Origin of the sequence: Mycobacterium sp. (assembly GCF_004298145.1) — a bacterium.
Taxonomy (GTDB): Bacteria; Actinomycetota; Actinomycetes; order Mycobacteriales; family Mycobacteriaceae; genus Mycobacterium.
The window spans coordinates 1-55,116 of the sequence record NZ_SCRH01000058.1 but is presented as its reverse complement, the minus strand read 5'-3'; the positions used below and the strand labels follow the sequence as shown (position 1 = coordinate 55,116).

56 protein-coding genes, 1 tRNA gene and 4 pseudogenes (1 of these 61 only partly in view) are annotated in these 55,116 nt (G+C 67.6%); 24 read left to right on the top strand and 37 right to left on the bottom strand.

The window, feature by feature from the left end; genetic code table 11:
• A protein-coding gene (locus EPN51_RS25715; RefSeq protein ID WP_293048513.1) for a 4-hydroxy-3-methylbut-2-enyl diphosphate reductase crosses the window boundary here: on the bottom strand, positions 1 to 98 show its beginning. Its footprint begins 901 nt before the window's first position; only the first 98 of its 999 coding nucleotides appear in the window; its start codon is at positions 96 to 98; the stop codon falls past the left edge of the window.
• Between the two features lie 89 nt (positions 99 to 187).
• Between EPN51_RS25715 and EPN51_RS25710 the strand changes: the two genes are divergently transcribed.
• The 4 genes from EPN51_RS25710 (at position 188) to EPN51_RS25695 (ending at position 3,464) form a co-directional block, all read left to right on the top strand.
• The gene (locus EPN51_RS25710) at positions 188 to 787 is read left to right on the top strand and encodes a lipid droplet-associated protein (protein WP_293048511.1); all 600 of its coding nucleotides are present in this window, start codon (positions 188 to 190) and stop codon (positions 785 to 787) included.
• The gene (gene xseA / locus EPN51_RS25705) at positions 784 to 2,031 is read left to right on the top strand and encodes an exodeoxyribonuclease VII large subunit (protein ID WP_293048509.1); all 1,248 of its coding nucleotides are present in this window, start codon (positions 784 to 786) and stop codon (positions 2,029 to 2,031) included. Before EPN51_RS25710 ends, xseA begins: the two co-directional genes overlap by 4 nt.
• On the top strand, positions 2,021 to 2,290 hold the full coding sequence (locus tag EPN51_RS25700) for an exodeoxyribonuclease VII small subunit (RefSeq protein ID WP_293048507.1): 270 nt from the start codon (positions 2,021 to 2,023) through the stop codon (positions 2,288 to 2,290). Before xseA ends, EPN51_RS25700 begins: the two co-directional genes overlap by 11 nt.
• Positions 2,291 to 2,351: 61 nt before the next feature.
• Positions 2,352 to 3,464, top strand: coding sequence for an NAD-dependent epimerase/dehydratase family protein (locus EPN51_RS25695; protein WP_293048505.1), 1,113 nt, complete (start codon positions 2,352 to 2,354; stop codon positions 3,462 to 3,464).
• Here the strand turns inward: EPN51_RS25695 and EPN51_RS25690 are convergent.
• Genes EPN51_RS25690 through EPN51_RS25680 form a run of 3 tightly spaced genes read right to left on the bottom strand, consistent with a single transcriptional unit; the run spans position 3,461 to position 6,527 of the window.
• Complete coding sequence (locus EPN51_RS25690) at positions 3,461 to 5,005, bottom strand: carboxylesterase/lipase family protein (protein ID WP_293048503.1); 1,545 nt, start codon at positions 5,003 to 5,005, stop codon at positions 3,461 to 3,463. The two genes, EPN51_RS25695 and EPN51_RS25690, sit on opposite strands and share 4 nt — an antisense overlap.
• 10 nt (positions 5,006 to 5,015) lie before the next feature.
• Complete coding sequence (locus tag EPN51_RS25685) at positions 5,016 to 5,813, bottom strand: dienelactone hydrolase family protein (protein ID WP_293048501.1); 798 nt, start codon at positions 5,811 to 5,813, stop codon at positions 5,016 to 5,018.
• Between the two features lie 12 nt (positions 5,814 to 5,825).
• Positions 5,826 to 6,527 (bottom strand): DUF4245 domain-containing protein, encoded by a 702-nt coding sequence (locus EPN51_RS25680; protein WP_293048499.1) that lies wholly within the window; start codon positions 6,525 to 6,527, stop codon positions 5,826 to 5,828.
• Positions 6,528 to 6,582: 55 nt separating this feature from the next.
• On the opposite strand from EPN51_RS25680, the gene glpX reads away from it, so the two are divergent.
• Genes glpX through EPN51_RS25665 form a run of 3 tightly spaced genes read left to right on the top strand, consistent with a single transcriptional unit; the run spans position 6,583 to position 10,168 of the window.
• Positions 6,583 to 7,662 carry a class II fructose-bisphosphatase gene (glpX, locus tag EPN51_RS25675; protein WP_293048497.1) on the top strand — a complete coding sequence of 360 codons (1,080 nt, stop codon included), beginning with the start codon at positions 6,583 to 6,585 and terminating at the stop codon, positions 7,660 to 7,662.
• A 42-nt stretch (positions 7,663 to 7,704) separates the two neighbouring features.
• Positions 7,705 to 9,132, top strand: coding sequence for a class II fumarate hydratase (locus EPN51_RS25670; protein WP_293048495.1), 1,428 nt, complete (start codon positions 7,705 to 7,707; stop codon positions 9,130 to 9,132).
• Between the two features lie 49 nt (positions 9,133 to 9,181).
• Positions 9,182 to 10,168 (top strand): hypothetical protein, encoded by a 987-nt coding sequence (locus tag EPN51_RS25665; RefSeq protein ID WP_293048493.1) that lies wholly within the window; start codon positions 9,182 to 9,184, stop codon positions 10,166 to 10,168.
• 16 nt (positions 10,169 to 10,184) lie between these two features.
• Here the strand turns inward: EPN51_RS25665 and EPN51_RS25660 are convergent, their stop codons facing one another.
• The 5 genes from EPN51_RS25660 to glyA form a co-directional block, all read right to left on the bottom strand.
• On the bottom strand, positions 10,185 to 11,648 hold the full coding sequence (locus tag EPN51_RS25660) for an adenylate/guanylate cyclase domain-containing protein (RefSeq protein ID WP_293048491.1): 1,464 nt from the start codon (positions 11,646 to 11,648) through the stop codon (positions 10,185 to 10,187).
• Between the two features lie 49 nt (positions 11,649 to 11,697).
• Positions 11,698 to 12,573, bottom strand: a complete 876-nt coding sequence (locus EPN51_RS25655) for a polysaccharide deacetylase family protein (RefSeq protein WP_293048489.1) — start codon at positions 12,571 to 12,573, stop codon at positions 11,698 to 11,700.
• A gap of 94 nt (positions 12,574 to 12,667) precedes the next feature.
• Entirely contained in the window at positions 12,668 to 13,969 is a 1,302-nt protein-coding gene (locus EPN51_RS25650; RefSeq protein ID WP_293048487.1) for a PhoH family protein, read from the bottom strand.
• 246 nt (positions 13,970 to 14,215) lie between these two features.
• A complete protein-coding gene (locus EPN51_RS25645) occupies positions 14,216 to 15,043 on the bottom strand; it encodes an acyl-ACP desaturase (protein WP_293048485.1) in 828 nt (275 codons plus the stop codon).
• Between the two features lie 119 nt (positions 15,044 to 15,162).
• Complete coding sequence (gene glyA, locus EPN51_RS25640) at positions 15,163 to 16,452, bottom strand: serine hydroxymethyltransferase (protein ID WP_293048549.1); 1,290 nt, start codon at positions 16,450 to 16,452, stop codon at positions 15,163 to 15,165.
• A 127-nt stretch (positions 16,453 to 16,579) separates the two neighbouring features.
• Here glyA and coaA point away from each other — a divergent pair, with 127 nt between their 5' ends.
• Complete coding sequence (gene coaA, locus EPN51_RS25635; RefSeq protein ID WP_293048483.1) at positions 16,580 to 17,518, top strand: type I pantothenate kinase; 939 nt, start codon at positions 16,580 to 16,582, stop codon at positions 17,516 to 17,518.
• A 6-nt stretch (positions 17,519 to 17,524) separates the two neighbouring features.
• On the opposite strand, the gene EPN51_RS25630 is transcribed toward coaA, so the two are convergent.
• Both EPN51_RS25630 and EPN51_RS25625 read right to left on the bottom strand, forming a co-directional pair.
• A complete protein-coding gene (locus EPN51_RS25630) occupies positions 17,525 to 17,950 on the bottom strand; it encodes a hypothetical protein (RefSeq protein WP_293048481.1) in 426 nt (141 codons plus the stop codon).
• A gap of 165 nt (positions 17,951 to 18,115) precedes the next feature.
• Positions 18,116 to 18,904 (bottom strand): (2Z,6E)-farnesyl diphosphate synthase, encoded by a 789-nt coding sequence (locus EPN51_RS25625; RefSeq protein WP_293048479.1) that lies wholly within the window; start codon positions 18,902 to 18,904, stop codon positions 18,116 to 18,118.
• Between the two features lie 151 nt (positions 18,905 to 19,055).
• On the opposite strand from EPN51_RS25625, the gene EPN51_RS25620 reads away from it, so the two are divergent.
• On the top strand, positions 19,056 to 19,829 hold the full coding sequence (locus EPN51_RS25620; protein WP_293048477.1) for a hemolysin III family protein: 774 nt from the start codon (positions 19,056 to 19,058) through the stop codon (positions 19,827 to 19,829).
• Here EPN51_RS25620 and EPN51_RS25615 read toward each other — a convergent pair.
• Genes EPN51_RS25615 through mca form a run of 4 tightly spaced genes read right to left on the bottom strand, consistent with a single transcriptional unit; the run spans position 19,826 to position 23,420 of the window.
• Positions 19,826 to 20,209 carry a nuclear transport factor 2 family protein gene (locus EPN51_RS25615; protein WP_293048475.1) on the bottom strand — a complete coding sequence of 128 codons (384 nt, stop codon included), beginning with the start codon at positions 20,207 to 20,209 and terminating at the stop codon, positions 19,826 to 19,828. The genes EPN51_RS25620 and EPN51_RS25615 overlap by 4 nt on opposite strands.
• A 31-nt stretch (positions 20,210 to 20,240) precedes the next feature.
• On the bottom strand, positions 20,241 to 22,247 hold the full coding sequence (locus EPN51_RS25610) for a thioredoxin domain-containing protein (protein WP_293048473.1): 2,007 nt from the start codon (positions 22,245 to 22,247) through the stop codon (positions 20,241 to 20,243).
• Complete coding sequence (locus EPN51_RS25605) at positions 22,234 to 22,533, bottom strand: hypothetical protein (RefSeq protein WP_293048547.1); 300 nt, start codon at positions 22,531 to 22,533, stop codon at positions 22,234 to 22,236. Before EPN51_RS25605 ends, EPN51_RS25610 begins: the two co-directional genes overlap by 14 nt.
• 14 nt (positions 22,534 to 22,547) lie before the next feature.
• A complete protein-coding gene (gene mca / locus EPN51_RS25600; RefSeq protein ID WP_293048471.1) occupies positions 22,548 to 23,420 on the bottom strand; it encodes a mycothiol conjugate amidase Mca in 873 nt (290 codons plus the stop codon).
• 113 nt (positions 23,421 to 23,533) lie between these two features.
• Here mca and EPN51_RS25595 point away from each other — a divergent pair, with 113 nt between their 5' ends.
• Both EPN51_RS25595 and greA read left to right on the top strand, forming a co-directional pair.
• Positions 23,534 to 23,968 (top strand): DUF4307 domain-containing protein, encoded by a 435-nt coding sequence (locus EPN51_RS25595; protein WP_293048469.1) that lies wholly within the window; start codon positions 23,534 to 23,536, stop codon positions 23,966 to 23,968.
• Positions 23,969 to 24,186: 218 nt separating this feature from the next.
• The gene (gene greA / locus EPN51_RS25590) at positions 24,187 to 24,681 is read left to right on the top strand and encodes a transcription elongation factor GreA (protein WP_066997513.1); all 495 of its coding nucleotides are present in this window, start codon (positions 24,187 to 24,189) and stop codon (positions 24,679 to 24,681) included.
• 5 nt (positions 24,682 to 24,686) lie between these two features.
• Here greA and EPN51_RS25585 read toward each other — a convergent pair whose 3' ends face one another.
• The 4 genes from EPN51_RS25585 to EPN51_RS25570 all read right to left on the bottom strand — a co-directional run bounded on the left by EPN51_RS25585 (position 24,687) and on the right by EPN51_RS25570 (position 29,238).
• Entirely contained in the window at positions 24,687 to 25,856 is a 1,170-nt protein-coding gene (locus EPN51_RS25585; protein ID WP_293048461.1) for a cystathionine gamma-synthase, read from the bottom strand.
• An 11-nt stretch (positions 25,857 to 25,867) separates the two neighbouring features.
• Positions 25,868 to 26,572 (bottom strand): RDD family protein, encoded by a 705-nt coding sequence (locus EPN51_RS25580; protein ID WP_293048459.1) that lies wholly within the window; start codon positions 26,570 to 26,572, stop codon positions 25,868 to 25,870.
• A 114-nt stretch (positions 26,573 to 26,686) separates the two neighbouring features.
• On the bottom strand, positions 26,687 to 28,105 hold the full coding sequence (locus tag EPN51_RS25575; RefSeq protein WP_293048457.1) for a cystathionine beta-synthase: 1,419 nt from the start codon (positions 28,103 to 28,105) through the stop codon (positions 26,687 to 26,689).
• A gap of 65 nt (positions 28,106 to 28,170) precedes the next feature.
• Positions 28,171 to 29,238 (bottom strand): alpha/beta hydrolase, encoded by a 1,068-nt coding sequence (locus EPN51_RS25570; protein ID WP_293048455.1) that lies wholly within the window; start codon positions 29,236 to 29,238, stop codon positions 28,171 to 28,173.
• Positions 29,239 to 29,483: 245 nt separating this feature from the next.
• Between EPN51_RS25570 and EPN51_RS25565 the strand changes: the two genes are divergently transcribed.
• Both EPN51_RS25565 and EPN51_RS25560 read left to right on the top strand, forming a co-directional pair.
• Positions 29,484 to 30,446, top strand: a complete 963-nt coding sequence (locus tag EPN51_RS25565) for an SGNH/GDSL hydrolase family protein (protein ID WP_293048545.1) — start codon at positions 29,484 to 29,486, stop codon at positions 30,444 to 30,446.
• 93 nt (positions 30,447 to 30,539) lie between these two features.
• Entirely contained in the window at positions 30,540 to 31,757 is a 1,218-nt protein-coding gene (locus EPN51_RS25560; RefSeq protein ID WP_293048453.1) for an acetyl-CoA C-acetyltransferase, read from the top strand.
• Positions 31,758 to 32,015: 258 nt separating this feature from the next.
• Here EPN51_RS25560 and EPN51_RS25555 read toward each other — a convergent pair whose 3' ends face one another.
• Entirely contained in the window at positions 32,016 to 32,867 is an 852-nt protein-coding gene (locus EPN51_RS25555) for a Bax inhibitor-1/YccA family protein (protein ID WP_293048451.1), read from the bottom strand.
• A gap of 227 nt (positions 32,868 to 33,094) precedes the next feature.
• Between EPN51_RS25555 and EPN51_RS25550 the strand changes: the two genes are divergently transcribed.
• Genes EPN51_RS25550 through EPN51_RS25540 form a run of 3 tightly spaced genes read left to right on the top strand, consistent with a single transcriptional unit; the run spans position 33,095 to position 36,710 of the window.
• On the top strand, positions 33,095 to 34,132 hold the full coding sequence (locus EPN51_RS25550; protein ID WP_293048449.1) for an enoyl-CoA hydratase/isomerase family protein: 1,038 nt from the start codon (positions 33,095 to 33,097) through the stop codon (positions 34,130 to 34,132).
• 13 nt (positions 34,133 to 34,145) lie between these two features.
• Positions 34,146 to 34,928, top strand: a complete 783-nt coding sequence (locus EPN51_RS25545) for an enoyl-CoA hydratase (RefSeq protein ID WP_293048447.1) — start codon at positions 34,146 to 34,148, stop codon at positions 34,926 to 34,928.
• Between the two features lie 9 nt (positions 34,929 to 34,937).
• Positions 34,938 to 36,710 carry an alpha/beta-hydrolase family protein gene (locus EPN51_RS25540; RefSeq protein WP_293048445.1) on the top strand — a complete coding sequence of 591 codons (1,773 nt, stop codon included), beginning with the start codon at positions 34,938 to 34,940 and terminating at the stop codon, positions 36,708 to 36,710.
• A 10-nt stretch (positions 36,711 to 36,720) separates the two neighbouring features.
• Here the strand turns inward: EPN51_RS25540 and EPN51_RS25535 are convergent, their stop codons facing one another.
• A complete protein-coding gene (locus EPN51_RS25535; RefSeq protein ID WP_293048443.1) occupies positions 36,721 to 37,152 on the bottom strand; it encodes a rhodanese-like domain-containing protein in 432 nt (143 codons plus the stop codon).
• Positions 37,149 to 37,775 (bottom strand): cysteine dioxygenase, encoded by a 627-nt coding sequence (locus EPN51_RS25530; protein ID WP_293048441.1) that lies wholly within the window; start codon positions 37,773 to 37,775, stop codon positions 37,149 to 37,151. The genes EPN51_RS25535 and EPN51_RS25530 overlap by 4 nt, the downstream gene beginning before the upstream one ends.
• A gap of 115 nt (positions 37,776 to 37,890) precedes the next feature.
• On the opposite strand from EPN51_RS25530, the gene EPN51_RS25525 reads away from it, so the two are divergent.
• Positions 37,891 to 38,370, top strand: a complete 480-nt coding sequence (locus EPN51_RS25525; RefSeq protein WP_293048439.1) for a lipoprotein LpqV — start codon at positions 37,891 to 37,893, stop codon at positions 38,368 to 38,370.
• A gap of 102 nt (positions 38,371 to 38,472) precedes the next feature.
• Positions 38,473 to 39,543 (top strand): patatin-like phospholipase family protein, encoded by a 1,071-nt coding sequence (locus EPN51_RS25520; protein ID WP_293048438.1) that lies wholly within the window; start codon positions 38,473 to 38,475, stop codon positions 39,541 to 39,543.
• A gap of 25 nt (positions 39,544 to 39,568) precedes the next feature.
• On the opposite strand, the gene EPN51_RS25515 is transcribed toward EPN51_RS25520, so the two are convergent.
• The 9 genes and pseudogenes from EPN51_RS25515 to EPN51_RS25475 all read right to left on the bottom strand — a co-directional run bounded on the left by EPN51_RS25515 (position 39,569) and on the right by EPN51_RS25475 (position 47,849).
• Positions 39,569 to 40,438, bottom strand: coding sequence for a patatin-like phospholipase family protein (locus EPN51_RS25515; RefSeq protein ID WP_293048437.1), 870 nt, complete (start codon positions 40,436 to 40,438; stop codon positions 39,569 to 39,571).
• Positions 40,439 to 40,462: 24 nt separating this feature from the next.
• Positions 40,463 to 41,353, bottom strand: a complete 891-nt coding sequence (locus EPN51_RS25510) for a class II glutamine amidotransferase (protein ID WP_293048436.1) — start codon at positions 41,351 to 41,353, stop codon at positions 40,463 to 40,465.
• A 27-nt stretch (positions 41,354 to 41,380) separates the two neighbouring features.
• A complete protein-coding gene (locus tag EPN51_RS25505; RefSeq protein WP_293048435.1) occupies positions 41,381 to 41,854 on the bottom strand; it encodes an SRPBCC family protein in 474 nt (157 codons plus the stop codon).
• Between the two features lie 29 nt (positions 41,855 to 41,883).
• Positions 41,884 to 43,515, bottom strand: a complete 1,632-nt coding sequence (locus tag EPN51_RS25500; protein ID WP_293048434.1) for a fatty acid--CoA ligase — start codon at positions 43,513 to 43,515, stop codon at positions 41,884 to 41,886.
• Positions 43,516 to 43,735: 220 nt separating this feature from the next.
• Complete coding sequence (locus tag EPN51_RS25495) at positions 43,736 to 44,827, bottom strand: YncE family protein (protein ID WP_293048433.1); 1,092 nt, start codon at positions 44,825 to 44,827, stop codon at positions 43,736 to 43,738.
• Positions 44,828 to 45,224: 397 nt separating this feature from the next.
• Positions 45,225 to 45,986, bottom strand: coding sequence for a DUF427 domain-containing protein (locus tag EPN51_RS25490; RefSeq protein WP_293048432.1), 762 nt, complete (start codon positions 45,984 to 45,986; stop codon positions 45,225 to 45,227).
• Positions 45,979 to 46,266, bottom strand: a complete 288-nt coding sequence (locus tag EPN51_RS25485; RefSeq protein ID WP_293048430.1) for a DUF6295 family protein — start codon at positions 46,264 to 46,266, stop codon at positions 45,979 to 45,981. The genes EPN51_RS25490 and EPN51_RS25485 overlap by 8 nt, the downstream gene beginning before the upstream one ends.
• An 85-nt stretch (positions 46,267 to 46,351) precedes the next feature.
• Positions 46,352 to 47,032, bottom strand: a pseudogene (locus EPN51_RS25480) (dienelactone hydrolase family protein); the annotation flags it as partial.
• A 19-nt stretch (positions 47,033 to 47,051) separates the two neighbouring features.
• On the bottom strand, positions 47,052 to 47,849 hold the full coding sequence (locus EPN51_RS25475) for a hypothetical protein (RefSeq protein ID WP_293048428.1): 798 nt from the start codon (positions 47,847 to 47,849) through the stop codon (positions 47,052 to 47,054).
• A gap of 13 nt (positions 47,850 to 47,862) precedes the next feature.
• Here EPN51_RS25475 and EPN51_RS25470 point away from each other — a divergent pair, with 13 nt between their 5' ends.
• Positions 47,863 to 48,009, top strand: a complete 147-nt coding sequence (locus EPN51_RS25470) for a hypothetical protein (protein WP_293048426.1) — start codon at positions 47,863 to 47,865, stop codon at positions 48,007 to 48,009.
• A 19-nt stretch (positions 48,010 to 48,028) separates the two neighbouring features.
• Here the strand turns inward: EPN51_RS25470 and EPN51_RS25465 are convergent, their stop codons facing one another.
• The 3 genes from EPN51_RS25465 to sigI form a co-directional block, all read right to left on the bottom strand.
• On the bottom strand, positions 48,029 to 48,904 hold the full coding sequence (locus EPN51_RS25465) for an alpha/beta fold hydrolase (RefSeq protein WP_293048424.1): 876 nt from the start codon (positions 48,902 to 48,904) through the stop codon (positions 48,029 to 48,031).
• A gap of 15 nt (positions 48,905 to 48,919) precedes the next feature.
• Positions 48,920 to 49,294 carry a nitroreductase family deazaflavin-dependent oxidoreductase gene (locus tag EPN51_RS25460; protein ID WP_293048422.1) on the bottom strand — a complete coding sequence of 125 codons (375 nt, stop codon included), beginning with the start codon at positions 49,292 to 49,294 and terminating at the stop codon, positions 48,920 to 48,922.
• Positions 49,295 to 49,462: 168 nt separating this feature from the next.
• A complete protein-coding gene (gene sigI, locus EPN51_RS25455) occupies positions 49,463 to 50,347 on the bottom strand; it encodes an RNA polymerase sigma factor SigI (RefSeq protein ID WP_293048420.1) in 885 nt (294 codons plus the stop codon).
• A 151-nt stretch (positions 50,348 to 50,498) separates the two neighbouring features.
• Here sigI and EPN51_RS25450 point away from each other — a divergent pair, with 151 nt between their 5' ends.
• Both EPN51_RS25450 and EPN51_RS25445 read left to right on the top strand, forming a co-directional pair.
• Positions 50,499 to 51,029, top strand: coding sequence for a hypothetical protein (locus EPN51_RS25450; RefSeq protein WP_293048418.1), 531 nt, complete (start codon positions 50,499 to 50,501; stop codon positions 51,027 to 51,029).
• Between the two features lie 28 nt (positions 51,030 to 51,057).
• Positions 51,058 to 51,477: a VOC family protein gene (locus tag EPN51_RS25445; protein ID WP_293048416.1), complete on the top strand. Its 420-nt coding sequence runs from the start codon at positions 51,058 to 51,060 to the stop codon at positions 51,475 to 51,477.
• Positions 51,478 to 51,491: 14 nt separating this feature from the next.
• Here the strand turns inward: EPN51_RS25445 and EPN51_RS25440 are convergent.
• The 3 genes and pseudogenes from EPN51_RS25440 to EPN51_RS25430 form a co-directional block, all read right to left on the bottom strand.
• A pseudogene (locus tag EPN51_RS25440) lies at positions 51,492 to 51,815 on the bottom strand (alpha/beta fold hydrolase); the annotation flags it as partial.
• Positions 51,816 to 51,991: 176 nt separating this feature from the next.
• Positions 51,992 to 52,209: pseudogene (locus EPN51_RS25435) on the bottom strand (hypothetical protein); the annotation flags it as partial.
• 104 nt (positions 52,210 to 52,313) lie between these two features.
• Positions 52,314 to 52,387 (bottom strand) — tRNA-Leu (locus EPN51_RS25430).
• A gap of 348 nt (positions 52,388 to 52,735) precedes the next feature.
• Between EPN51_RS25430 and EPN51_RS25425 the strand changes: the two genes are divergently transcribed.
• The 3 genes and pseudogenes from EPN51_RS25425 to EPN51_RS25415 form a co-directional block, all read left to right on the top strand.
• Complete coding sequence (locus tag EPN51_RS25425; RefSeq protein WP_293048414.1) at positions 52,736 to 53,623, top strand: PE domain-containing protein; 888 nt, start codon at positions 52,736 to 52,738, stop codon at positions 53,621 to 53,623.
• A 61-nt stretch (positions 53,624 to 53,684) separates the two neighbouring features.
• The gene (locus EPN51_RS25420) at positions 53,685 to 54,833 is read left to right on the top strand and encodes a PPE family protein (protein WP_293048412.1); all 1,149 of its coding nucleotides are present in this window, start codon (positions 53,685 to 53,687) and stop codon (positions 54,831 to 54,833) included.
• A 163-nt stretch (positions 54,834 to 54,996) separates the two neighbouring features.
• Positions 54,997 to 55,116, top strand: a pseudogene (locus EPN51_RS25415) (WXG100 family type VII secretion target); the annotation flags it as partial.

The following is a 55,116-nucleotide window of genomic DNA, read 5'->3' as shown; positions in this document are numbered from 1 at the left end:
TAACCGCGCGGCTCGGCCAGGAGCACGCGTTTGCGCGTCGGGGGGACGGCTACCGAGCCGGATGCGCCAGGAATCCCCATGTCGACAGTCGAAGGCATGTCCTCCAGGGTACGTTCTGCCGACACGGGGCTGCCAGCTCGCACCGACGGGCTTGGAGTTAGCCGCCGCTTAAGGCAATCTTGGACCCATGGCTACTGCACCGTATGGGGTTCGGCTGCTGGTCGGCGCGGCGACAGTCGCCGTTGAGGAGACCGTCAGGCTGCCGAAAACCATCCTGATGTACCCGATGACACTGGCCAGTCAGGCGGCGCACATCGTGATGCGCTTCCAGCAGAACCTCGCCGAGCTGGTGATCAAGGGGGACAGCACCCTCGAGTCGATTTTCCCGCCCAAGGACGAGCAGCCGGAATGGGCGACCTTCGACGAGGACGTGGATGACGGCATCGACGGGGCTTACGCCGCTCTGCCCGACAGCAGCGAGGGCGAGCGCAGGGCCGAGGGACGGTTCGCGCTGTACTCGGTGGCCGACGCGCACGAAGACGCCAGCGCACTGACCAAACCCGCCCGCCCATCCAAAAAGCCGGCGGCCAATGCATCGGTATCCCAGCCGGCGGTGGCCAGCGAACTGGACTACGCGGTGCTGACGCTGGCCCAGCTGCGGGCCCGTCTGCAATCGCTGAGCGTGGACGAACTCGAAGCCCTGCTGGCCTACGAGCAGGCGACCAAGGGCCGCGCGCCGTTCCAGACGCTGCTCGCCAACAGGATCACCCGCGCGAACGCGAAGTGACCCGAGCCGCTACTTCCGAACCGAACTCCGCCGAGAACCCTTTTCCGGTGCGCGCGGTGGCAATCCGGGTCGCGGGCTGGATCGACAAACTGGGCACCGTCTGGGTGGAGGGTCAACTCGCCCAGGTCTCGATGCGGCCCGACGCCAAAACGGTGTTCATGGTGCTGCGCGATCCGGCGGCCGACATGTCGCTGACCGTGACGTGCCCGCGCGATTTGGTACTGAACGCGCCGGTGCAGCTGGCCGAGGGTACGCAGGTGGTGGTGCGCGGCAAGCCATCGTTTTACACGGGCCGCGGCACATTTTCGTTGCGGCTCAGCGAGATTCGGGCGGTGGGGGTCGGTGAACTGCTGGCACGCATCGATCGGCTGCGCAGGCTGTTGGACGCCGAAGGGCTTTTCGATCTCCGACTCAAGCGACCAATCCCCTTCCTGCCCAACATGATCGGCCTGATCACCGGCCGGGCCAGCGCGGCCGAACGCGACGTGACAACCGTGGCGGCCGGTCGCTGGCCCGCGGCGCGTTTCGCGGTGCGCAATACGGCGGTCCAGGGGCCGGGCGCGGTTGCGCAGATCGTCGACGCGCTACGTGAGCTCGATCGCGACGCCGACGTCGACGTCATCGTCCTCGCCCGTGGCGGGGGCAGCGTCGAGGACCTGTTGCCGTTCTCCGACGAGACACTGTGCCGCGCGATCGCGGCGTGCCGCACCCCGGTGATCAGCGCGGTCGGTCACGAACCCGACAACCCGCTGTGCGATCTGGTCGCCGATTTGCGTGCGGCCACCCCCACCGACGCGGCCAAGAAGGTGGTTCCCGATACCGCGGCCGAGCAGCGGCTGATCGACGACCTGCGCCGGCGCAGCGCGCAGGCGCTGCGCAACTGGGTATCTCGCGAACAACGGGCGCTTTCCCAGATACGCAGCCGCCCGGTGCTGGCCGAGCCGCTGACGGCGTTGACGGCGCGCGCCGAGGAGATTCACCGCGCGCGATCGGCGATTCGCCGCGACGTCACTCGGCTGGCCGCCACCGAAACCGAACGGATCGGCCACCTGAGCGCGCGGCTGGCGACGTTGGGGCCGGCGGCCACACTGGCGCGGGGCTACGCGGTCGTGCAAACGGTCGGCCCCGCCGAGAGCCAGGTGATGCGTTCGGTCGACGACGCGCCGGCGGGCACCCGGTTGCGGGTGCGGGTGGCCGACGGCGCCGTGGCCGCGCTCAGCGAAGGACCGGCCGATGGCGCGTAAAAACGACGGCGGGGGCAGCTCGGCCAGCCCGGAGGAGACCGAATCCATTACACCTATTAGTCACCTGGGCTATGAAGCGTGCCGCGACGAACTGATCGAGGTCGTGCGCCTGCTGGAGCAGGGCGGGTTGGACCTGGATGCGTCGCTGCAGCTATGGGAAAGAGGCGAACAGCTCGCTAAACGCTGCGAAGAACACTTAGCTGGCGCACGCAAGCGGATCGAGGATGCGCTCGCGGCGGGCGACGTCGAGAACGCCTGAATCGCGTCGTATCGGAGGGCTCAGTTGAAGGATTTTTTCCAAACTGGAACACGTTTCAGTTATGATTTCACGCATGGGTGATGCATCACTGACGGTTGAACTCGGCCGCGTCCTGGTCACCGGGGGTTCCGGATTCGTCGGCGCCAACCTGGTGACCACCCTGCTCGACCGCGGGTATCGGGTCCGCTCGTTCGACCGCGTCCCGTCTCCGCTGCCGCAGCATCCGCAGCTGGAGGTGCTGCAGGGGGACGTCACCGACGCGGCCGTGTGCGCCCAAGCGGTCGAGGGCATCGACACGGTCTTCCACACCGCCGCGATCATCGACCTGATGGGTGGCGCGTCGGTGACCGAGGAGTACCGGCAGCGCAGCTTCGCGGTCAACGTCGGGGGCACCGAGAACCTGGTCCGCGCCGGGCAGGCGGCCGGGGTACAGCGCTTCGTCTACACCTCGTCGAACAGCGTCGTGATGGGCGGCCAGAACATCGCCGGCGGTGACGAGACGCTGCCCTACACCGGCCGGTTCAACGATCTCTACACCGAGACCAAAGTGATCGCCGAGCGATTCGTACTGGGCCACAACGACTCCCCGAATGGTGGGGCCGGCCTGCTGACGTGTGCGATCCGGCCCAGCGGCATTTGGGGCCGGGGCGACCAGACGATGTTCCGCAAGCTGTTCGAAAGCGTGATCGCCGGTCACGTCAAGGTGTTGATCGGCCGGAAATCGGCCCGGTTGGACAACTCCTACGTGCACAACCTGATTCACGGTTTCATCCTGGCGGCCCAGCACCTGGCGCCGGGCGGCACAGCACCCGGTCAGGCGTATTTCGTCAACGACGCCGAGCCGATCAACATGTTCGAGTTCGCCCGGCCGGTGATCGAAGCCTGCGGCGAGAATTGGCCCCGGGTCCGGGTGAACGGACCGATTGTGCGCGCGGCGATGACGGGTTGGCAGCGGCTGCATTTCCGGTTCGGGATACCGGCGCCACTGCTCGAGCCGCTCGCCGTCGAGCGGCTGTATCTGGACAACTTCTTCTCGATCGCCAAGGCGTCTCGCGATCTTGGTTATCGGCCCCTGTTCACTACGGAGCAGGCGCTGTCGGAATGCCTGCCGTACTACGTCGGCATGTTCGAGCAGATGAAGCGAGAAATGGTGACGTCCACGGCATCCGTCTAGCGGAAGCTCACCATCTCGCTGCCCCATGCGGCGCGGATGTTCGCGTCGACGTCATGCGCGAGGGCGTCATTTTTGTCGATGACCAGGCAGGCACGATCGTTCGCCCGGTACGGCGACCATTCCGGCTCGCCGGCGGGGCCCGCGGGCTTGGCGTGCGCGGCGAAGTTGATCCATCGGGTACGCACCCTCTTGGATACCGCCTTGGCGGTTCTGGTGCCACCGAGCTTCAGCGTGGGATCCTTGGGGGCACCGAGATTGCCCCAGACGTACGGCAATTCGGTGGCATGCGCGGCCCTGACCATCAGCAGTTTCAACAACGGGGTCGAGTAATCGAATCGGTACAGGTACACCGGCGCCACGCGGCTGTGCCCTTCCGCGAGCCACACCGACGGCATCCGGAAGCCGACGTCGGTCGCGATGCTCAAACTCCTTGCCTTGCGCCGCAACCGCGAATATGCCGAGCCGATCTCGTCCTGGGTGGGCAACTGCAAATCGGGTTGTTCGGCGGCGATCTGGTTGAACATCGACGTGATCGCGCTCGGGGTGATCGGCATCAGCGGCGAGCGCATCAGCCGGAAGAGTGCCGCCTCGTGTTTGTTGGTGCCGATGATGAGCGGGACCGGATGGGTGCGGCCCCCTTGCGCCAGCTTGACCGGATAGTCGCCCAGCACGTCACCGTCGACGATCGGCACGAACGCCAGCGTTCCCGGATTGCGCACCGGCACTTCGTCGAACACCTCTTGCGAGGCGGCCAGTATCCCCGCCATCGGCATGTCGACCAGCCGTTGCGACTGGAACGGGGCGATTCCCAGCTTGTCAAGGAAGGCTTCGGCAACCCGGTGCGCACGGTCGCGGTCGTACACCGAGGTGGCCGGCGAGCTCTGCGCGATCGCGCCGGTGAACAAGCCCGTTGCCGCCGGGCTGGCCAGCAGCGTGGTGACGATCCCCGCCCCGGCGGATTCACCGAACAGCGTCACCCGTTGCGGATCGCCGCCGAAGGTAGCGACGTTGTCGCGCACCCACTCCAATGCCGCCAGCGCGTCGCGCAGCCCGACGTTCGAGTCGAAATGTCGCCCCGCGGTGTCGAACGACGACAGGTCGAGGAAGCCGAGCACCCCGAGCCGATAGTTGACCGTCACCACGACGACATCGCCGTGGCCGACCAACCTGCGGCCGTCATAGAGGGTCTGGCTGCTCGACCCCAGGACGTAGGCACCGCCGTGCAGCCAGACCAGCACCGGTTTGGCGTCACCGGGCCGGGTGTCACAGGATGCCCAGACGTTGAGTCGCAAGCAGTCCTCGCCCTGCGGCGCACCCAAATCCAGTGGCATGTTGGGAAATACCGGTTGTGGGCAGGCGGGTCCGAACGCGGTGGCGTCGGCGACACCAGTCCAGCGCTCGGGCGGTTGCGGCGCCCGGAAACGTAGGTCGCCCACCGGGGCCGCCGCGTATCGAATGCCCTTCCACACCCTGACGCGGCCCTCGTCGACGCCACGGACGGGGCCGTAGCAGGTTTCCACCACCAGGTCGTCGGTCGCCATGCGGGGCTTCCTAGGTGAGCCGCTCGGTGAGAAATTCGACTACCCGTTTGCGGGCCTCGTAGGCGGGCTGGCCGTCGACCTCGCGGACCTCATCGGTGAGCACCGAATGCGCCATCTTGCCGAAGCCGTGTTCATTGCCCGGGCTCGAATCGATGTCGATGACCTCGAACGCGTCGCCCAGGCGCTCCTTGAGGGTCGCGAACCGTTCGCCGGGCGCCATCTTGTCCTCGCTGAACCGCAATCCCATGGCGCACAAGCCGTCGTTGGCGCAGCGGTCGGCCACGGTGGTCAGCTCGGACTCGCTCAAGCCTGGGTCGCGGCGCCGCGCGGCGCCGAGCGGGAACGGGACCGATGGCTGAGAAAGCACCGGCGCCAGCACGCTGTCGTCGACCGCGGCCGCCAACGCGAATCCGCCGGTGAAACACTGGCCGATCACGCCGACACCTCTACCCGGCGTGCAGGCATTGAGGTCACGCGCCAGCGCACGCAGGAACCCCGCCACCGGTCGCTGCTTATTCAGCGCCAACGCCGCGAATTCCCTTGTCACGCAGGCTCGTCCGATGGCACCGATGAGGTAACCGGCCGTCTTGGCCCTGCCCGGATCACCGAACAATGACGGCATGGCGACGGTGAAACCGTTGTCCACCAGGTGATTACCCAGCCCCAGCACGCCGGGGTGGATGCCGGGGATCTCGGGGATCAGCACCACGCCGGGGCCGGCGCCCTTGCGGTAGACGTCGTGGGTATAGCCGCCGCCGCTGAACGGCGCCGCCGACCATCCGGACAGATCGGCCTCTGGTGCGCTCACACGAGTCCCCTCCTATCGGCTTGCCGGCAACGGCGGTTGCGACTGCGTCGCCGACGCCAGCGTACGAAACTGATCGCTGTTTCCGGCGCCGGTTATCGCAATCTGTGTGGCGCCTCCCGGGCCGCTGAGCCGGGTCGTCCACACCGCCTCGGCATCCGCGCCGCTTTGGCCGGAACCCTGATAGACGACCCAATTGGTCCCGTCGACGTCGACCGCACCGGTCGGGTACGCCGACGGATGAATCGAATTGATCAGTTTGTCCTCGTCGGCGTTGCTCTGGGTCAGGCTCAGATACATTCCGCTCGGACTGATGTAGCCGACCATCGACGTTTGCGCGTTCAGGCGTTGACCGGTCGAGGGGTCGGTTCGCCCGTTGGGGATACCGCCACGGTGCCCGGAGTTGGCCTGCCAGCCGTGGGGCAGCTGCGGTTGGCGGATAGGAAAGCCGAACGTCGACGCGTCCGCCCGCAGGGCCGTCGCCGCGTCATAGGACGGGACGGCGCCCTGGTGGTTGCCCACCTGAAACGAACACATGCCCAGCAGGCCGGCCAGCACCACGCAGCCGATTACCAGCGGAATCAGGGACCAGAACATGTCCCGGCCGTCCTGCAGCAGCCGCGGCTTCGCCGGCCTGGGAGCGGGCCCGGCGGCCGGGGCCGGCTCGCCGGCGAGACAGCCGTCCGAGCTGGCGTTCAGCGGCGGCTTCTCGGTCATCCCCCGAGTATCCCAGTTCCAGCGGACCGATCCGCTTCTGGGACAATCACCAACCATGACAGTTGAGGGCGACCGCTCGTCCACCGCCAACGGCCGAGCCGCAGCGCAGGGGCGGCCGCGCGGTGAGGCTCCAGACCGCAACCTGGCTTTGGAGCTGGTCCGCGTCACCGAGGCCGGCGCCATGGCCGCCGGCCGCTGGGTCGGCCGCGGTGACAAAGAGGGCGGTGACGGGGCAGCCGTCGATGCGATGCGCGAGCTGGTCAACTCGGTGTCGATGCGCGGCGTGGTGGTCATCGGTGAGGGTGAGAAGGACCACGCGCCGATGCTCTATAACGGTGAGCACGTCGGCAACGGCGACGGTGCGGAGTGCGACTTCGCCGTCGACCCGATCGACGGCACCACGCTGATGAGCAAGGGCATGCCCAACGCCATCTCCGTGCTCGCGGTGGCCGACCGCGGCGCGATGTTCGACCCGTCGGCGGTGTTCTACATGAACAAGATCGCCGTCGGCCCGGAGGCCGCGCACGTGCTCGACATCACCGCGCCCATCGCCGAGAACATCAAGGCCGTCGCCACGGTGAAGGCGCTGTCGGTGCGCGACATGACCGTGTGCATCCTGGACCGGCCGCGGCATGCCCAGCTGATCGAAGACGTCCGGGCCACCGGCGCCCGCATCCGGCTGATCACCGACGGCGACGTCGCCGGCGCGATCTCGGCCTGCCGGCCGCACTCGGGCACCGACATGCTGGCCGGGATCGGCGGCACCCCGGAAGGCATCATCGCCGCCGCCGCGATCCGGTGCATGGGTGGCGCCATCCAGGCGCAGTTGGCGCCCACGGACGACGACGAACGCCAAAAGGCCATCGACGCCGGCTATGACCTCGACCGGATCCTGACCACCGAGGACCTCGTGTCCGGTGAGAACGTCTTCTTCTGCGCCACCGGGGTCACCAACGGTGACCTGCTCAAGGGCGTGCAGTACTACCCCGGTGGCTGCACCACCCAGTCGATCGTCATGCGGTCGAAGTCGGGCACCGTCCGGATGATCGAGGCCTACCACCGGCTTTCGAAACTCAACGAATACTCCGCCATCGACTTCACCGGCGACAGTTCCGCCGCGTATCCGCTGCCCTGACCACCAGATCGAAGAACATCGAAGAACGAGGAAGACCAATCTATGGCCTCTAACAGCTCTGATGAGACCGAGTACCGCATCGAGCACGACACCATGGGCGAGGTCCGGGTGCCCGCAAAAGCGTTGTGGCGCGCGCAAACCCAGCGTGCGGTCGAGAATTTTCCGATCTCGGGCCGGGGCCTGGAACGCACCCAGATCCGCGCATTGGGCCTGCTGAAGGGCGCCTGCGCGCAGGTCAACAAGGACCTCGGGCTGCTGGCACCGGAAAAGGCCGATGCGATCATCGCCGCGGCCGCCGAGATCGCCGACGGCCAGCACGACGACCAGTTCCCCATCGACGTCTTCCAGACCGGTTCGGGTACCAGCTCCAACATGAACGCCAACGAGGTGATCGCCGGTATCGCGGCCCGGGGCGGCGTCACGGTGCACCCCAACGACGACGTCAACATGTCCCAGTCGTCGAATGACACCTTCCCCACCGCAACCCACATCGCGGCCACCGAGGCCGCCGTGCGTCACCTCATCCCGGCGCTCGAGGTGCTGCACGAAGCGCTGGCGGGCAAGGCCCGCGAATGGCGCACCGTGGTCAAGTCGGGCCGCACCCACCTCATGGACGCCGTTCCGGTGACGCTCGGTCAGGAATTCAGCGGGTACGCCCGCCAGATCGAGGCGGGCATCGAGCGGGTGCGCGCGACACTGCCCCGGCTGGGTGAGCTGGCGATCGGCGGGACCGCGGTCGGCACCGGTCTGAACGCTCCCGACGGCTTCGGCGCCAAGGTGGTCGAAACGTTGATCGCCTCCACCGGCCTGAGTGAATTGCGCACGGCGGCAAACTCATTCGAGGCCCAGGCGGCGCGCGACGGGCTGGTCGAAGCCTCCGGCGCGCTACGCACCATCGCGGTGTCATTGACCAAGATCGCCAACGACGTCCGCTGGATGGGGTCGGGCCCGCTGACCGGCCTGGCCGAGATCGCACTGCCCGACCTGCAACCGGGCAGCTCGATCATGCCGGGCAAGGTGAATCCCGTTCTCCCGGAGGCGGTTACGCAGGTCGCCGCGCAGGTCATCGGCAACGACGCCGCGGTGGCCGTCGGCGGCTTGTCCGGCGCCTTCGAGCTCAACGTGTACATCCCGATGATGGCCCGCAACATCCTCGAGTCCTTCAAGCTGCTGACCAACGTGTCGAAGCTGTTCGCGGAGCGCTGCATCAGCGGACTGGCGGCCAATGTGGAGCACCTGCGGGAGCTCGCCGAATCGTCGCCGTCCATTGTGACGCCGCTGAACTCGGCGATCGGGTACGAGGAGGCCGCCGCGGTGGCCAAGCAAGCCCTCAAGGAGCGCAAGACGATTCGGCAGACCGTCATCGACCGCGGCCTGATCGGCGACAAGCTGTCGATCGAGGAGCTCGACCGCCGGCTCGACGTGCTGGCCATGGCCCGCGTACAAGAAGAGGTCAAGCCGCAAGACTAGGCCGGCCGTCATGCGGTGACGGTGGTCGATGAGAGTAAGGGTGGTTTCCATGACGGCTCCTCCCGGCGGCCCCTACGGTCAGGGGCCTTACGGAAGCAATCCGTATGGGCAGGACCCGAATTGGGGCGCCCAGCCGCAAGCCGGCGGCCCCGGCCCCTATCCGCAGGGGCCGTACCCGCAGGGCGGTCCGTACGCTTACCCGCCCGGCGGGCAGTACCCGTATCCGCCGGGTGCTCCCGCGGCCAATCCGTACCAGCCGCCGCAGTATGCCCAACCGGGACAACCGTTTCCGCCCGGCGGACCCTACCCGCCGGGCCCGCCCCCCGGCGGCTCGAAGCTGCCCTGGCTGATCGTTGCCGGCCTGGTCGCGCTGGCCGTGATCGCGCTGGTGGCGACGCTCGTGGTGATGAAGGGCGGCCACGGCAACAAGCCGTCGAGCGCCGCGCCCCCGTCCACGAGCACCTCGGTCTCGCAACCGAAGAATTCGGCGCAGAACGCCACCGATTGCACGCCGAACGTGTCCGGCGGTGAGATGCCCCGGACCCAGTCCATCGCCGCCGGCAAGCTCTCGTTCCCGGCCGGCGCGGCGCCCCCCGCGTGGACGGTGTTCTCCGATGACCAGGGCCCCAACCTGATCGGCGGGCTCGGCGTCGCCCAGGACGTGCCCGGGGCGAATCAGTGGATGATGACGGCCGAGGTCGGCGTCACCAATTTCGTTGCCAGCATGGACCTCTCGGCGCAAGCCACGAAGCTGATGCAGTGCGTGGTCAACGGGCCCGGGTATGCGAACGCGACGCCCACGCTGGGACCGGTCAAGACCTCGTCGCTCACCGTCGACGGGACCAAGGCGGTGCGGGCCGACGCCGACGTCACGATCGCCGACCCCACCCGCAACGTCAAAGGCGACTCGGTCAGCATCATCGCGGTCGACACCAAACCGGTCACCGTCTTCATCGGCAGCACACCCATCGGCGACACCGCCTCGGCGGACCTCGTCGGCAAGATCATCGCCGCGCTGAAGGTCGCGAAATCCTGACGCGACCCGAATCGGCCTAACCGGCCGGGCCGGTCGGCGCGCAGACGTGGGTGGTCTCGGATCGCCCACGCAGGACCGTGGAATAGCATTCGGCCCAGTGCCCGCGTTCGGCCTCGGCGGCCGCATCGATGGCGGCCGCCGAACACAGGATTCGCCGGTCGGAAGTCTTGGCGAGGTCGGCCAGCCGTGCGGCTTCGTTGACGGCGTCGCCGATCACGGTGTATTCGTACCGGTTTTCGGCGCCGACGTTGCCGGCGAAAACACGCCCCGCGGAAACGCCGATACCGAAATCGACTGGTAACCGCCGCAGTTGGGTGGCCAGCGCGCGGGCCGTCGCCAAGGCCGACGATGCCGGCTCGCTCGTCGGCAGCGGCACCCCGAAGACGGCCAGCGCGGCATCGCCGGCGAATTTGTTGATCAGCCCTTGGTGTTCGTCGACGGCGTTGACGACGATCCGGAAGAAGTCGTTGAGTACCGCGGCAACCTCTTGCGGGTGATGGCTTTCCGCGAGCTGGGTGGAGCCCACCAGGTCAATGAAGAGCACGGCCGCTTCGACCACATCGCCCGACAGCGATGCGCCCTCTTGGACGGCGCGCTGCGCGACGTCGGCTCCGACATGGCGCCCGAACAGATCACGCAACCGGTCGCGCTCGGCGAGTCCGACCACCATTCGGTTGAATCCTGTTTGCAGCCGCCCGATTTGGGAACGCTCGTAGACGCCGACGTACGTTTCCATGCGGCCATGCTCGACCTCGGCCATGGCGTCGACGACCTCCCCGATCGGGTCCGAGATGGACCGCGACGTCAGGATCATCGTCGGCAGTCCCAGCACCAGCGCCGCCAGCGATATCACCAGGATCGGCACGTCCAACGACGCGGACTTCTCGATCAGCCACCCGTACGAGCGGAGAACCACCAGGGTCGCGATGACCACGATGGGAAACGCGCTGCACAGAAACCACAGCAGAACCAGTCGCGTGTACACGCTCGGCACGGCCAGTCGCGGCTCGGCGCCCAGCGTGGCGGCACGCATGATGGGCCGCAGGGTGCGCTGCGCGAGCACCATCCCCGTGCCGGCGGCGGCCGAGCCGCCCAGCACCACGCCGAGCACCAGCGGCAGCAGGAGCCGGGTCCCACCACCCAGATTCAGCAGGATGAAGATCCCACCGCTGAGCGCCCAGGCCGTCACCAGGATCGCCGACTGGCGTCCGGCCAGCGTCATCACGGCGTCGCGTTGTTCGGGTGTCGGTTCGTCTCCTGCCACAAACCAACGCAGCGTGGGAGCCAGGCTCAGGGCGCCGGCCACCGAGACGCCGATGATGCCCAGCACGACGAGCAGCACCACCGGCACCGTGCTGTGCCGCGCGAAGTCGGCATTGGCCCCGACGGAGGTGTTGCCGCGCAATGGGATCAAGATGGCGGCAGCCTCGACGACGGCCAGAACGTAAGACAGACTCAGGTCGAGCCCATAGTGAAACATCCACCGCCGAGCGGACTTTCGTCCTTGCGTGGCGGGCTCCAAACTTGCTTCAGGCACCGTTGTTCGGCCCGCCGGAGTTCTGCCCGGGGATGTCGGTGATCGGGAAGTTGGGCATCGGCTTCGGGGAGGGCGTGTCGGGCAGCGTGGGAATATCGCCGGCGGGGATGTCGCGCAGACCGTTGACGGGTGGCCCGTTCTCCCGGCCTCCGTAACTGCTGCCGGGCGCGCGCTGGCCGAGCAGATCGCTGACCGTCACCAACCGGTAGCCGTTGGCCTTGAGCACCGGGATGAATTGATACACCAGATCGACGGTGCTCGAGTAGGTGTCATGGAACAACACCACTGAGCCGGGCTTGATGTAGGTCATCAGCATGCTTCGCGTCGCCGCGGTGTTCGAGTCGTTGGCCCAATCGAAAGGGATGACATCCCAAAGGATTTCGGCCAGCCCGTATTGGCCGGCGGTCTGGCGCACGGCCGGGTCGGACAGTCCGCCCGCGGGCCGGTACAACGTCGGCGTGCGGCCGGTCGCGGCGGTGATCGCGTCGTTTGCCTTCCGGAACTGCCCGGCAATATCCTCCCGCGGGATGGTGGTCATGTTGGGGTGTTCCCAGGTGTGGTTGCCGATTTCCATCCCCGCGTCGGCGATGCGCTTGGCGCCGGCCGGGTCGGCGGCCACCTTGTTGCCGATCAGGAAGAACGTGGCCTTCGCGTCGTTGTCCTTCAGGACGTGCAACAGCCGCTCGTCGAAGGGGCCGGGCCCGTCGTCGAACGTCAAAGCGACGCATTTGATGACCGAGCAATTGAGGTCGTCGGCGCGCGTCACATGACCGGTCAGCCCGCCGATCACCAGGACCGCGACGGCCGCCACCACACCGGCCAGCGTGCGCCAGTAGCGCCAGGCCAAAGTGTCGGGTCGTTTCGCCACGGTGAAATCCTACTCACCGCGAGACTGCAACTAGCGACACGTTTCGCGAGTGCAGGTGTCGCGGAATAAAGTTTCGCGGCCGGGCGAAGCGCCGTCAGTGCGGCCCGGCGATCTCCTCGAGCATCTCGGTGACCAGCGCGGCGATCGGCGATCGCTCGCTGCGTAGCAAGGTGATGTGGGCGAACAGCGGATGGCCCTTCAGCTTTTCGATCACCGCCGCGACCCCGTCATGGCGGCCCACCCGCAAGTTGTCGCGCTGGGCGATGTCGTGGGTCAGGACGACCCGCGACCCGGTACCCAACCGGGAGAGCACGGTGAGTAACACGTTGCGCTCCAGCGACTGCGCCTCATCGACGATGACGAACGAGTCGTGCAGCGACCGTCCCCGGATGTGGGTCAACGGCAGCACTTCGAGCATGCCCCGGGACAGCACTTCCTCCAGCACCGCCGGGCTGGCCAGACCCTCGAGGGTGTCGAAAACGGCCTGCGCCCACGGGCCCATCTTTTCGCTCTCGCTGCCGGGCAGGTAGCCCAGCTCCTGGCCGCCGACGGCGTACAGCGGGCGGAAGACCACCACCTTGCGCTGGGTCCGCCGCTCCAGCACGGCCTCCAGGCCGGCGCACAACGCCAGGGCCGACTTGCCGGTGCCGGCTTTGCCGCCCAGCGACACGATGCCGACGGACTCATCGAGCAGCAGGTCCAGGGCCACCCGTTGTTCGGCGGAACGCCCGCGCAATCCGAACACTTCGCGGTCACCACGGACCAGCTGGACACGCTTATCCGCGTTGACCCTGCCCAGCGCGTGTGAGCTACCGCCGAGCAGCCGAATACCGGTGTGGCAGGGCAGGTCTCGCGCCTCGGCCAGATCGACCTCGCCGTCGGTGAACAGCGCGTCGATATCGTCGGTGGCAGTCTCCATCTCGCGCATCCCCGACCACCCGGAGGCGACGACGTCTTGCGCGTGGTACTCGTCCGCGGCCAGCCCCACCGCGGCGGCCTTGACCCGAAGCGGAATATCCTTGCTGACCAACGTGACTCGCTTGCCTTCGGCGGCAAGGTTGGCGGCGCAACTCAGGATCCGGCAGTCGTTGTTGTCACTACGGAAGCCGGCGGGCAGCACCGCCGGGTCCGTATGGTTGAGTTCGACATGGAGCGTACCGCCTTGTGTCCCAACGGGAATGGGTTGATCCAGGCGGCTGTGCATGAGCCGAAGGTCGTCGAACAGACGCAACGCCTGGCGGGCGAACCACCCCAGCTCGTGATGGTGGCGTTTGGCCTCCAGTTCGCTGATCACCACCAGCGGAACAACCACCTCGTGTTCGGCGAACCGGCTGCACGCCCAGGGGTCGGACAGCAGCACGGAAGTGTCGATCACGTAGGTCCGGATATCGGTCACGTAGCGCTCCTCGAGCGGGATGAGCCCGCGCGGACCCGCACAGGCATGTCGACGGGAACCGCAGCACCAGGACCGGGGCCGGTCCTTCCGTTGTGATGACGGGAGGTGCCGCCCTGGCAGCAAAGCATGACGCTGACCATCGAGAACGACGCTACTCCCGTGGCCGCGTGCCCGCTGTGCAGGCGCGCCGACATGACACGCCGCGACCACCCCGGGGGCGGCGAAAGTGGCGAGGTACCGGCCGGTTCAGCCGACGGCGAATTGCCGCAGTGCGGGCTCGTCCGCGAGCCCCCATGCGGTGATGCGGTCGGAGATCGCCTGCCGCAGCTGCTCCGGACCGAAAATGCCTGCCCCGGCGACGTTCTGCACCTTGTCCCGGTAGGCGTCGATGTCGGCGCCGGGCACCTCCAGGTCGGCCGCGCGGGCGGCGATCGCCGCGATCGTCTCGTCGCGGGTGTATTCCAGGCAGTGCGCGACGAGGTTGGAGAAGAACACCTCGTGGCGCCGCTCGTCCCTCGCGATCCGGTCGACGAGGCCGGCCAGGATGGGCTCCTCCAGCTTGGCGGCCAGGTTCTCGCAGAACACCGCGTGGGTGCGTTCGGCCAGCGCCATGTGCACCAGGGTTTCCACCTGCGAGTAGGTGTCGGCGCGGTAGCCCTTCATCACGTACTGGACGCGGGCCTCTTCGTTGGCGGTCGGGTCGACCTCCCGAGTCACCACCAGGTATTCGCGCAGCGCGATGGCGTGCAGGTGTTCCTCGGCGGTCCACCGGCCCAGCCAGCGTCCCCAGTACTCCTCCAGGATGAAGTGCTCGACCAGCTCGCGGTGGTGCGCGGCCAGGTTGTCCTTGAGCAGCAGCATGATCTCGCAGGCGTCCGTCAAGGGCCTCGGCAACGTCATCGACGACGGGTCCCAGTCTCGTCCGCCCAGGAACGCGAAGTTCTCGCCCCGTTCGAACGGCACATAGTCGTGCGCGAACCAGAGTTCTTCGGTGGACAGGTGGCGGTCGATGTTTGCTTCGACGACCGGCTCGAGTTCCAGGGTCAGCGCGTTAGCTACAGGTCTCTGTGCCATGAGATAACTGTAACCCGCGTACACAGGTTCATGAAATCGCCGGGGCCGTGTCGCCGCAACTGGTGACTTTGGTCCTCAAACCCGCCCGGCCGGGCCGTCTGACCCGTGTCGACGCCGGGTCAGCGGCCGACCAGCGCCCAGTCTTCGAGGCCCTCGTACAGCGGAAACTCCTGCGCCAGCCGCGTCACGCGCTGCCGCAGGCCCGACACTTGCCCTTCGGAGGCCGCGGTGCCGGCCGCCAGCGCGGTGGCGATGACGTCGGCAACCTCGCTGAACTCGGCGTCGCCGAAGCCGCGGGTCGCCAGGGCAGGCGTCCCGATCCGCAGACCCGACGTGACCATCGGCGGGCGCGGGTCGTTCGGCACGGCGTTGCGGTTGACGGTGATGCCGACCTCGTGCAGCAGGTCCTCGGCGGCCTGCCCGTCGAGCGGGGAGTTGCGCAGGTCCACGAGCACCAGGTGGACGTCCGTGCCGCCGCTGACCACCGACACTCCGGCCTTCGCGACATCGGCGGCCAGCAGCCGGTCGGCGAGGACGCGGGCGCCGGACAGGGTGCGCCGCTGCCGCTCGGCGAATTCGGGGGTGCCCGCGATCTTCAGCGCGACGGCCTTGCCCGCGATGACGTGCATGAGCGGGCCGCCCTGCTGGCCCGGGAACACCGCCGAGTTGATCGCCTTGGCGTACTCCTGCTTGCCGAGGATCATGCCCGAGCGGCCGCCGCCGAGAGTCTTGTGGATGGTGGTCGACACGACGTCGGCGTGCCGCACCGGCGACGGGTGCAACCCGGCGGCGACGAGGCCCGCGAAGTGCGCCATGTCCACCCAGAGCTTGGCGTCGACCTCGTCGGCGATCGAGGCGAACGCTGCGAAGTCGAGAATCCGCGGGTAGGCCGACCAGCCGGCGATGATCACCTTCGGACGGAACTCCAGCGCCTTTGCGCGCACCGCGTCCATGTCGACGAGATGCGTCGTCGGATCGACGCCGTAGAAGCCGTTCTCGTAGAGCTTGCCGGAGAAGTTCAGCTTCATGCCGTGCGTCAGGTGACCACCGTTGGCCAGGTCCAGACCCAGCAGCCGCTCCCCCGGCGTCATCAGCGCGTGCAGCACGGCGGCGTTGGCCTGGGCGCCCGAATGCGGCTGCACGTTGGCGAAGTCGGCGCCGAAAAGCGCCTTGGCCCGGTCGCGGGCGATGTTCTCCACGACGTCGACGTATTCGCAGCCGCCGTAGTAGCGGCGCCCCGGCAGGCCCTCGGCGTACTTGTTGGTCAGCACGCTGCCCTGCGCTTGCAGCACCGCGCGCGGCACGAAGTTCTCCGACGCGATCATCTCGAGCGTGTCGCGTTGCCGGCCGAGCTCTTTGCCGAGCAGTTCGGCGATATCCGGGTCGACGTCGGCCAGCGAAGCGGCCATCACGGACGCCGTGTCGGGGTCAACAGGGCGGGCGTCAGGTGCAGCAGTCACCGCGCCAGTCTATCCAGCGCCAACTTTTCACCAGCCCACGCGTCGGGCGCGTGGACGCTCCTGCGACACTTGCACTATGCCGCGGCTTAGCGAGCCGAGCCCATATGTGGAGTTCGACCGAAAGCAATGGCGTGCGCTTCGTATGTCGACGCCGCTGGCCCTCACCGAAGAGGAACTGGTCGGCCTGCGCGGTCTGGGTGAACAAATCAACCTGCTCGAAGTCGAAGAGGTTTACCTGCCGCTGGCCCGGCTGATCCACCTTCAGGTCGCGGCCCGCCAGGGGTTGTTCGCCGCCACCGCCGAATTCCTGGGCGAACCGCAGCAAAACCCGGACCGGCCCGTGCCGTTCATCATCGGGGTCGCCGGCAGCGTGGCCGTCGGCAAGTCGACGACCGCCCGCGTGCTGCAGGCGCTGCTGGCCCGCTGGGACCACCACCCCCGGGTGGACCTGGTGACCACCGACGGCTTCCTGTACCCGAACGCCGAGCTGGATCGACGAAACCTGATGCATCGCAAAGGGTTTCCGGAAAGCTATAACCGCCGGGCGCTGATGCGGTTCGTGACCTCGGTCAAGTCAGGCTCGGACTACGCGTGCGCGCCCGTGTATTCCCATTTGAAATACGACGTGATCCCCGGGGCCAAGCATGTGGTCCGTCACCCCGACATCTTGATCCTGGAGGGTCTCAACGTTTTGCAGACCGGTCCGACCCTGATGGTGTCGGACCTGTTCGACTTCGGCGTTTACGTGGACGCGCGGATCGAAGACATCGAGCAGTGGTACATATCGCGGTTCCTGGCCATGCGCAGCACGGCCTTCGCCGATCCCGAATCCCACTTCCACCACTACGCGCCGCTCAACGACACCAAGGCGGTCGCCGCCGCCCGCGAGATCTGGCGCTCCATCAACCGCCCCAACCTGATCGAGAACATTCTCCCCACCCGGCCCCGCGCCACACTGGTGCTGCGCAAGGACGCCGACCACTCCATCAACCGGCTGCGGCTGCGCAAACTCTAGGCGCGATCACTCCCTCTCGAGGCGGCGCACTCCCAGGTATTGCAACCCCGCGAACGCCGCCGCGTAGGCACCGCTGGCCAGCGTCAGCGCGACCCCGGTGACGGTCAGCGGCAACGCTTCGGCCGCCACGATCGAGGCCAGGGTGAAAAACACGTTGGCGACGATCACGCCGATACCGACCCCGCGCAGGTCCGGGATCGCCCCGAGGCTGAACACCACGAGGCCGTAGAACACGAAGAAGGCCCCCGTCGCGTATTCCTGGAAGGACGTCAGGCCGATCAGCGACGAGAGCGGGTCGGCAATGAAGGCGACGACCAAGCCGAACAATCCCGTCAAGGTCGCGTCGGCGCGTACGGCAAAACGCAACAGCGAGTCGGTCGAGTCGTAGAGGGGCCGCGTGGTGAGACCGGATACACCAGAAACAGACATCATGTGATTACTCCTCGCGATGGCGGGTCCGCTTTTGCCATGGATACAACGACGAGGTGATTCACCCGGCTATTCCCGTTGGCGGGTAAATATTCGACACGTGCCAGTCAGGCGGGCTCAGCGGCCCCAGGTGTCACAGGAGCAACGGTGCGCGGCTTCTTCGGCGGGTTACTTGCCGTAGCGGCGATGCCGCTGGGTGTAGTCACGCAGCGCACGCAGGAAGTCGACCCGGCGGAACGCGGGCCAGTGCGCTTCGGTGAACCACATCTCGGAATACGCGCTTTGCCACAGCAGGAAACCGGACAGCCGCTGCTCGCCCGACGTGCGGATCACCAGGTCGGGATCGGGCTGACCGGACGTGTAGAGGTTTTCCGAGATCGCATCGACGGTGACCGCGTCGATCAGCTCCTCGGCGGACGCGCCGTTGGCGAGTTCCTTGCTCAACAGCGAACGCACCGCGTCGACGATTTCTCGGCGGCCGCCGTAGCCGACGGCCACGTTGACGTGGAAGGGCGCCACGACCGGTGTGGACTCCACGGCCCCGCGCAGCCGGCGGGCCGGTTGCTCGCCGAGCAGCTCGAGGTCGCCGACGGTGCGCACGCTCCAGCGATTGGCGGGTGCGCAGATCTCCTCGACGACGTCGGTGATGATCTCGATGAGCCCGGCCAGCTCTTCGGGATCCCGCTGCAGGTTTTCCGTGGAAAGCAGGTAAACGGTGGCCATTTCGATGCCGGCTTCCTGACACCAGCGCAGCATCTCGGCGATCTTGAGGGCACCCATCCGGTAGCCGTAACTCACGTCGTCGTATCCGGCGTCGCGCGCCCAGCGCCGGTTCCCGTCGCACAGCACGGCGATGTGGCGGGGCAGTTCTGACGTGGACGCGGTCAGACCCTGCCGCAGCCGCATCTCGTAGATCCGATACAGCGGCTCTTTGAGTCGCGGCGGGATAATTTCCACGAACGCCCACCCTACTGCCAGCGGCGATGGAATCCGGGTTGCAATTTCGGCGCGGTCATATGAGAAGCCACCTGAGAAGACGACACTGCGCCGTAACCATCCCTGACTACTGTGGCTCTCACGCGGCCCGCCGAGACACAACACAGGAGCCATGAGCAGCCAGACCAGCACCGCCCCCAACCCGGAGCCCGGAAACGAGTCGATCGTTCCGGGCAACACCGTCGAACACCTCGTCGAGGGTGCCGCCCAGGTTCTGAGCAAGCCCCGGCTGCGCGGCTGGATCCACTTCTACTCGGCGTGGCTGGCCGTCATCACCGGCGCCACGCTGGTGTCGGTGTCGTGGGCGGTCTCCTCGCCCCGCGCCGGTCATTCGACGCTGATCTACGCCGCGTGCACGGTGGCGCTGTTCGCGGTCAGCGCCACCTACCACCGGGTGCACTGGAAGACGGAGCTGGCCCGGATTCGGATGAAGCGGCTCGACCATTCGATGATCTTTGTGTTCATCGCCGGCAGCTATACGCCGTTCGCGCGGCTGGTGATGCCGCAGGAGACCGGCGTGGTGGTGCTGTGCATCGTGTGGGGCGGCGCGCTGGCCGGCATCACGTTGAAGTTGTGCTGGCCGACGGCGCCGCGCTGGCTGGGTGTGCCGCTCTATCTGCTGCTGGGCTGGGTGGCCATCTGGTATGCCCCGACGATCCTGCACCAGGCCGGGGTGGCCGCGATGGTGCTGCTCGCGGTGGGCGGTGTGTTCTACAGCGTCGGCGGAATTTTCTACGGGTTGCGCTGGCCCGACCCGTGGCCGCGGACATTCGGCTATCACGAGTTCTTCCACGCCTTCACCGCGATCGCGGCGATTCTGCACTACATCGCCATGTGGTTCGCCGTGTTCTACACGAGCGGCCACGCTTGGCTGCTGGGAGGCTAAATCTGCGTGACGTCGTCGTCGGGCGACCAGTAGGCCTTCATCGCGGCGATCTTCCCGCCGCCGTCGAAGACCATGACGTCGATCGGCTCGATCACCATCCGGTGCTCGCCGGCGGTCACCGTCAGCCGGAACTGGAACGCGGCCTCGTTGCCGGCCACGCGCAGCGACACCAGCTCGCATTCGCGCTGCACGTTCTCGACCGCCGAGTAGAAGCCGCGAATCGCCTGGCGCCCGATGTGCACCTCGCCGCCGACCGGGTCCTCGACGGTGGCGTCATCGGCGTACAACTCGACTAGGTCGTCGGCGCTGCCCTTGGCGACCAGTTCGATGTAGCGGTGCACCGTGCTTCTGATCGCTTCGGTCCTGGCGGCATTCGGCATGGGACGCAGGGTAGCCGCCGGACTACCGTCCTCAAACACCCAGGGCCGCCGCGAGTTCGGCCGCCCCCGTCACCGGTAGATCGCAGACCCGGCCGCGACACACGTAGGCGGCGTCGGCGCCGGCCACCCGGTCCCGGCCGGCCAGCAGCGCCGACGAATCCGCTTCGCCACCCACGACGACCGCCCCGCCGGGCGCCAGCCGTCGCGCGTCGGCAAGCAGCGCCGACCGCGACGGGTCACAGGCCACCGCGATCTGCAACGGTCCGCGGACCGCGGCCTCCGCGACCGCCAACCAATGTCCGGCCGAGCGCGGCGCGCCGTCCAGCAGCACCGCGTGCGCGCGCAGCGAGTCGGCCGCCGCCCCCAGGTAACGCTCGGCGCGCTCCCCGTCGACCAGGTGCGCCGCGATCAGCAGCGCCTCGGTGATCGACGAGGCACCCGACGGGGTCGCCCCGTCCAGCGGGTCGGCCGGCCGCAGCATCAACTGCTCGGCATCGTCAGCGGTGTCGAACCAGCGGCCGGGCTGCTCCCGATCGGCGAAGTGCGCCAACGCGGTGTCCAGCAGATCTGTTGCCGCGGTCAGCCAATCCGCCTCGGCGGTCAGCTGGTAGAGCGCCAGCAGTCCGGTGGATAGCATCGCGTGATCCTCCAGGATGGCGACGCTGTCGCCGACCACGCCGCCCAGGCTGGCGCGCCGCAGCCGGCCATCGACGACGTGCAGGTCGAGCAGCGCCTGCGCGCAACGCGTTGCGGCTTGGGCGAACTCGGGTTCGTCCAACGCCACGGCGGCTTCGGCCAAGGCGGTGATCGCCAGGCCGTTCCACGACGTGACGACCTTGTCGTCGCGGCCGGGCTGGACCCGGCCACGACGGGCGTTCAGCAACGCGGCCCGCACGCGTTCGGCCCGCTGCGGATCCTTCGGATCGGTGGGGTACTGCAGCACCGAGGTGCCGTGTTCGAACGTGCCGGCCGGGGTGACCGCGAAAACCTCTGCGGCCCAACGGCCGTCGTCGGGGCCGAGCGCGTCGTTCAGCTGCTCCGGCGTCCAGACATACGTCGAGCCCTCACGGCCGTCGGCGTCGGCGTCCAGCGACGAGGTCCACATGCCGCCGTCGGCGAGATCGTCGAGCAAGAACCGAGCGGTCTGATCGGTGACGCGGCGCGCCAGCGGATCGCCGGTACGGCGGGCCCAGTGCGCGTATACGCGCAGCAGCAGCGCGTTGTCATACAGCATCTTCTCGAAATGCGGTACCACCCAAGCGTTGTCGACGCTGTATCGGGCGAAGCCACCGCCGAGCTGGTCGTAGATGCCGCCGCGGGCCATCGCGTTGCCGGCGCGCGACACCGCCTCGAGCGCCGCCGGCGATCCGGTGCGCTCGTAGTTGCGCAGCAGCGCCTCCAGCAGCGCCGACGGCGGGAATTTGGGCGCACCGCCGAAGCCGCCGTGCACCGTGTCCTCATCCTCGAGCAGCGAGGCGACGGCGCGGTCACACAGGTCCGGCGCCACCGCCGGGCCGCCGCCCCGCAGAGCCCCGGCCATCTTGCGTAGCTCGCCGGCGATATGGTCGGACGCCTCCTCCACCTCACCTCGACGCTCCCGCCAGGTGGCGGAGACGGCCGAAAGAAGTTGCAGGAAAGCAACCTTCGGATAGTAGGTGCCGCAGAAGAAGGGGCGGCCATCCGGCGTGAGGAAACACGTCATCGGCCAACCGCCCTGCCCGGTCAGGGCCACCGTGGCGTTCATGTACACCGCGTCGATGTCCGGGCGTTCCTCGCGGTCGACCTTGATGCAGACGAATCCCGCGTTCATCGCCGCGGCGACGTCGTGGTCTTCGAACGACTCGTGCGCCATGACGTGGCACCAGTGACAGGCGGCGTAGCCGACCGACAGCAGGATCGGCACGTCGCGGGCGGCGGCGTCGGCCAGCGCCCGCGGTGTCCACTGCTGCCAATGCACCGGGTTGTCGGCATGCTGACGCAAATACGGGCTGGTGGCCAACCCCAGGGTGTTCACGGCAGACGAGTCAGCCTGGCTCATCACCGGATCCCGGGGGTCGCGGTGGTCCGTCCGGCTGATGCGGGGGGTGCCCGGCGCCCGGGTCGACCGCGTCGGTGCCCTCGTCCGCATCCTGATCCGGCTCAGGATGCTTGGGATCGAACGACTCCGGCACCTTCTTGAGCTGCCGGTTCATCGAGCGCAGCAAAAACAGCGTGCTGATCAACAGCAACACGACGATCAGCAGCCCGACCGGGCTGGCCTTGCCGAAGTCGGGCCCGGTGTGCTGGGGTGCGTCGTCGGCCTGCCAGCTCACGGCGCTCACGATCGCAACGAGGTGATTCACGCGTCGGTCTCGATTCCGGCGAACAGATCGTCCTCGGGCAACCGGGCCAGGACGCGCGAGCGGGCCAACTCGAATTCCTCTGTGGGCCAAAGTCGTTGCTGCCATTCGATGGGAGCCGCGAAGAAGTCGTGATCCGGATCGATCTGTGTGGTGTGCGCCCGCAGCGCGTCGTCGCGCTGGCTGAAATAGGCCGAGCACTCGACACGCGTGGTGACCCGGGACTCGAACGGATCGTGGGCCGCGTCCCAGTGCTCGAGCCACTTCTTGAACGGGGGTTCATGGCCGTGCTTGAGGGCTTCGTCGTGCAGCAACTGCATCCGGGCCCGCAGGAACCCGTGGTTGTAGTACAGCTTGGACACCGTCCACGGCTCACCGGCGTCCGGGAAACGCCGATAATCGCCGGCGGCCTCGAAGGCACCGACCGAAACCTGGTGGCAGCGAATGTGATCGGGATGGGGGTAGCCGCCGTTTTCGTCGTACGTGGTGATCACGTGCGGCCGAAACTCGCGCACCGCACGGACCAGCGCCTGGATCGACTCTTCCAGCGGCACCAGCGCGAAACATCCCTCGGGCAGCGGGGGCGGCGGGTCCCCCTTGGGCAATCCGGAGTCGACGAAGCCGAGCCAGGTGTGCTCCACCCCGAGGATCTCGGCGGCCTTGGCCATCTCGTCCCGGCGGATTTCGGCGATGTGCCCGTGCACCTCGGGCAGGTCCATCGCCGGGTTGAGGATGTCGCCGCGCTCACCGCCGGTCAGGGTCACCACCAGCACCCGGTGGCCTTCGTCGGCGTAGCGGGCCAAGGTGGCGGCGCCCTTGCTGGACTCGTCGTCGGGGTGGGCGTGCACCGCCATCAACCGCAATTCGCTCACGTGCCCCCTTGTCACCTCTGGTGGTCGCCCGGTCTGACCCTATAATTCCAGTTCCCCATCGTTGCATTGCTGTCGGCCGGTGCCCGGCAGCCGATAATCAGGCGTAACCAGGCATGACCGAAACCCCTACTCCGCGTCCGGAGGCCCGCTACGGGCGTTCCCGGCTGTCGCGTATCCCCCGACGGTGGGGGATCGTCGCGCTGGGCGCGCTGGTCGTCGCGGCCCTACTGGTCGTGGCTGTCATCGGCTACCAGCGGTTCGGCATCAGTGACGTCAAGGGATCGCTGGCCGGCTATCGGGTGATCGACGACCAGACGGCGTCGATAACGATCAGCGTGACCCGATCGGATCCGTCGCGACCGGTGGACTGCATCGTGCGGGTCCGCTCCGCTGACGGCAGCGAGACGGGACGGCGCGAGCTGCTGGTGCCACCGTCCGACGCCACCACCGTGCAGGTGACGACGACGGTCAAATCCTCCCAGCCGCCGGCGGTGGCCGACATCTACGGCTGCGGCACCGATGTGCCGGCCTATCTGCGCTCATCGTGACCGTTGCGATCGACGCCGAACAGCGAATATGGAGTCATCAACTGTTTGCGCGGTGGTAACATGGATGAATGCACGGTTCCGGTTGGGACCGTGTTGCTGCATTAGCGGCCGTTAGCACCGCGGCGCCGCAGCACACGGGGATGGACCCGCACGCTTCCGATGGCGGAGTAACAGGACTTAAGCGGACTCGCGGAACAACATACGAGGAGCACGAGGAGATGACGGACACTTCGGTGACCTGGCTTACCCAGGAGTCACATGACCGACTCAAGGCCGAGCTCGACCAGTTGATCGCGAATCGTCCGGTCATCGCCGCGGAGATCAACGACCGCCGCGAGGAGGGCGACCTGCGTGAAAACGGCGGCTACCACGCCGCCCGCGAGGAGCAGGGCCAGCAGGAGGCCCGGATCCGTCAGCTGCAGGATCTGCTCAACAACGCCAAGGTCGGCGAAGCGCCCAAGCAGTCCGGCGTCGCGCTGCCCGGCTCGGTGGTGAAGGTCTATTACAACGGCGACAAATCCGACACGGAGACCTTCCTCATCGCCACCCGCCAGGAGGGCGTCAACGACGGCAAGCTCGAGGTGTACTCGCCGAACTCACCGCTGGGCGGCGCCCTGATCGACGCTAAGGAAGGCGAGACCCGCAGCTACGTAGTGCCCAACGGCAACACCGTCGAGGTCACCCTGGTCAGCGCGGAGCCGTACCACTCCTAACCGGTTCACCCCGCGAGCGCCTGCTCGAGATCGGCCAGCAGGTCGGCGGCATCCTCGATGCCCACCGACAGCCGCACCAGGTCGTCGGGAACCTCCAATTGCGACCCGGCCGTCGACGCATGCGTCATGGCGCTGGGGTGTTCGATCAGCGACTCGACCCCACCCAGCGATTCGGCCAGGATGAACACCTCGGTTCTGGCGCACAGATCGCGGGCGGCCTGCCGGCCACCCCGCATGCGCACCGAGACCATGCCCCCGAACCCGCGCATCTGCCGCGCGGCGATCTCGTGCCCGGGATGAGTGGGTAGACCGGGATACAGCACCGCGCTCACCGCCGGATGGCCGGACAGGAATTCCGCGACGGCCAAGGCGTTTTCGCCGTGCCGTTGCATGCGGAGCACCAGGGTTTTCAGGCCGCGCATCGTCAGATAGGCGTCGAACGGGCCGGGCACCGCCCCGGCCCCGTTCTGCAGGAAGCCGAACGCGTCGTCCAACTCCTGGTCGTCGGTGACCAGCGCGCCGCCCACCACGTCGGAATGCCCGCCGATGTATTTGGTGGTGGAGTGCAGCACGATGTCGGCACCCAGCGTCAATGGCTGCTGCAACGCTGGCGAGGCAAACGTGTTGTCCACCAACACTTTCGCGGAGTGTTGCCGGCCTAGTTCAGCAAGGGCGGCGATATCGGCGATGGACAGCAGCGGGTTGGTCGGGGTTTCCACCCAGATCATCCGGGTTCGCGGCGTGATCGCGGCGGCCACGGCATCCAGGTCATCCAGCGCGACCGGTGTGTACTCCACGTTCCACCGGGTGAAGACCTTGTCGATGAGGCGGAAAGTGCCGCCGTAGGCGTCATTCGGGATCACCACGTGGTCGCCCGGCCGCAGCACCGCCCGCAGCGCGCAGTCGGTGGCGGCCATTCCCGAGGCGAAGGCCCGCCCGTAGGTGCCCTCCTCGACGGCGGCCAGCGTGGCCTCCAGCGCGGCCCGGGTCGGGTTGCCGGTGCGCGCGTACTCGAATCCGCCCCGCAGGACCCCCACACCGTCTTGGGCGAAGGTGCTGCTGGCGTAGATCGGGGCGTTGACCGCTCCGGTCGCCGGGTCCGGCCGATAGCCGGCGTGAATCGCTTTGGTCGCGAGTCCGGTGAATTCGGGCGCGTGTTTACGGTCGTCACTCATCGACGATCAGCCTAGGTGACGGGCGGCCTTTCGCCGCCGTCGATCGGCAAGCACACCGTCGTCATGATCTTGTCTGCCAACGTCTGACGCTTCGAATCCCACAGCGGGAAAAGGAAACCGATGAAGCAGATGATCGCGTCGATGAAGTGCGCCAGCGCGCGCACCACGGACATGCCGAAGCCGATGGGTTGCCCGGTGACCTCGCTGACCACCTTGAACTTCATCACCGATTTGCCAATGCTCGACCCGGTCGTGCCCTGCTGGTAGCCGTAATTCCAGATCAGGTAGAACAGCCCGACGATCGACGCCAGCCACTGCGCCACCATGCCAAGGGTCGAGTTCTGGGTGGCGCAGTACTGGTTGATGGCGTACTGCGTGATGTCGGTGATGCAGGCCGTCTGCTGCGTGGCGACCATGATTGCGATCCCGATGCCCCACACGACGGCGAACGGAAGGATGTCGATGACGAACGCCAGCGCGCGGGTCAGCCACGGCGTGTAGGCCTGCGTCGGCAGCGTGCGGATCGCCGGGCCCGGCGGCGGCGGCGCGTATCCACCGGACGGCCGCGGGGGCGGCGGATAGGAGCCACCGGGCGGCGGGGGCGGTGGGGGCGGCGGGATCTCCTGCCCACCAGATGGCGGCTGCTGCCCGCCGGATGGACCGGGCGACGAGGGAGGTGGCGGGTATGCGCCGCCGGGCGGCGGTTGATCGGTCATGGGCAACCTTCCACTGCGGAACAGCTGGACGTCTCTAGCTGGACTGGCCGAATTACCGTACCTGAGGGTTTCGCCGCCGGGCGAGACGCGCATCACCCGCCGGCGCACCGCGCGCTAACGGCGCCCGCTCAGTCCGCGAGGCCCGTCGGAGAGGAATCCCAGCAGGTCATAGCGGGTGATGACCCCAACCGGCTTGCCCTCCTCGACCACCATCAACGCGTCCCAATCACGCAACGCCGTGCCCGCCGCGCTGACCAACTCCCCCGCGCCGATCATCGGCAGCGGTGGGCTCATGTGCAGCGCCACCGCGTCGGCCAATTTCGCCCGGCCCTCGAAGACGGCCGACAGCAGTTCGCGTTCGGAGACACTGCCGGCAACCTCCCCCGCCATCACCGGCGGTTCGGCGCCGACCACCGGCATCTGGGACACCCCGTACTCGCGCAGGATGCCGATGGCGTCACGCACGGTTTCGGACGGGTGGGTGTGCACCAGGTCGGGCAGCTCACCGGACTTGCGGCGCAGCACGTCGCCGACCGTGGACTGCTGGGTCGACCCGTCGAGGCGGCTGCGCAGGAACCCGTACGACGACATCCAGGCGTCGTTGAAGATCTTCGACATGTAGCCCCGCCCGCCGTCGGGCAGCAAAACGACGACGAGCGAGTCGGGTCCGGCGTCCTCGGCGACCCGCAGCGCGGCGACCACCGCCATCCCGCACGACCCGCCGACCAGCATCGCTTCTTCGCGGGCCAGGCGCCGGGTCATGTCGAACGAGTCCGAGTCGGAGACCGCGATGATCTCGTCGGGCACCGTGCGGTCGTATGCCTGCGGCCAAAAGTCCTCGCCGACGCCCTCCACCAGATAGGGCCGGCCGGTGCCACCCGAGTACACCGACCCCTCGGGGTCGGCACCGATGATGCGCACCGGTCCTTCTGGGCGGCCCTCCGATACCGCTTTGAGGTAGCGGCCCGCGCCGGTGATCGTGCCGCCGGTGCCGATGCCGGCGACGAAGTGGGTGACTTTGCCGTCGGTGTCGGCCCAGATCTCCGGGCCGGTGGTGGCGTAGTGGCTGGCCGGGCCTTCCGGGTTGGCGTACTGGTCCGGCTTCCACGCGCCGTCGATTTCCGTGACCAGCCGATCGGAGACGCTGTAGTAGCTGTCCGGGTGCTCGGGGGGCACCGCCGTCGGGCACACGACCACCTCGGCGCCGTACGCCATCAGCACGTTGCGCTTGTCCTCGCTGACCTTGTCGGGGCAGACGAACACGCACTTGTAACCGCGGTGCTGGGCGACCAGGGCCAGCCCGACCCCGGTGTTGCCCGATGTGGGTTCGACGATGGTGCCGCCGGGCCGCAGCTGTCCGCCGGCTTCGGCGGCGTCGATCATCTTCACCGCGATCCGGTCCTTCGAGCTGCCGCCGGGGTTGAGGTATTCGACCTTGGCCGCCACGATGCCGGCACCGTCGGGGACGACGGAGTTCAGGCGCACCAGCGGTGTGCCGCCGATGAGGTCACTGATGTGCTGCGCGATCCGCATGCGTCACATCGTCTCAGGCGGTTTCGCGGGACGCACAACTGCTGTGCGCGTTTCGTGCGCTGGTGCTAGCCGGTGGCCTCGCGGATGTAGTCGCCGATCTGACGCAGCGAGCGCATGGCCTCCGGCACCATCGGCGCGGCCAGCTGGAAGTCGTGGATCTGCCCGGGCCACACCCGCACCTCGGCCGGCACGCCCACCGCGGCCAGCCTGCTTGCCGCCAACCGCGCATCGTGCAGCAACACCTCGGAGCCCGACACGTGAATCAGCGTGCGCGGCAGGCCCGGCTTGATGTGTTCCAGCGGCTCGTAGATCTGTTCGGGCTTGCCGTCGATTTTGTTCTTCCCGGCCGCTGCGGCAACCAGCTCGGCGAGGGCATCGAAAGCCTCGGCGGAGAACATCGCGTCGGTGCCGATGTTGGGATGGGCCTGCTTGGGTTCCTTCGCCAGCTGCAGCAGTGGCGAGATCGCCACCAGCGCGGCGGGCTCCTCACCTTCCTCCTGCAGGCGTTGCGCCAGCGTGAGCGCCAGATAGCCGCCCGCGGAGTCGCCGGCCAGCACGATCTGGTCGGGTTGGTGGCCGCGCAGCCGCAACCATCGGTAGGCGTCGTGGCAATCCTCGAGCGCCATGCCGACCGAATTCTTCGGCAGCAGCCGGTAATTGACCACCAACACGGGCGAGTCGGCGAACTTGGAGAGGGCTTCGACGAGCCTGCCGTGGGAGTTCGCCCCACAGGTCAGGAACGCACCGCCGTGGAGGTAGACGACGATCCGGCGGGTGCCGTCGGCGGGCAGCACCCCGGGGGCGCGAACCAGCTGCGCCGAGGCGTTGGGCAACTTCACCGTCTCGCGGACGGTGGCCGACGCCGGGATCAGCACCCGAGCGGTGAGGTCGATGAGACCCCACGGCCATGGCAGGTTGGGGACGTGGCTGCCGGCGGTCAGAATCGGCCGGATCGTCAGCCGTGACGTCAGATTCGCCAGTCGCGCAGCAACGCTTGGGCCGGACTCGAGGACCTCGACCGGTGCGCCGTCACTGATCGCGAATTTGCGCGTCCGGGCGCGACGGGCCTTGAGGACATCCAGGGCACGAACGGGGTTCTCGGGCGAACCCGATACCTTGCTAGGTGCGGTCATGCTCAACACTTCCTACGCCGTTGTAGTGCGATACAGCATGTGACGAGTCAGCTGAGCGTCCGGTTCAGCCGTTTGCCATGGCGCTCAGCCAACCCCCTGCTCTCAGCTTGACAGCCGTTGCTTAGTACAACGTATGAAATCTTTGAGTTGATACCAGTTCTGAGTCGCACCGTGATCAGTTCGTTTTTTCGCACCGCCCGCGCAAAGTCCGGAGCGGCCCTAAACTTGACTGCGTGACCATTCGGGTGCCACGTCGTTCGGCGATCGCCCTGGCCACAGCAGGCGCGCTCGCCTCGACAGGAACCGCCTACCTGGGGGCGCGCAGTCTGTTGGTCGGCCAGGCGACCCACGCGCGCACCATCATCCCCAAGGCATGGGACGTCCCGCCCCGCGCCGACGGCGTGTACGCGCGCGGCGGCGGGCCGGTGGAACGGTGGCGCCGCGGCATGACGGCCGATGTTCACCTAATGATCTTCGGCGATTCAACTGCCGCCGGATACGGGTGCATGAGTGCCGACGAAGTGCCGGGGGTGCGGATCGCGCGGGGCCTGGCGGAGCAGACCGGCAAGCGAATCCGGCTGAGCACCAAGGCCATTGTCGGAGCCACGTCCAAAGGCGTGTGCGGCCAAGTCGACGCCATGTTCGTGGCCGGCCCGCCGCCGGACGTGGCGGTGATCATGGTCGGCGCCAACGACGTGACCGCGCTCAACGGCATCAGCCAGTCGGCGCAACGGCTGGCGTTGACCGTGCGCAAGTTGCGCACCCGGGACGCGGTGGTGATCGTCGGCACCTGCCCGGATCTGGGGTTCATCAGCGCCATTCCGCAACCGCTGCGTTCGCTGGCGCACGAGCGTTGCCTGCAGCTTGCCCGCGCCCAGACCGCGGCGGTCAGGTCGGCCGGCGGTGTGCCGGTGCCGCTGGCGCGCCTGATGGCGCCGCAGTTCCGGGCCACACCCGACGTGATGTTCTCCGCCGACGGCTTCCACCCGTCGGCACCCGCCTATGCGCTGGCGGCCGACGCGCTGCTGCTGGCCCTGTGCGATGTGCTGGGTGAGGAGGTGGAGCGCCCGCCGCTGGGCCCGGCGGTACCGGCGGCGACACCGGTCCTCGGGCAGCGCCACACCCGGGCCAGCGTGATGTCGCGGCTGTGGCGGCGTCCGGCACCCGGACCTGCCCCGTCTTCGTGCCCTGAGGTCGGCAGCGACTAGATTTGTTCTCGCCCGTCGGGGTGGACCCATCACCCGGTGGCCAAGCGAGCCAGCCCCATCTGAGGGATCTGCAGGGATCTGAAGGGAACAACCATGCCGGAAGCCGTCATTGTCTCAACTGCTCGCTCGCCGATCGGCCGCGCGATGAAGGGATCGCTGGTCAGCATGCGCCCCGACGACCTGACCGTGCAGATCGTGCGCGCGGCGCTCGACAAGGTGCCGGCCCTGAACCCGCACCAGATCGACGACCTGATGCTGGGCTGCGGCCAGCCGGCCGGGGAGTCCGGGTACAACCTGGGTCGGGTCGTCGCCGTCGAACTCGGCTTCGACTTCCTGCCCGGCACCACCGTCAACCGGTACTGCTCGTCGTCGCTGCAGACCTCGCGGATGGCCTTCCACGCGATCAAGGCGGGCGAGGGTGACGCGTTCATCTCGGCCGGCGTGGAAACCGTGTCCCGCTTCCCCAAGGGCAGCTCGGACTCGTGGCCGGACACCAAGAACCCGCTGTTCGATGAGGCGCAGCGGCGCTCCGCGGCCGCGGCCGAAGGCGCCGACGAGTGGCACGACCCCCGCGCCGACGGGAGTTTGCCCGACGTGTACATCGCGATGGGGCAGACCGCCGAAAACGTTGCCCTGCTGACCGGCATCAGCCGCGAAGACCAGGACCACTGGGGGGTGCGCAGCCAGAACCGCGCCGAGGAAGCGATCAAGAGCGGGTTCTTCGAGCGGGAGATCACCCCGGTGACCCTGCCCGACGGGACCACGGTGAGCACCGACGACGGCCCGCGTCCCGGCACCACGTATGAGAAGATCAGCCAGCTCAAGCCGGTGTTCCGGCCCAACGGGACCGTGACCGCGGGCAACGCGTGTCCGCTGAACGACGGCGCCGCCGCGGTGGTGATCACCAGCGACACCAAGGCCAAGGAACTCGGCCTGACACCGCTGGCCCGCATCGTGTCCACCGGGGTCAGCGGCCTTTCGCCGGAGATCATGGGCCTGGGTCCGATCGAGGCGACCAAGAAGGCGCTGGCACGCGCCAAGCTGTCCGTCAGCGACATCGACCTGTTCGAGATCAACGAGGCGTTCGCCGTCCAGGTGCTGGGCTCGGCCCGCGAGCTGGGCATCGACGAGGACAAGCTGAACGTATCCGGTGGAGCGATCGCGCTCGGCCACCCCTTCGGCATGACCGGCGCCCGCATCGCCGCCACGTTGCTCAACAACCTGCAGACGCACGACAAGACGTTTGGTCTGGAAACGATGTGCGTCGGCGGCGGGCAGGGCATGGCGATGGTGATCGAGCGGCTGAGCTGAGGCGTTCGGCCGTCGAGCGCCACCGAGCGTGAAACCTCGGCGGCGGGCGTGAATCCCGGGCTTTGAGAGTGAAACCTGGGCGGCGACACGCCGGGCCGCCCCGCCGTCAGTTCACACTCAACGCCGCTGCTTCACACTCAACGCCGGCCGCTTCACCCTCACCCTCAGCGGCGTCGGCCCACGCTCGACGGCCGCACCGCACTTTCGCCGACGAAAAACCGGCACGCCTCTCGGCGTGCCGGTTTTTGTGTGGCAGAACTAATCGTTCTGTAGATAACTGAGCAGGCGCAGGATCTCGATGTACAGCCAGACCAGCGTCACGGTCAGGCCCAGGGCGATCCCCCATGCCGCCTTCTCCGGCGCACCGGCGCGCACCATCTGGTCGGCCGCGTCGAAGTCGATCAGGAAGCTGAACGCCGCGATGCCGATGCAGACCAGCGAGAAGATGATCGCCAGCGGGCCGCCGCTGCGCAGGCCCAGCCCGGCACCGCCGCCGACACCGAACAGGGCCAGCACGAAGTTCCCCAGCATCAGGGCCAGCACGCCGAACAGCGCGGCGACCACCATGCGGGTGAACTTGGGCGTGACTCGGATGGCGCCGGTCTTGTAGACGACCAACATGCCGAAGAACACCCCGAAGGTGCCCATCACGGCCTCACCGATCAGCACCCCGGCGTTGGCGTTGGATACCGAGAAGTGGGCAAAGACGAACGAAAGGGCACCCAGGAACAGGCCCTCGAGAACGGCGTAGCTGAGCACGATCGCCGGGCTGTCCTGCTTGCGGCCGAAGGTCGCGACCAGCACCAGACCCAGGCCGCCGAACGCCCCGATCATGGTCAGCGGCATCGCGAGGGAGAGGTTGGAAACCACCAAGAAGTAGGCGACCACGGCGGAGGCCGCCAGCACGGCCAGCGTGATGCCGGTCTTGGTGACGACGTCGTCGATGGTCAGCGGACGCGAAGCCCTGGTCTCCTGGTACGGAGCCTGGTAAGGAGCCGCATAGGGATCGGCTTGGTAGCCCTGCATCGGGGGCGCGCCAGTGCCGAATTGCGCGTATCCGCCCCTCTGCTTAGGCAGCGAACGAAATACCGGGTTGCTTGTCTCCCGCACCGTCGGATCCTCTCTGATTTGGCTTCGAGCTGTGCGAACACAATCTCAACGATCAGCGGCCCACCCTGGTTCCCAGCGGAGCTGGGCATTTTGTGGAGTTCTGGAGCCTTTGAAGGCTCAAGCCGCTGTCGTCGCGTTAAAGATAACCCTTACCCGCGCATACCGCGCCGGTCGTGACGATCTAGATTTCTTCCTCGAGGCTGGACCGGCTCGAGGGAGGCTAGGGCGTGACCGACGGATCCGACGAGGTTCTCACCGAGGTTGACGGAAGCGTCGGCTTGATCACGCTCAACCGCCCCAAGGCGATCAACTCGCTGAATCAGCAGATGGTGGACGCCCTGACCGCCGTCCTCACCGGCTGGGCGGTCGACGACGCGGTGCGCGCGGTGGTGCTCTGCGGCGCCGGTGAACGCGGACTGTGCGCCGGCGGCGACGTGGTCTCCATCTACCACAGTGCGCGCAAGGACGGGGTCGAGGCGCGACGCTTCTGGCGCGACGAATATCTGCTCAACGCCCAGATCGCCGAATTTCCCAAGCCGTACGTCGCGGTGATGGACGGCATCGTGATGGGTGGCGGTGTGGGCGTCAGCGCGCACGCGAACACGCGGGTGGTGACCGACACCTCCAATATCGCCATGCCCGAGGTCGGCATCGGCTTCATCCCCGACGTCGGCGGGGTTTATCTGCTCTCCCGCGCGCCCGGCGGGCTGGGCCTGCACGCCGCGCTGACCGGAGCGCCGTTTTCCGGCGCCGACGCCATCGCCATGGGGTTTGCCGACCACTACCTGCCGCACAACGACGTCGAGGCGTTTCGCCGGGCGATCGTCGCCGACGGCGTAGCGAGCGCCCTCGTCAAATATGCTGTCGAACCGCCACCGAGCGAGCTTGCGGCGCAACGTAATTGGATCGACGCCTGCTTCGCCGGCGACACGGTCGGGGACATCGTTGCGGCCCTTCGCGGGCACGACGCGGGCCCGGCGAACGACGCCGCCGACCTGATCGCCACCCGCTCCCCCATCGCGTTGTCGGTGACCCTGGAGGCGGTCCGCCGCGCGGCGAAATTGGAAACGCTGAAAGACGTTCTCGTTCAGGACTATCGGGTGTCGTCGGCGTCGCTGCGCTCGCACGACCTGGTGGAGGGCATCCGCGCGCAGCTGATCGACAAAGATCGCAATCCGAAGTGGTCGCCGGCGCAGCTGGCCGCCGTCACGGCGGCCGATGTCGAGGCGTATTTCGCCCCGGTCGACGACGACTTGAGTTTCTAGAAAGGTGGCCCGAATGACAGACACACCATATGAGACCATCCTCGTCGATCGCGATGAGCGCGTCGGCACCATCACCCTGAACCGGCCGAAGGCGCTCAACGCGCTGAACACTCAGGTGATGAACGAGGTCACCCGTGCGGCAGCGGATCTCGATGACGATCCCGGCATCGGGGCCATCGTCATCACCGGCTCGGCCAAGGCGTTCGCCGCCGGCGCCGACATCAAGGAGATGGCCGAGCTGACGTTCGCCGACGCCTTCGGCGCCGACTTCTTCGCTCCCTGGGGCAAACTCGCCGAAATCCGCACCCCGACGATCGCCGCGGTGGCCGGGCACGCGTTGGGTGGGGGCTGCGAGCTGGCCATGATGTGCGACGTGCTGATCGCCGCCGACACAGCGAAATTCGGCCAGCCCGAGATCAAACTCGGTGTGCTGCCCGGCATGGGCGGCTCGCAGCGCCTGACCCGCGCCATCGGCAAGGCCAAGGCGATGGACCTCATCCTGACCGGGCGCACCATCGACGCCGCCGAAGCCGAACGCAGCGGCCTGGTTTCGCGGGTGGTGCCCGCCGACGACCTGCTGACCGAGGCCAAGGCCGTCGCAACCACCATTTCGCAGATGTCGCGGTCGGCGGCCAGGATGGCCAAAGAGGCCGTCAACCGCGCGTTCGAGTCCACCCTGGCCGAAGGACTTCTCTACGAACGCCGGCTGTTCCACTCGACTTTCGCGACCGAGGACCAGTCCGAGGGGATGGCGGCCTTCGTGCAGAAGCGCCCGCCGAACTTCACCCACCGCTAGGACGCTTCCATGAGCGAACCGGGTCCCGCGACCCATATCGACGCCGGCGACACACCGGCGGACGACGTCGGGGACTCCGCGGTCGCCGTTTCGCAGCCGGCACCCGCATCCCGCGCGGGCCGGATGGCCCCCACCCTGCCATGGACCGAAAGGCCTTGGTGGGTACGGCATTACACATTTACCGGCACCACAGTCGGTCTGATCTTCATCTGGCTTTCGTTGACTCCCTCGTTGCTGCCGCGCGGCCCGTTGTTCCAGGGGCTGGTCAGCGGGTTGTCCGGCGCGATCGGCTACGGACTAGGTGTCTTTGCCGTCTGGTTGGTGCGCTTCATGCGCGAAAAAGATGACAGCCCGCCGCCGCCACGCTGGGCGTGGAAGGTGCTGATCCCGATCGGCGTGGTCGGCCAGGTGCTCATGGCGATCTGGTTCCACGTCTGGCAGGACGACGTGCGCGACCTGATGGCCATGCCACATTTGCAGTGGTACGACTACCCGCTTTCGGGAGTCTTGTCGCTGGTGGTGTTGTTCACCGTGGTCGAAATCGGCCAGTTCACCCGCTGGCTGGTCCGCTTCCTGGTCAATCAAGTAGACCGGTTCGTACCGTTTCGGCTCTCGGCAACCATCGTGGTCGTCACACTGGCGGTCCTGACCGTGACCGTGCTCAACGGTGTGGTGCTGAAGTCCGCGATGCGCACCATGAACAACACCTTCGCCTCGTCCAACAACGAGATGAACCCCGACAGCGCGCCGCCGAAGACCCCGCTGCGCTCCGGTGGCCCCGAGTCGCTGGTGTCGTGGGAATCCCTTGGCCACCAAGGGCGCATCTTCATCGAAGGCGGTCCCAAGGTCGACGACCTGAGCACGTTCAACGGCGCCCCGGCGATCGAGCCGATCCGGGCCTACGCCGGGCTGAACTCCGCGGACGGCATCACCGCGACCGCCGAACTCGCCGCGCGCGAGCTGCAGCGCACCGGTGGACTGCGGCGCGCCGTCGTCGCCGTCGCGACCACCACCGGAACCGGCTGGATCAACGAGGCGGAGGCCAGCGCGCTCGAGTACATGTACAACGGCGACACCGCGATCGTCACCATGCAGTATTCGTTCCTGCCGAGCTGGCTGTCGTTTCTGGTGGACAAGGAGAACGCCCGGCACGCCGGCCAGGCGCTCTTCGAGGCCGTCGACCGGCTGATCCGCCAGCTGCCGGAGGGGCAACGGCCCAAGCTGGTCGTATTCGGCGAAAGCTTGGGCTCGTTCGGCGGCGAGGCGCCGTTCATGAGCCTGAACAACGTGCTCGCCCGTACCGACGGCGCCCTGTTCAGCGGGCCGACGTTCCAAAACACCATCTGGACCGATCTGACGTCGACCCGCGATGCCGGGTCCCCCGAGTGGTTGCCGATCTACGACGACGGCCGCAACGTCCGGTTCGTGGCCCGCGCGGGCAACTTGGCGCGCCCCAAGGATCCGTGGGACCACCCGCGGGTGGTCTATCTGCAACACGCCTCCGATCCGATCGCCTGGTGGACTCCGGACCTGGTGTTCAGCAAGCCCGACTGGCTGCGGGAGCGGCGCGGCTATGACGTGTTGCCCCAGACGCGCTGGATTCCGGTCGTGACATTCCTCCAGGTGTCGGCCGACATGGCCGTGGCGGTGGACGTCCCCGACGGGCACGGTCATCGTTACGTCGCCGGCGTCGCCGATGGCTGGGCGGCGGTGTTGTCGCCGCCCGGGTGGACGCCGGAAAAGACGGCCCGGCTGCGGCCGCTGCTGCACTCCAACGGCTAGCTACTTCGACCTAGCGGCGCCCGCCGGCGCCCGTGTCCGCCAACGCGGCGTCGGTCGAACCGCCGGCCAGTCGGCTGAGCACGCCGGCGCCGGCCAACGCGTGATAGCCGCCGACGACATCGGTGGCGCGGTGCAAACCGATGTCCAGCAGCGCGGCCGCCGCCAGGCTCGACGTGTAGCCCTCCGAACACACGATCACCCATTCGACGTCGTCGCCGACGGCCTCGGGCAGCTTGGCCTCGCTGGTGGGGTCGCAGCGCCACTCCAGGACGTTGCGTTCGATCACCAGCGCACCGGGCACCTCGCCCTCGCGAAACCGCTGGGCCCGGGGCCGGATGTCGACCAGCACCGCGCCGCGCCGCAGCGCGTCGGGCACTTCGGTGGCCGGCAGGCGCCGATACCGGCGCCGGGCGGATCTCAAGACGACGTCGATGCGGCTCACGGCGATCCTTCCGGCTGGTCGGTCAGTTCGGTGCGTTGCCGGCGCAACGTATGGCGAGCGGTGACGTCGTAATACGACATCGCGGTCAGCGGCGGCGAGTAAGCGTGCACGCTCAGGGTCGGTTGCGCCGGCGCGGCGTTCGCGCTCGGCAACCCCGTGACCGGCACCGTGACGGGCCGGGGCGCCCAGACCACGTCATGCACCCAGCCCAGCGGGAACCCGGCCTGATCGCCGGCGTCGAGCCGACGGCGCCGCAAAGCCCTACCGTCCCAACGGTATTCGCTGAGTGACCCGGATACGACTGTCAACGCGCCCAGCGACCCGCCGTGGTCGTGCAACTCTGTCGGATGGCCGGGCACCCAGCTGATCAGCCAGATGTCGAGTTCCTCGTCGCCGTGGATGCGGGTGAACCAGCGCTGCGACTCGGGTATGCCGCCCTCGGGCAACAGGTGGTCGCAGCGCCCGCTGAGCACATCGTCGGCCGCTTGGTCGGTGGCGTGGAGCAGGTCGGGCACCCGCAGCCGGGTCGGGCCCGCGGACGGGGATGACAGGGTTCGTGGGCGCGGGGCGGACACGGTAGCCGCAGTGGTGACGGGCGCAGCCCCGGCAAGGGACAAAGACATGGGGGGAACTCCAGAGCGGAAAAGGATCGGACAGGCGGCGGCGTGTTACGGCCGACAACACTCGCAAAATCCGAAGCGCTCCATCACGGCAGCCAGTGTTGCATACATTGAGACCGTGCGCTGGCGCGGTGGTCGACCCCGGCGGTGGGGCGCGGTGGTTGCCGCGGTCCCTGCGGTGGGCATCGCGGTGGGCATCGTGACCGGGATGGTGATGATCGTCACGGGCTGCTCGCACGGCGCCGATCACGGCGTGCCGGCCTCCTCTTCGACGCGGCGATCGGACATCGGTGGCACCCCGGGTTCGGCGCCGGCGGGCGCCATCGGGCTCTCCCCCGGCGGCGTGACCACCAGGGTCGATGTCCCGGCGCAGTCGACCGAGGAGGAGTATTACCAGGCCTGTCACGCCGCAAAAGTGTGGATGGACGGCCAGCCCGACACCGGTGCGTCGCTGCTCGAGCCGTATCTGGCGATGCTTCAGGCGTCGCCGTCGGGCACCGCGGGCAGCTGGAACGCCCCCTGGCCGGCACTGACCCCGGCCCGGCAGGCGGCCGTGATCGTCGCCGCCCGGGCGGCCGCCAACGACGAGTGCGGGTAGCGCACCGCGCGCGGACACCAGTCCCGCGGTGTAATTGTGATCACGGCTTAAAAAAGTCCCCGCGCGCCCCGGCAACGGGGGTCCGCCGCGCAAAATGGTGGGGTGCCTGACGAACTTCCGCGCCGATCGGCACCGACTCGGGTGGCACTCGCGCTCGGCAGCGGTGGCGCCCGCGGCTACGCCCACGTCGGGGTGATCGAGGCGCTGCGAGCACGCGGCTATGAGGTCGTCGGCGTCTCCGGCTCATCGATGGGAGCGCTGGTTGGCGGCCTGCACGCGGCGGGACGCCTCGACGAATTCTCCGAGTGGGCGAAGTCGCTGACCCAGCGCACCATTCTGCGGCTGCTGGACCCGTCCATCAGCGCGGCCGGCGTGCTGCGGGCCGGGAAGATCCTGGACGCGGTGCGCGACATCCTGGGTCCGGTCGCGATCGAAGAACTGCGGATCCCCTATACCGCGGTGGCGACCGACCTGTTGGCGGGCAAGTCGGTCTGGTTTCAGCGCGGCCCCCTCGACGAGGCGATCCGCGCGTCGATCGCCATCCCGGGTGTGATCGCGCCGCACGCGGTCGACGGGCGGCTACTCGCCGACGGCGGCATCCTCGATCCGCTGCCGATGGCCCCGCTCTCGGCCGTCAACGCCGACCTGACCGTCGCGGTGAGCCTGTCCGGCAGTGAGGCGATCACCCACCGCGAAGCGGAGCCGGGAGCCACCGTCGAGTGGTTGACCCGCATGGTGCGCAGCACCTCCGCACTGCTCGACACGGCCGCGGCCCGCTCGCTGCTCGATCGGCCGACCGCCCGGGCGGTGCTGAGCAGACTGGGCGGGCCCGCCGGCGAATCGGACGACTGGCCGGACGGTGTCGACGAGGCGCAGCCCGCGGTCGATGCTGACGCCGATGAGCTGCCCGGCGTGCTGTCCGGGGTGCCCAAGTTGGGCAGCTTCGAGGTGATGAACCGGACGATCGACATCGCGCAGGCGGCGCTGGCGCGCCATACGCTGGCGGTCTACCCGCCCGACCTGCTCATCGAGGTTCCGCGCTCGACGTGCCGGGCGCTCGAGTTTCACCGTGCGGTAGAGGTGATCGCCACCGGCCGGGCGCTCGCGGACGACGCCCTGGACTCTCTGGAAGGCCGGCGCGACGATGCCGTCCCAGCCGCGATCGAGCGCTAAACAGCTTGCGCGACAAGCGAACCCGTCACATGCCGAGGAACCGGACGATGGTCGCGGCTTCGCGGCGACCCTGTTCGCGCCCGGCCAGGGCCGAGGGGACCCGGCAGCCCGGATCCAATGCGTTGGGCCCGAAGGCGGCCAGCGAGTCGCCGTCGGCGAAGACCGCGAACGCAGCGCCGGCGAATGATGAGACCTCGGCGGCCGGCCCGGCACCGAACGGCGACGGCGCGTCGATGCCCGAGGGCACCAGCACCACCGCACGATCACAGTCGGCGGCCACCACGAGGTTGACCGAGCTGGCGATCCCGCCGTCCATGTAGTGGCGGCCCGCGATCGTCACCGGTGGCCACGCGCCGGGCACGGCGCAGCTGGCCGCGACGGCATCGACGAGGTCGACGTTGGACTTGCGGTCGAAGACGGTCAGTTCTCCGGTGGCGACGTCGATGGCGGTGAGCCGCAACGCCCGGTCGGGCCAGTCGTGCGATGGCAGGCGCTGGGCGATCACCTGGCGGCGCACCGGCGCGGGAACGGTTTCGGTCGCCAGCGCCACGGCCCCGATCCGCTGCATCTGTTGGCGGGTCTTGTCGCGCGGCTCCTCGTACGGGGCGCCCAGGGCGGTCAGGAACAGTTCGGTGATGGCGTCGACGTCGACGCCGGAATCGATTTCGGCCGACGACTCGGCGACTTGCCGGTCGAACAGCTCATCGAGGGTGTGGCCGCTGCTCAGCTGCGCGGCGACCGCCGAGCCCGCCGACGTCCCGACCAGCACATCCGACTCGACCAGCAGCCGGGCCGCCGCCGGCGACTCGTCGGCGATGCCACGCAGAACACCTGTCTCCCAGGCGATTCCCGCTATCCCTCCACCAGCCAGCACCAGGGCGCGTTTGTTCGTCACGCTCACCAACTCTGCCAAACGGTGTCAGACCGGCCGCCGGGTGCTCGGCAGGGCGTGTTGCGAGTCCCGCACCGGCGTGCTCAGATCCTCCCGGCGCAGCAGCTGTTTGGGCGGGTCGGGCAGCACCAGGCTGCGGGTGACGCGCAGCCCGGCGTCGACGTGAATCAGCTCCCCCGGCTCGAGAAGGCGCCAGCGCGAGTCGCCGTCCATGCGCTCGGTGGCGAACACCACCGACGGCCGGGCGCACAGGTGCTCCGATCGCACGTGAATTCGTAGGGTGTGGAAGTCGAATTCGGGATCCTGGGACGCCGCACCGTCGGATCGGTCCAGGATGTAGAGCTCGTGGGTGTGCGGGTAACGCAGCGCCCACATCTCGGTGGCCGTGCTCAGCAGCACGTTGACCGCGTAGATCGGGACGTGCCCGGCAAGCCATCCCATGGCGTCGACGAGCCCTCCGGTGATGTCGCCGGCGCGGGCCCGGATCGAGCCGGTGATCAACGCGAACACGCGCTCGGAGTCGGTGTCGCCCAGTACCAGGTCGGCGGTGCCGATCTCACGCAGCCGCTCGTCGATGACGTCCAGGCCTTCGAGGACACCGTTGTGCGCGAAGATCCGGCCGTCCTGCAGAAACGGGTGGGTGTTGCGGATGTCGAGCGATCCGGTGGTCGCGTAGCGGACATGGGCGATGACGGTGGTGCCGGTCATTCGATGCGCTTCGGTCGCAAATGCGGCGTCCTGCCAGGCGGCTATGGGCTCCTTGTAGAGGTGCGGTTGTGCGCGTTCGTCGAAGATGCCCAGGCCGGTGCCGTCCGGGTTTCGCCTGCTCTGTTTTGACAGGCTGTCCGGCGCGTCCAGCAGCCAAAAGGTGGCGGTGCACGCGTGCGTCCCGGCGTGCAGGCCAAAGAGTCGGCACATGGCTTCCCACGGTAGTGGCCCGAGGGCTCAGCTCGTCAGCAAGGCCGACAGGTTGGCCAGCGCCCGCCGCGCGTAGCCCTTCCACATCCGGCCCAGCAGCAGCAGCGCCCAAGCCGTTCGCGGCGATTTCGGATGGATGTCCCAGCGCCAGGTGATCTCGGTTCCGGCCGCCGCCGGGGTGAAAATCCATTCGCCCACAACGTGATCGACCAGCAACCCCATCGGGCCGGTGATCTCGCCGAGCCGGTAGCCGAACGAGCGCGGCGGGTCGACGCCGGTCAGTTGCTCGCGCATGGTGGCGCCGCCGGCCAGGTGCACGATGCGGGTCTGACCCGCCGCGTCCCAGGCGCCCGTCTGCTGGCGCACGTCCCTGATCGGCGGGAACGGGCCGTACCAGCGGTTGAAAAGCGTGGGCAGCGGCATCGGCAGCGTCCGGCCGAACGCGTCCTGCACGGTGACCGGGGTGAGCACGGATTGATTGACGATGTGTGAATGTGTCACTGTCGCAAGCCTTTCGCCGATGCTCGGCCCTAGTCGCGCACTTCGATCACCCGGTAGCCGTCTTCGGCGTATCGGGACCGGATGGCTTTCTTGTCGTACTTGCCGACGCTGGTGCGCGGAATCTCGTCGACGAACGTCCACCGCTCGGGCAGCCACCATCGAACGACCTTGTCCGCGAGGAAAATTCGCAGCTGCTCCGCCGTGACCGGCGCGCCCTCTTTGGCCACCACCACCGCGAGCGGGCGTTCGTCCCAACGTTCGTCGGGGACGCCGACCACCGTGGCCTCGACCACATCGGGGTGGCCGATCAGGATGTTCTCCAGCTCGACCGAGGAGATCCATTCCCCACCGGATTTGATGACGTCTTTGGCCCGGTCGGTCAGGGTGACGTAGCCGCGCCCGTCGATGCGGCCCACGTCGCCGGTGCGCAGCCAGCCGGAGTCGAACTTCGACTCGTCGCGCCCCAGGTAGTAGGAGCCGGCGATCCACGGGCCGCGGACCTCGACCTCCCCCACGGCGTTGCCGTCGTTGGGCAGCACCTGGCCGTCGTCGTCGACGATCCGCAACTCCACCCCGCAGACCGGCTGGCCCTGGGTCCCGCGGAATGTCCAGTGCTGGTCCTCCGGGGTCCCCGGCGGCGGCCACGCCATGGTTGCCAGCGGCGAGGTCTCCGTCATGCCCCACAACTGCCGGATCTGCACGTCGTGCTTTTCCTCGAAGGTGCGCATCAGCGATACCGGAACGGCCGAGCCGCCGCAGACCACCAGCCGCAGCGACGACAGGTCGTGGTCGGGGTCGCCCTCGAGGTGGTGCCCGACGGCGTTCCAGATCGTCGGCACCGCGCCGGTCACGGTGGGCCGCAGGTCTTCGATCATTGCCACCAGCGACCGGGGATCGAGGTGGCGATCCGGCAGCACCAAGTCGGCGCCGGCCATCAGCGCCGCGTACGGCAGTCCCCAGGCGTTGGCGTGAAACATCGGCACGATCGGCAGCACGCTGTCGCTGGCCCCGACACCGATTCCGTTGGTGGTGCACGCGCCCATCGTGTGCAGGTAACTCGAACGGTGGCTGTAGACCACGCCTTTCGGGTTGCCGGTGGTGCCGCTCGTGTAGCACATCGCGGCCGCGGAGTTCTCGTCGATGCGCGGCCAGTCGAATTCGGTCGACTCGCCGGCGATGACGTCGGCGTAGTTCAACACGGTCTTGCCCGATTCTTGCAGCGGCGCGGTGTCGCCCTCGCCCACCGCGATCACGGTGTGCACGGTCTCGAGGCTGGGCAGCACCGGGGCGAGCACTGTGATCAGCGAGGCGTCGACCAGCACCACCTGGTCTTCGGCTTCGTTGGCGACATAGGCGATCTGTTCGGGGAACAGGCGGATGTTGAGGGTGTGCAGAACGGCGCCCATCGACGGCACCGCGAGGTAGGCGGCCAGATGCTCGGTGTTGTTCCACATGAACGTCGCCACCCGCTGGTCACCGGTCACACCGAGCCGGCGCAATCCATTCGCCAGTTGGGCAGCCTGGCAGCCCAGTTCCCGATAGCTGGTCGTGCGGTAGCCGTCCCCGGTGGTGTCGGTGACCGTGCGGTCCCCGTGGACACCGCAGCCGTGGCGCATGATCGCGGCGATGGTCAACGGATAGTCCTGCATCGTGCCGTCCATCGATGTACCGCCTTGTTCTCCGCGCGGCACTGCCTGTGCCAATCCGCGAAATGCGGCGCCCGCATTCCGGGCCGACGGTGAAAGGCCGCCGACCGCTTCCCACCCTAAGCCCGAATTCGGCGATCGTGGCGGAGATCATCCGGGCCGACGACCGACGGCGTGGATCCCGTTCGGCCGGCACGGCTTTGGAGCGCCGCGCCGTTCCGCGGCGCCGAGCGGGTTAGGCCAGCGCCGGCTCCCACTGGGGCGTGTCCAGCCAGCCCGCGGCCGGCACGTCCCCGTGATCCGCACCGCCGCGGTGCGGCGCCGGCCCCGAGGCGATCCGCGCCGCGGTGATCACGCCGGAGTAGTCGGCGACATAGAGGTGGCTGCCGTCGGGGCTTTCCAGCACGCAGGACGGGTTCTTGGACACCGTGACCTCCCCGACGACGTCCTGCGTCCGGGTGCCGAGCACCGTGACGCGGTCGTCACTGACCAGGTAGGCGCGCTCGCCGTCGCGGCTGAGGGCCATCCGGGTCAGCGGCCCGGTGATCTCGTCGATCTTGCGGGTCTTGACGATTTTGTTGGCGCGCGGGTCGATGACGTCAAGCACCGAGCCCACCACCGGACCGCAACTTGCCACATACACCGTGCTGCCGTCGTTGCTCAGCGCCGCATCGCGGACGGGCAAACCGAGCTCGATGGTGCCGACGATGCGCGAACGGCCACCGACACGGCCACCGTCGGACCGCGTGCGGGTCTCCACGACGGCGAGGCTGCCGCCGTTCGGCCCGTTGACGCCGACGTACAGGCGGCGCCCGTCGGCGCTGGCCCGGACGCAGGCGGTGGTCGTGCCGGGCGCGGTGGACAGTTCGATCACCTCGAGTTCGCCCGTCGTGGTGTCCAGGACCGTCACGTCGGCGCCGCGGACCGCATTTCGGCTGGCGTAGAGGTACTTTCCGTCGCGGCTCACCGTCAGGTCGCTCACGCTGTGCGCGAGCCGATGCGTGGCAATCCGCCAGTTCGTGGCGACGTCGACGACTTCGATGGCGTCATAGGCGGCGGTGGCGGTGCTGACGTAGGCGTAGTTCGCGTCCGCGCCGCTCGTCGCGACGGTGGACGGCTCGCTGAGGCCGGCGACGACGCTCGTGACACGAAGGGTGTGGGCGTCGATGACCGAGACCGCGTTGTGGCCGTAGTTCGTCACGAGCAGCCGGCGCCCGTCGGCGCTGATGTCCATGTCGCTGATCGGACCGCTGTGCACCGGAACGCGAACCACCGCGGTGTTGTCGACCTCGAACGTGGCCGCCTTAGGGTCGTATGCATCACTCACGCTGGTACCGCCTTTGCTGTGTTCGTCGGCCCCGGGGGCCAAAGTGACGACGTCGCACGCACGCGACGATTTGGCCTCCGGGTCCACCGGCTTTCAGCACCGAAAGGCGCCGACGAGACTGGTTTTCGGTAGTCTACTGACCAAAATTCGCCTTAAAGCAGTTCAAAACGCCCGACGTTAGCTACGTCACTCCACGCACTCAGGTTCTGCTCAGACTTCCAATCACGCTGTATCGCAGTCGCTTACCCGTAGCGAAACCATTGCAAACCGTCTTCCGGCGGGTTTTGCCTTCGCCGCTAACGATCCGCGTTTGCGCTCTACCGACGCGCCAGTAAGGAAACCTCAGGATTTGCCGCCGACGAGGCGAATATCACACCGCCGGTTTTCGCCGTCGGCGCTAGCTGAACTGCGTCTGCGGCCTCGACAATCTAGCCCCGTCGACGACGATGTCAAGTTTTTCGTTGTAGAAGGCGATCAGACCGGCGATCTGAGCGACCGCGGGCAGCGGGTAGTTGTAGGTCCACGCCAGGTCCTCGTGCACGACGTCACCCAGACGCACCGACCAATAGCCTGACGTCGTTCCCTTGTACGGGCACAGCGTCTGTGTGGTGCTGGGTTGCAGGTGCGCGAAGGCGACGTCGGTTGGATCGATGTAATATCTTGTGGGCAAGCCTGTTTCGAACAGAAATACCGGAGACGTGGTGTCCGCCAAGGTGATTCCGTCAAGCTCGACCCGGACGTGCCGGTGCGAGCGCAGGGCGTCGACGCGCGCATAGGGGTTGCGCGGGTGGCCGTAGATCGGTTCGTCTTCTTCGAACCAGCGCAACGGATTCCATTCGAACCGCACGGTACCGGCCAGTGGGCTGTCGCTGTCGGCGTCGAATACCCGCGCGGCGGACTCATGCGTCTGGCCGTCACCCACCAGGGAGTGCAGCCGCGACGGGCCGAACTGCACTGTCTGGGCGTGGTTTTCGTCGTGCAGGAATTCGGTGCGGACATCGGCCAGCGGAATGTAGTACTGCGGGTAGTAAGGGGCTTCCCACACGTATCGGGCGGCGGTGGTGTCGAAGACCAGCGCGTCGCCGAGGAAGCCGCGGACCCGCCGGGGCGCGGGTTCGATCCTGCCCCGCACGGCGGCCATCTGCGGATAGTCAGTCATCGTCGGCCTCCTGGCCCTTGGCGGCCAGCCCGGCCGGCGCGTGGGCGATCGCTTTGTGGATGGCGTCGGCCAGCGCCAGGGCGCTCTCCTCGGTCAATTCCAGGGCCACCCGCGCCGACGGGCCGAGCTGCGGGTTGATCACGTCGATGTTGACCGTGTGGCCGTAGGGCGCGTGGACGGGGTGGTCGACGTACACCGTCGCGCGGTTGGCGCCGAACCACCCGGTTGCGCCCTTGCCGCTGCCGTCGATCTCGACGTGTTCGGTGAGATAGGTGCACATGGCTGTTACCTAGCCTTTCAGGTGCGTGGCGAAGAATTCGTCGATGCCGCCGCCAGCCGTCCACCGCGGCCTCCGGCCGGTACGCCGGCCGGTCGACGGAGAAAAAGGAGTGGCCCGCGCCCTCGTAGGAGTGGAACTCGTGCGGCTTGTTGAACTTGTCGAGTTCGGCGTCCAGGGTGGCCACCCCCGCGGGTGCGGGGAACCGGTCGTCGAGCCCGAACAGGCCCAGCAGCGGACAGCTCAGGTTTGCGGCCAGGCGCAGGATCGGCTGCATGGTCTTGGGCATTCCCTCGGGCGGGTCCTCGACGATGAACGCGCCGTAGCAGTCCACCGCCGCGTCGAACGGCAGCGAGCATGCCGCCAGATACGCGTGCCGGCCGCCCGAGCAGTGCCCGATGACGCCGAACTTCCCGTTGGCGCCGGGCAGCGAGCGCAGCTGCTCGACCGCGCCCGCGACGTCGCCGACCAGTCGCTCGTCGGGCACCCCGCCGGCGGCCCGCGCCGCGGCGGCCGCGTCGTCGGGCGCGGCGCCCGGGGCCTCGCGCGAATAGAGGTTCGGCGCCACGGCGTGATAACCGCTGACGGCGAGCCGGCGGACGAACTCCTTGGTTTCGCGGTCGTAGCCGGGCATGTGGTGAATCCACACGATGCCTCCGCGTGACCCCGGCGCGAGCGGCACGGCCTGGTAGGCCTCGATCTCGTCGCCGCCGTGACCGGTGATGGTCACCGTCTCCGCGCGGATGGCGTCCGGGCTGGGCGCGTTCATCACGACTCCTTTGCGGGTTTCAGTGTCGCTTGTCGCGCACCTTGTAGGTCGACGGCCACGACTTTCGGGACTCGTCTCCGGTCAACGGGGTTCCCATCCCGCCGACCTTGACGGCGTAGGCCTCCTTACCCGGGCCGACCTCACGGTTGGCGTGTTCGGTGGCGAGGAAGTACAGCTCATCGATGGTGGCCTCGTCGTAGGCGACGAACGAGGTTTCCCGCGCCACATGGTCGATCCCGGCCAGCATCCGGTCGGCCAGCAAGCGCGACGCCACCGCGGCCAGACCCAGCAGCCCGAACGGAATGATCCAATAGCAGAGGAACGACAGCGGGGTCTTGGAGTCCAGGATCAACGCCGCGCCCGTCCCCGCGGGGCGTTGCGCGAGCGACGGGATCGCCGACGACACCGTCATGGCGGCGAACGTCGCGACCCACATCCAGCCGAGCGTGGTGACGATCCGGCGGAACAGCTCGGTTTTGACGACGTCGGGAGCGTGTTCGGCCGCGGCGAACTCGGCCACGAACGGCTTGCCGACCAGCATCCCGATCAGCGTCACCAGGAAGATCCCGGCGATGCTCAGCGTCAGGATCCACCGCTCCAGGAACGGCTGACTGAGCGTGAAGCTCAGCACGACGAGGATCAAAAGCGCTGCGACAGAAGCGAAATCAAAGAACTCCCAGCGCCTGCCAGCCACGCCCCCCAGGCCCAGGCCGGCGGCGGCGACCGCGAGTGCGACCAGCGCGGCGGCAGCGAAAGGAACGTTTCCGACAAGGATCCAATACACAATCCACGGCGCGAGACCGAACAGCATGCCCATGCTGGGTCAGTGTATGAGTGGCGCTTCGCGGCGTTGTCGGCGGCAGGCCCAAAGTATTGGTCCGCTGGTACCGATCGCCGTCTATTCCAGCGGCGCGATCGGCCGGTTGGTCCCCGGCGAGGTGGTCGGCTTTCTGGCCTACATCCAGTCCCGTGGGTGATCGCGGGTACCGCCGATCATCAGTGGTCGGGCCGGGCTGCGAAGTCCGTGAGGGCGAGAGCCACCAGCTCTGGGTTGTCGCACATCGGGAAATGATTGCCACGCGGTACCTTGACCTGCTGGGCATCGGGATAGTATGTACGCCAACGTTTCTGGAACCGCAGCGGATCATTGAACTGACCGAAGATCGTCAGCAGCGGCCGATCCGCAAGTCGCTCGCGCAGCCCCGCATCCAACTCCGGGTAGAGGTCATGGCTGTCACGGGCGCTGCGGAAGTAGCTGTGCCAGGCGCGCCGCGCCGAGGCGTCGATAGCCGCCCGAAATACCGCCGCATCTGACCGGCTCCAGTGGCGGCTCACGCCGAAACTGGTTGCCGCGAGACGAGGAAGCCAGCCGATGGCGGCGTCGAGGCGCCCCGCCGGTGCGCTGCCCATCAATGTGAGCATGCCGCGGAACGCGGCGCCGGTGGGCCGCCACGCGAAGCAGTTGACCGACGCGAGGGCGGCGAAGCTGTCCGCGCGCCGGCTGGCGGCGAGGAAGCCGGCGGGACCACCGAGGTCGTGCGCCACCAGCGTGGCATCACGCAAGTGCAGCTGGTCCACGACGGCCGTCAACGCGTCGGTGGCGTCAGCAAGCGTCGGCGCGGATTCGGTGCGGTCGCTGAGCCCGCAGCCGGGGGCGTCGACCGCAACGCAGCGGAAGTCGCCTTGCAGCCGCATGAGGACGTCACGCCAGACGAAGCTCCACGAACCGACATGAACGAATAACAACGTCGGACCCTGACCGATGTCGGTAAGCGCGACGCGACCCGCGCCGTAATCAACCGCGTAGGTCGGCCATGGCCAAGCTTGATCGGGGAGCCACGAGGGCCGATCGATGATGGGAAGCGTTCGCATCAGACTGCCTTTCGGTTAATGGGTGGCCAGCTGCAGCCGCATGAACTGCTGAATCCCGAGCAACCTGAACGCCAGTCGTTGTATGGGACCGAATGCGCCGCGGATCAGCGGCGCAGCGTGCGCGGCGTCGATGAATTCAGGTGCGACGGCCTGGTAGACCCTGCCGTTCAGCCGCACGGTGCATCTGCCGGCAGCGCGGACATTGCGGGTCCAGTCGGAGCGGTTGCCGAACGTCAGCGGGATGAGCACCGCCGCGCCTTGCACGCTAGCGCCCACCGACGTCACGTACGGCTCGCCGCTGCGACGCCCGACGTGATGAATCTGTGCGGCCATCGGGAAATGACGCCTTCCGGCCAGCATCGCGACAAGTGGGTTGAGTACTTTCGTCATTGGCCCCATCACCAGCCTGACGAACAGCGACGGCCCTATGGAGACGCCCGTTGGGTCGGTGGTGTGTCGATGTGGTTGTGTCGTATCGGTCATCACGGCCTCCAGTTCTCGTGCGTGTTGTCATGTGCCTTAACGGACGAGGCAGCGTTCCGGTGTGTGACGCTTCGGCTATCGGGCATCAAAAAGCTGCGCACGCAACGGTTTCAGAGTGGCTTCGTGCACGTGGACATGGACGGTCGTAATGGCGCGCTCGTCCGAGATCGTCAGGTTGATCACGCCGACGAGCTTTCGCTCGGCGAATGCAAGCACGGCGGGGCGCCCATCAACGGGTTGGGACACCAGCACCAGACCCGGTCGGCTCCAGAACCGCACCAAATTGCGAGCCACTCGAGCCGCGCCGACGACGACGAAGTCCTTGCGGGTGTCCAGTTCACCGGAGACATTGGGGTCGAGCACCGCTACGAGTTCGTCGATGTCGCCGTTCGCGCATGCCGCGATGAACCTTCTGGTGATCGCACGATGCCCGGCGGGCTCGATCGGGGCGCGCCCGCTGTCGCGGGCGTCGCAGACCTTGCGCCGCGCGCGGCTCGCCAGCTGCCGGCACGCGGCCGCTGGCCTGCCCACTGTGTCGGCGATCAGATCGAACGGCAACTGGAAGACCTCGTGCAAAACGAACGCAACCCGCTCCGCGGGGGACAGCTGTTCGAGCACCACCAGCAGCGCGAGTCGCACCTCATCGTCGAGGGTCACCCGGTCAGCGGGATCCGGGGCATCCGAAGCCATATCGCGCTCCTCACGCGCGGCCATGTCCGCCGCGCGTTCCCGCCGCCATGCTGCGGACTTGATGCGATCCAGACATAGCCGGCTGGTAACCACGATCAGCCAGCCCCGGGCATCGTCGACTCCACCCAACGGTGTTTGCACCAGCCGGAAGAAAGCCTCCTGCACAACGTCTTCGGCGGCCCCGATATCGCCAAGCATCCGAAACGCCAGGTCAATCAGGTACGCACGATTCGCCGTCCACGCTTGACCGATCTGATCATCCGACGCCATCGGGACCTCCTGATTCGCGTTGCACCTCTTTCAAAAAGGTAAGAACGAATCGCCGCCACGAAATGTGACATTTGGAGGCACCGTCACAATTCGCGCGGCTCCCGCGTCCTACTACTCACTACACGCCCATCAACCGAATGAGGTGACACACATGAGCCGCATCCCTGCCCACACTGTCGAGAATGCGCCGGAAGCATCGCGTGCCCTGTTGCAGCACGCCATCCAGTTCTCCCCGACCGGACGGCCGCTGAACTTGCACGCGCAGATGGCGCACTCCCCCGCCGTGCTCGTCGCGTACTCCGCGATACGCCAAGCCACCGCCGAGCACAACACGGTCGGCCCGAAGGTCAGCTCCGCGCTGATGCTTGCTACCGCGACAACGGTGGGCAACGACTATGTCGTCGGAATCACGAGCCGGCTTGCCGGCATGCTCGGTTGGGCCGACGACGAGGTCGCGGCGTTGCGATCGGGAGATACCTTCGGCGACAACGATATCGATGCGTTGACTGATCTCATCCGTGAGGCCGCCACCAACGCCGGCACCGTCACGGACACCACGTGGAAGGCCGCACAGGCCGCGGGCTGGACCGATCAGCAGTTGGCCGAGGCGTTCGCATATTTGGGCCTGACCGTCTTCACCGGGTACTTCCTGAACTACGCGCAAACCGAGATCGATGTCTGAACGAAAGACCGTGTGAAGGAGCCTGTCGATGAATAGCGCAACAGGATTTCAGCTTCCGCCGCGCGACGGCTTCGTCGTCACGCATTTCCTTGTCGTCGCCGACCAAGAGCGGTCGCGCGACTACTACCGCGACGTGTTCGGTGCCGAGGTTCTGCGCGAGCGCGACCCCGTGATTCTGAAGCTGGCCAACAGTTGGGTGATCCTCAACACCGGAGGGGGACCCACCGATGACAAGCCCACCGTCACACTCACAACACCGCCAGACCCCGGCACCGTCAGCGCCTTCCTGAACCTACGTGTCGCCGACATCGTCCTGGCACACCGCGAGTGGAGCGCGCGAGGCGCGCGATTCTTGACCGACCCGATCGACCACGGTTACGAAATTCGGGCCTACATCCGCGATCCCGACGGCCATCTGATTGAAGTCGGTGAGGCGCGCAGCTCCTAGCCGGGCCGGCGGGCGATCGCAAAGCCCCAATCATGCGGCGCCAGAACCACATTGCGGTCCACACCCAGCTGCTCCCACAGCGCGAACAAGTAGTCGCGGTGTGCTAGGTAGCTGTAGCGGTCGGGCCCGGACGGGCTCAGCTTGTCCGGGTCGCCCATCCCGATCATGTCGCAGGCGATCAGTCGGCCGAGCCCGTCCAGATGCGGAATGACGTTGCGCCACAAGTATGAAGACGTTGGGTTGCCGTGCGCGAAAACAATCGGGTGGCCTTCACCGAGCTCGCGGTACGCCATCCGGTGGCCATTGACAACGGCGATCTGTTTGTCTGGCTGCAACATGGTGGTCCTCCTTCGGCTGACAGACGCAGGTAAGCGCCGTTGCCCGCCCCCCTCGATTGGCCGGTGCGCAGGTAGTCGTACCCACATTCGCAGTGAGGAGGACGAGGCGTGCCGATCGAATGTGACACGCACGTGGTGCAGGTACCCGAACACATCATTCGCAGAACAACTGGGATCTAGGCGATGGTGCGCGAAGTCACGAGCACGCCGGTGGCCAACAGGAGGACGGACCGCGCGACTCGAGTCGGTGCCGCGCGGTCGCGCAGCCCGACCAGGTCGCCGATAACCGTGTACTCGGGCCGCCCCTGCGCACCGATGTCTCCGGGTGCTCCGGAGGCGCGCCGAAAACCGCCGGCGCCGCGTCACCTTGGAGCTTGTTGATCACTCCGCGATGTGGAACCGACCGAATCGATGAACAACACCGCGACGACGCCGCGACGGGCGGCCTCGTTCGCCGATACATTCGGCCCGATAACGCCTCTATCAGGTCTTTTCCCGTGCCCCCAGTCGGACTCGAACCGACACTGTGCGGATTTTAAGTCCGCTGCCTCTGCCAATTGGGCTATGGGGGCCCGGCGGCGAATCTAGCGCGTGAAACCGGAACACGCGGCATCGCATCCCGCCCGAAATTAGCCAGACGTCCAAGGTGCGGGCCCGGTGCGCAGCGATTAGTATCCGCGCGCCGGCGCGATTTCTCCCTTTCGGCGCCCGCGCTCAGATGACGTCCCGATGTCGCCCGACAGGGTCTTGTTAAAACTGCCGCCCTTGTCGTTAAGAAGCCGTAAACGACTGTAATCCCAGCTCATTGGATGGGGAACGTGGAGTTGTGGGTCGTTAGCGTTACGCCAACGCACAGCGGCCGTTACGTGAACACACAGCGATCCACACCGGGGCCGGTTCGTTCAACATAGGAGCAACAGATGTCGTTTCTAACAACACAGACTGAAGAAATGTTAGCGGCGGAGATGTTGCTGTCAGGAATCAACAGTAATCTGGCAGCGCAGAACGCGGGCGCTGCGTCGGCGACGACCGTCATCGCTCCCGCCGCCGCCGACCCGGTATCGGCCCAGCAGGCGGCGATCTTCTCGGTGTACGGCACCCAGTACCAGACAATCGCCGCCGAGGCGCAGACGCTGCTGGAACAGTATTCGCAAACCCTGGGCATCAGCTCCAACAGTTACGGCGACACCGAGGCCGTCAACGCGAGCCAGGCCACACTTGCGAGTGCCATATCTCCCGCCGCCGCTGCCGCTGCCACGCCGTCAAACACTCCGCTCGACTACCTTTCGTGGCTCCTGGGTAGCACCGGCAACGGCACCAACCCGAACATGCTTGGCGGGATATTCGGCTTGTCGAGTAACAGCGCGAACATCGGCAACATCGGTTTTGGGAACTGGGCGTCCGCGGGTTCCGACCTGCTCGGCCTGGCCAGTGGTGGCCTGCTGGACACGTCCGGCGACGCCGGTGCGGCTGCCGCGGCGGACCTGGCCACCTCGACCACGCCGGTCAGTGCCGGTGCGGGTGGCGTGACGGGCATGGGCGCGATGCCGGCGGCCGCGATGGGCCAAGCAACCATGGTCAACAAGCTCTCGGTGCCGCCGAGTTGGGCTGGTTCCACCCCGGTGGTGGGATCGAGCGCCGCGCCGCTGCAGACAGTCGGCTTGACCGCCGCCGCGCCGCAGGCCGGTACGGGAACGGTGGTGCCGGGCATGCCCGGAGTGGGGGCGATGGGGCGCAACAGCGCCGGCTTCGGCGCGCCGCGTTACGGCATCAAGCCGATCGTCATGCCGAAACCGACGGCCGTCTAGGCAGCCACGGTCACCCGGATAGACGTCGAATTCGAACAGACAAAGGGAGCGGAATACACAAATGGTGCTTGACTTTTCAGCGGTCCCCCCAGAGGTCACCTCTTCGCTCATGTACGCGGGCGCGGGCTCCGCTCCGTTCATGGCCGCCGCGACGGCATACGCCAACCTGGCCGCCGAGGTCAGCGCCACGGCCACCCAGTGGGAGTCGATCATCTCGTTGCTGACCACCGAACAGTGGACCGGGGGTGGGTCGGCCGCGGCGGCCGCCGCGGCCCAGCCCATCGTGTCCTATCTGACCGAGACGGCGGCGACACTCGAGCAGACGAGCGCTCAGGCCACCGCGTCGGCGGCTGCCTACGAGGCGGCGTTTGCGGCGACGGTGCCCCCACCGATGATCGCGGCCAATCGGACATTGCTGGCGACACTCGTCGCGACGAACGTCCTGGGCGTCAACTCGGCCGCGATCGCCGCGACCGAAGCCCAGTACGCCGAGATGTGGGTCCAGGACGCCACCATGATGGCCACCTATCAGGCCGCCTCGGCGGCGGCCGGCGTCCTTACCCCGGTGACGCCACTGACATCGACCACCAACCCGGCGGCCGCCGCGACCGTGGACAGCGCCGCGCTGGCCGCGGACTCAACGGGCGGTACGGCCCAGGCGTTGACAGCTCCCCTCACCAATGCGCCGGCCTTGGCCGCCCCCACCCTCCCCTTCACGACCGATGGCCTTCTGTCCTCGGTCGACAACTTCCTCGGCACGCCGTCCGTCTTCAATGCCATCAACGGCGGGGTGAACACGGGGGCCTGGTTCACCATGAACGCCATCCCGAACGCGGTGCAGTTGGGACGCACCCTTGGGACAGTGCAGGCGATTCCGTTCTCGTTGGCCGACTCGGTCGCGCCGGCGACCGGTGCGGCCGTGACGCCCGGCACCATGGTGGGCTCGGTGTCGGGCGCTTTGGGCGAGGCGTCCGCGGTCGGCGGTTTGTCGGTGCCGGCCGGCTGGAATGCGGCCGCCCCGGGCTCGTTGGCTTCGGCCACCGCCCCGCTCGGGGGCTCGGGTTGGACGGCCGCCGCCGAAGCGGAAGGGGTCACGGCGATGCCCGGCATGCCGGGAATGGCCGCCGCCGCCAAGGGCGCCGGCGGCTACGGCACCGGACCCCGGTACGGCTTCAAGCCGATCGTCATGCCCAAGCAGGTTGTCGTCTGACAAGCGGCCGCTGATGCGGGATGTAAGGGCGTACATGTCGCCCGTGTGCGGCGAGCAATTAACCGGCAGGCCGTAATCTATTCACAACGCGGCCACAACATCATCAATTACAACTGTTAAGACTTCGGCCAACTGAAAGCTATCGAGATAGGAGACAGCCGAGATGGCAACACGTTTTATGACCGACCCGCACGAGATGCGGGCGATGGCGGGCCGTTTCGAGGTGCACGCCCAGACCGTCGAGGACGAGGCCCGCAAGATGTGGGCGTCGTCGATGAACATC

What these genes read in the sequence shown, in the direction of transcription:
- glpX (WP_293048497.1), top strand. Translation starts at nt 6,583, where the DNA reads ATGACAGTTGAGGGCGACCGCTCGTCCACCGCCAACGGCCGAGCCGCA.
- EPN51_RS25475 (WP_293048428.1), bottom strand. Translation starts at nt 47,849, where the DNA reads ATGGGCATGCTGTTCGGTCTCGCGCCGTGGATTGTGTATTGGATCCTT.
- EPN51_RS25680 (WP_293048499.1), bottom strand. Translation starts at nt 6,527, where the DNA reads ATGACCGAGAAGCCGCCGCTGAACGCCAGCTCGGACGGCTGTCTCGCC.
- EPN51_RS25460 (WP_293048422.1), bottom strand. Translation starts at nt 49,294, where the DNA reads ATGACGAAAGTACTCAACCCACTTGTCGCGATGCTGGCCGGAAGGCGT.
- glyA (WP_293048549.1), bottom strand. Translation starts at nt 16,452, where the DNA reads ATGGCCGCTTCGCTGGCCGACGTCGACCCGGATATCGCCGAACTGCTC.
- EPN51_RS25700 (WP_293048507.1), top strand. Translation starts at nt 2,021, where the DNA reads ATGGCGCGTAAAAACGACGGCGGGGGCAGCTCGGCCAGCCCGGAGGAG.
- EPN51_RS25545 (WP_293048447.1), top strand. Translation starts at nt 34,146, where the DNA reads ATGACAGACACACCATATGAGACCATCCTCGTCGATCGCGATGAGCGC.
- EPN51_RS25490 (WP_293048432.1), bottom strand. Translation starts at nt 45,986, where the DNA reads ATGACTGACTATCCGCAGATGGCCGCCGTGCGGGGCAGGATCGAACCC.
- EPN51_RS25445 (WP_293048416.1), top strand. Translation starts at nt 51,058, where the DNA reads ATGAATAGCGCAACAGGATTTCAGCTTCCGCCGCGCGACGGCTTCGTC.
- EPN51_RS25595 (WP_293048469.1), top strand. Translation starts at nt 23,534, where the DNA reads ATGACCGAAACCCCTACTCCGCGTCCGGAGGCCCGCTACGGGCGTTCC.
- EPN51_RS25690 (WP_293048503.1), bottom strand. Translation starts at nt 5,005, where the DNA reads ATGGCGACCGACGACCTGGTGGTGGAAACCTGCTACGGCCCCGTCCGT.
- sigI (WP_293048420.1), bottom strand. Translation starts at nt 50,347, where the DNA reads ATGGCGTCGGATGATCAGATCGGTCAAGCGTGGACGGCGAATCGTGCG.
- EPN51_RS25530 (WP_293048441.1), bottom strand. Translation starts at nt 37,775, where the DNA reads ATGTCTTTGTCCCTTGCCGGGGCTGCGCCCGTCACCACTGCGGCTACC.
- EPN51_RS25420 (WP_293048412.1), top strand. Translation starts at nt 53,685, where the DNA reads ATGGTGCTTGACTTTTCAGCGGTCCCCCCAGAGGTCACCTCTTCGCTC.
- EPN51_RS25670 (WP_293048495.1), top strand. Translation starts at nt 7,705, where the DNA reads ATGGCCTCTAACAGCTCTGATGAGACCGAGTACCGCATCGAGCACGAC.
- EPN51_RS25610 (WP_293048473.1), bottom strand. Translation starts at nt 22,247, where the DNA reads ATGAGCCAGGCTGACTCGTCTGCCGTGAACACCCTGGGGTTGGCCACC.
- EPN51_RS25615 (WP_293048475.1), bottom strand. Translation starts at nt 20,209, where the DNA reads ATGCCGAATGCCGCCAGGACCGAAGCGATCAGAAGCACGGTGCACCGC.
- EPN51_RS25500 (WP_293048434.1), bottom strand. Translation starts at nt 43,515, where the DNA reads ATGGACGGCACGATGCAGGACTATCCGTTGACCATCGCCGCGATCATG.
- EPN51_RS25665 (WP_293048493.1), top strand. Translation starts at nt 9,182, where the DNA reads ATGACGGCTCCTCCCGGCGGCCCCTACGGTCAGGGGCCTTACGGAAGC.
- EPN51_RS25485 (WP_293048430.1), bottom strand. Translation starts at nt 46,266, where the DNA reads ATGTGCACCTATCTCACCGAACACGTCGAGATCGACGGCAGCGGCAAG.
- EPN51_RS25585 (WP_293048461.1), bottom strand. Translation starts at nt 25,856, where the DNA reads ATGAGTGACGACCGTAAACACGCGCCCGAATTCACCGGACTCGCGACC.
- EPN51_RS25560 (WP_293048453.1), top strand. Translation starts at nt 30,540, where the DNA reads ATGCCGGAAGCCGTCATTGTCTCAACTGCTCGCTCGCCGATCGGCCGC.
- EPN51_RS25470 (WP_293048426.1), top strand. Translation starts at nt 47,863, where the DNA reads ATGAGTGGCGCTTCGCGGCGTTGTCGGCGGCAGGCCCAAAGTATTGGT.
- EPN51_RS25450 (WP_293048418.1), top strand. Translation starts at nt 50,499, where the DNA reads ATGAGCCGCATCCCTGCCCACACTGTCGAGAATGCGCCGGAAGCATCG.
- EPN51_RS25695 (WP_293048505.1), top strand. Translation starts at nt 2,352, where the DNA reads ATGATTTCACGCATGGGTGATGCATCACTGACGGTTGAACTCGGCCGC.
- greA (WP_066997513.1), top strand. Translation starts at nt 24,187, where the DNA reads ATGACGGACACTTCGGTGACCTGGCTTACCCAGGAGTCACATGACCGA.
- EPN51_RS25540 (WP_293048445.1), top strand. Translation starts at nt 34,938, where the DNA reads ATGAGCGAACCGGGTCCCGCGACCCATATCGACGCCGGCGACACACCG.
- EPN51_RS25580 (WP_293048459.1), bottom strand. Translation starts at nt 26,572, where the DNA reads ATGACCGATCAACCGCCGCCCGGCGGCGCATACCCGCCACCTCCCTCG.
- EPN51_RS25425 (WP_293048414.1), top strand. Translation starts at nt 52,736, where the DNA reads ATGTCGTTTCTAACAACACAGACTGAAGAAATGTTAGCGGCGGAGATG.
- EPN51_RS25660 (WP_293048491.1), bottom strand. Translation starts at nt 11,648, where the DNA reads ATGTTTCACTATGGGCTCGACCTGAGTCTGTCTTACGTTCTGGCCGTC.
- EPN51_RS25630 (WP_293048481.1), bottom strand. Translation starts at nt 17,950, where the DNA reads ATGATGTCTGTTTCTGGTGTATCCGGTCTCACCACGCGGCCCCTCTAC.
- EPN51_RS25710 (WP_293048511.1), top strand. Translation starts at nt 188, where the DNA reads ATGGCTACTGCACCGTATGGGGTTCGGCTGCTGGTCGGCGCGGCGACA.
- EPN51_RS25575 (WP_293048457.1), bottom strand. Translation starts at nt 28,105, where the DNA reads ATGCGGATCGCGCAGCACATCAGTGACCTCATCGGCGGCACACCGCTG.
- EPN51_RS25510 (WP_293048436.1), bottom strand. Translation starts at nt 41,353, where the DNA reads ATGTGCCGACTCTTTGGCCTGCACGCCGGGACGCACGCGTGCACCGCC.
- EPN51_RS25645 (WP_293048485.1), bottom strand. Translation starts at nt 15,043, where the DNA reads ATGGCACAGAGACCTGTAGCTAACGCGCTGACCCTGGAACTCGAGCCG.
- EPN51_RS25570 (WP_293048455.1), bottom strand. Translation starts at nt 29,238, where the DNA reads ATGACCGCACCTAGCAAGGTATCGGGTTCGCCCGAGAACCCCGTTCGT.
- EPN51_RS25620 (WP_293048477.1), top strand. Translation starts at nt 19,056, where the DNA reads ATGAGCAGCCAGACCAGCACCGCCCCCAACCCGGAGCCCGGAAACGAG.
- coaA (WP_293048483.1), top strand. Translation starts at nt 16,580, where the DNA reads ATGCCGCGGCTTAGCGAGCCGAGCCCATATGTGGAGTTCGACCGAAAG.
- EPN51_RS25465 (WP_293048424.1), bottom strand. Translation starts at nt 48,904, where the DNA reads ATGCGAACGCTTCCCATCATCGATCGGCCCTCGTGGCTCCCCGATCAA.